Annotated in this window: 55 protein-coding genes, 2 pseudogenes and 1 riboswitch (2 of these 58 only partly in view); of the genes and pseudogenes, 40 read left to right on the forward strand and 17 right to left on the reverse strand. The window is 53.0% G+C overall.

The genetic code is table 11. The annotated features are described in order from the left end of the window. From ACSFXJ_RS05740 to ACSFXJ_RS05770, 7 genes are all read left to right on the forward strand, one after another. Nucleotides 1–415 carry the end of a hypothetical protein gene (locus ACSFXJ_RS05740; protein WP_435924249.1) on the forward strand. It extends 446 nt beyond the left edge of the window, so 415 of the gene's 861 nt are visible here — the last part of the coding sequence; the start codon falls outside the window, past its left edge; it ends in the stop codon at nucleotides 413–415. Nucleotides 416–647: 232 nt separating this feature from the next. Continuing rightward, a complete protein-coding gene (locus ACSFXJ_RS05745; RefSeq protein ID WP_435924250.1) occupies nucleotides 648–1,145 on the forward strand; it encodes a CYTH domain-containing protein in 498 nt (165 codons plus the stop codon). 208 nt (nucleotides 1,146–1,353) lie between these two features. Further along, a complete protein-coding gene (locus ACSFXJ_RS05750) occupies nucleotides 1,354–2,373 on the forward strand; it encodes an ABC transporter substrate-binding protein (RefSeq protein ID WP_435924251.1) in 1,020 nt (339 codons plus the stop codon). A gap of 24 nt (nucleotides 2,374–2,397) precedes the next feature. After that, nucleotides 2,398–3,408 carry a FecCD family ABC transporter permease gene (locus ACSFXJ_RS05755; RefSeq protein WP_435924252.1) on the forward strand — a complete coding sequence of 337 codons (1,011 nt, stop codon included), beginning with the start codon at nucleotides 2,398–2,400 and terminating at the stop codon, nucleotides 3,406–3,408. Then, nucleotides 3,405–4,394, forward strand: a complete 990-nt coding sequence (locus ACSFXJ_RS05760) for a FecCD family ABC transporter permease (protein ID WP_435924253.1) — start codon at nucleotides 3,405–3,407, stop codon at nucleotides 4,392–4,394. Before ACSFXJ_RS05755 ends, ACSFXJ_RS05760 begins: the two co-directional genes overlap by 4 nt. A 12-nt stretch (nucleotides 4,395–4,406) precedes the next feature. Then, complete coding sequence (locus tag ACSFXJ_RS05765; protein WP_435924254.1) at nucleotides 4,407–5,030, forward strand: nitroreductase family protein; 624 nt, start codon at nucleotides 4,407–4,409, stop codon at nucleotides 5,028–5,030. A gap of 68 nt (nucleotides 5,031–5,098) precedes the next feature. Then, the gene (locus tag ACSFXJ_RS05770) at nucleotides 5,099–6,691 is read left to right on the forward strand and encodes an AraC family transcriptional regulator (protein WP_435924255.1); all 1,593 of its coding nucleotides are present in this window, start codon (nucleotides 5,099–5,101) and stop codon (nucleotides 6,689–6,691) included. Between the two features lie 98 nt (nucleotides 6,692–6,789). Here ACSFXJ_RS05770 and ACSFXJ_RS05775 read toward each other — a convergent pair whose 3' ends face one another. Then, nucleotides 6,790–7,548: an SGNH/GDSL hydrolase family protein gene (locus ACSFXJ_RS05775; protein WP_435924256.1), complete on the reverse strand. Its 759-nt coding sequence runs from the start codon at nucleotides 7,546–7,548 to the stop codon at nucleotides 6,790–6,792. A gap of 381 nt (nucleotides 7,549–7,929) precedes the next feature. Between ACSFXJ_RS05775 and ACSFXJ_RS05780 the strand changes: the two genes are divergently transcribed. After that, nucleotides 7,930–8,916: a Gfo/Idh/MocA family protein gene (locus tag ACSFXJ_RS05780; RefSeq protein ID WP_435925683.1), complete on the forward strand. Its 987-nt coding sequence runs from the start codon at nucleotides 7,930–7,932 to the stop codon at nucleotides 8,914–8,916. Nucleotides 8,917–8,967: 51 nt separating this feature from the next. On the opposite strand, the gene ACSFXJ_RS05785 is transcribed toward ACSFXJ_RS05780, so the two are convergent. The 6 genes from ACSFXJ_RS05785 to ACSFXJ_RS05810 all read right to left on the reverse strand — a co-directional run bounded on the left by ACSFXJ_RS05785 (nucleotide 8,968) and on the right by ACSFXJ_RS05810 (nucleotide 16,578). Further along, nucleotides 8,968–10,134, reverse strand: coding sequence for a phosphodiester glycosidase family protein (locus ACSFXJ_RS05785; protein WP_435924257.1), 1,167 nt, complete (start codon nucleotides 10,132–10,134; stop codon nucleotides 8,968–8,970). A 71-nt stretch (nucleotides 10,135–10,205) separates the two neighbouring features. After that, complete coding sequence (gene nrdF, locus ACSFXJ_RS05790) at nucleotides 10,206–11,168, reverse strand: class 1b ribonucleoside-diphosphate reductase subunit beta (RefSeq protein ID WP_435924258.1); 963 nt, start codon at nucleotides 11,166–11,168, stop codon at nucleotides 10,206–10,208. Nucleotides 11,169–11,237: 69 nt separating this feature from the next. Further along, on the reverse strand, nucleotides 11,238–13,322 hold the full coding sequence (gene nrdE, locus ACSFXJ_RS05795; protein WP_435924259.1) for a class 1b ribonucleoside-diphosphate reductase subunit alpha: 2,085 nt from the start codon (nucleotides 13,320–13,322) through the stop codon (nucleotides 11,238–11,240). Beyond that, entirely contained in the window at nucleotides 13,297–13,674 is a 378-nt protein-coding gene (nrdI, locus tag ACSFXJ_RS05800; RefSeq protein ID WP_435924260.1) for a class Ib ribonucleoside-diphosphate reductase assembly flavoprotein NrdI, read from the reverse strand. The genes nrdE and nrdI overlap by 26 nt, the downstream gene beginning before the upstream one ends. Before the next feature lie 137 nt (nucleotides 13,675–13,811). Then, nucleotides 13,812–14,006: riboswitch (cobalamin riboswitch) on the reverse strand. 155 nt (nucleotides 14,007–14,161) lie between these two features. Continuing rightward, nucleotides 14,162–15,778, reverse strand: a complete 1,617-nt coding sequence (gene glgP / locus ACSFXJ_RS05805; protein ID WP_435924261.1) for an alpha-glucan family phosphorylase — start codon at nucleotides 15,776–15,778, stop codon at nucleotides 14,162–14,164. Between the two features lie 233 nt (nucleotides 15,779–16,011). Next, nucleotides 16,012–16,578, reverse strand: a complete 567-nt coding sequence (locus ACSFXJ_RS05810) for a DUF1273 domain-containing protein (protein ID WP_435924262.1) — start codon at nucleotides 16,576–16,578, stop codon at nucleotides 16,012–16,014. Between the two features lie 201 nt (nucleotides 16,579–16,779). Between ACSFXJ_RS05810 and ACSFXJ_RS05815 the strand changes: the two genes are divergently transcribed. From ACSFXJ_RS05815 to ACSFXJ_RS05825, 3 genes are all read left to right on the forward strand, one after another. Continuing rightward, nucleotides 16,780–17,664, forward strand: coding sequence for a DUF6612 family protein (locus tag ACSFXJ_RS05815; protein WP_435924263.1), 885 nt, complete (start codon nucleotides 16,780–16,782; stop codon nucleotides 17,662–17,664). Between the two features lie 418 nt (nucleotides 17,665–18,082). Continuing rightward, the gene (locus ACSFXJ_RS05820) at nucleotides 18,083–19,078 is read left to right on the forward strand and encodes a Gfo/Idh/MocA family protein (protein ID WP_435924264.1); all 996 of its coding nucleotides are present in this window, start codon (nucleotides 18,083–18,085) and stop codon (nucleotides 19,076–19,078) included. A 97-nt stretch (nucleotides 19,079–19,175) separates the two neighbouring features. Next, nucleotides 19,176–20,171, forward strand: coding sequence for a Gfo/Idh/MocA family protein (locus ACSFXJ_RS05825; protein ID WP_435924265.1), 996 nt, complete (start codon nucleotides 19,176–19,178; stop codon nucleotides 20,169–20,171). A gap of 105 nt (nucleotides 20,172–20,276) precedes the next feature. On the opposite strand, the gene ACSFXJ_RS05830 is transcribed toward ACSFXJ_RS05825, so the two are convergent. Beyond that, on the reverse strand, nucleotides 20,277–20,489 hold the full coding sequence (locus tag ACSFXJ_RS05830; protein ID WP_435924266.1) for a hypothetical protein: 213 nt from the start codon (nucleotides 20,487–20,489) through the stop codon (nucleotides 20,277–20,279). A 181-nt stretch (nucleotides 20,490–20,670) separates the two neighbouring features. Between ACSFXJ_RS05830 and ACSFXJ_RS05835 the strand changes: the two genes are divergently transcribed. The 22 genes from ACSFXJ_RS05835 (at nucleotide 20,671) to ACSFXJ_RS05940 (ending at nucleotide 44,080) form a co-directional block, all read left to right on the forward strand. Continuing rightward, nucleotides 20,671–21,012, forward strand: coding sequence for a sigma-70 family RNA polymerase sigma factor (locus tag ACSFXJ_RS05835; RefSeq protein WP_435924267.1), 342 nt, complete (start codon nucleotides 20,671–20,673; stop codon nucleotides 21,010–21,012). Next, the gene (locus ACSFXJ_RS05840) at nucleotides 20,964–21,197 is read left to right on the forward strand and encodes a hypothetical protein (protein WP_435924268.1); all 234 of its coding nucleotides are present in this window, start codon (nucleotides 20,964–20,966) and stop codon (nucleotides 21,195–21,197) included. Before ACSFXJ_RS05835 ends, ACSFXJ_RS05840 begins: the two co-directional genes overlap by 49 nt. A gap of 201 nt (nucleotides 21,198–21,398) precedes the next feature. Next, nucleotides 21,399–21,983: a LuxR C-terminal-related transcriptional regulator gene (locus tag ACSFXJ_RS05845; protein WP_435924269.1), complete on the forward strand. Its 585-nt coding sequence runs from the start codon at nucleotides 21,399–21,401 to the stop codon at nucleotides 21,981–21,983. A gap of 203 nt (nucleotides 21,984–22,186) precedes the next feature. Next, the gene (locus ACSFXJ_RS05850; protein WP_435924270.1) at nucleotides 22,187–23,224 is read left to right on the forward strand and encodes a radical SAM protein; all 1,038 of its coding nucleotides are present in this window, start codon (nucleotides 22,187–22,189) and stop codon (nucleotides 23,222–23,224) included. Nucleotides 23,225–23,236: 12 nt separating this feature from the next. Continuing rightward, nucleotides 23,237–23,527: a hypothetical protein gene (locus ACSFXJ_RS05855; protein WP_435924271.1), complete on the forward strand. Its 291-nt coding sequence runs from the start codon at nucleotides 23,237–23,239 to the stop codon at nucleotides 23,525–23,527. Between the two features lie 38 nt (nucleotides 23,528–23,565). Beyond that, nucleotides 23,566–23,709, forward strand: a complete 144-nt coding sequence (locus ACSFXJ_RS05860) for a hypothetical protein (protein ID WP_435924272.1) — start codon at nucleotides 23,566–23,568, stop codon at nucleotides 23,707–23,709. A gap of 68 nt (nucleotides 23,710–23,777) precedes the next feature. Then, complete coding sequence (locus tag ACSFXJ_RS05865) at nucleotides 23,778–25,031, forward strand: M16 family metallopeptidase (protein WP_435924273.1); 1,254 nt, start codon at nucleotides 23,778–23,780, stop codon at nucleotides 25,029–25,031. 14 nt (nucleotides 25,032–25,045) lie between these two features. Beyond that, on the forward strand, nucleotides 25,046–26,323 hold the full coding sequence (locus ACSFXJ_RS05870) for a M16 family metallopeptidase (protein WP_435924274.1): 1,278 nt from the start codon (nucleotides 25,046–25,048) through the stop codon (nucleotides 26,321–26,323). Between the two features lie 10 nt (nucleotides 26,324–26,333). Further along, nucleotides 26,334–27,374: a radical SAM protein gene (locus ACSFXJ_RS05875; protein ID WP_435924275.1), complete on the forward strand. Its 1,041-nt coding sequence runs from the start codon at nucleotides 26,334–26,336 to the stop codon at nucleotides 27,372–27,374. 17 nt (nucleotides 27,375–27,391) lie between these two features. Further along, entirely contained in the window at nucleotides 27,392–27,703 is a 312-nt protein-coding gene (locus ACSFXJ_RS05880; protein ID WP_435924276.1) for a YciI family protein, read from the forward strand. Between the two features lies 1 nt (nucleotide 27,704). Then, nucleotides 27,705–28,955 (forward strand): MDR family MFS transporter, encoded by a 1,251-nt coding sequence (locus ACSFXJ_RS05885; RefSeq protein ID WP_435924277.1) that lies wholly within the window; start codon nucleotides 27,705–27,707, stop codon nucleotides 28,953–28,955. 49 nt (nucleotides 28,956–29,004) lie between these two features. Next, nucleotides 29,005–29,682: an MOSC domain-containing protein gene (locus ACSFXJ_RS05890; RefSeq protein WP_435924278.1), complete on the forward strand. Its 678-nt coding sequence runs from the start codon at nucleotides 29,005–29,007 to the stop codon at nucleotides 29,680–29,682. Nucleotides 29,683–29,776: 94 nt separating this feature from the next. Next, nucleotides 29,777–30,598, forward strand: coding sequence for a protein-glutamine gamma-glutamyltransferase (locus ACSFXJ_RS05895; RefSeq protein ID WP_435924279.1), 822 nt, complete (start codon nucleotides 29,777–29,779; stop codon nucleotides 30,596–30,598). 52 nt (nucleotides 30,599–30,650) lie between these two features. After that, the gene (locus ACSFXJ_RS05900) at nucleotides 30,651–33,047 is read left to right on the forward strand and encodes an outer membrane protein assembly factor BamB family protein (protein WP_435924280.1); all 2,397 of its coding nucleotides are present in this window, start codon (nucleotides 30,651–30,653) and stop codon (nucleotides 33,045–33,047) included. Between the two features lie 161 nt (nucleotides 33,048–33,208). Beyond that, nucleotides 33,209–34,213 carry a LacI family DNA-binding transcriptional regulator gene (locus ACSFXJ_RS05905; protein WP_435924281.1) on the forward strand — a complete coding sequence of 335 codons (1,005 nt, stop codon included), beginning with the start codon at nucleotides 33,209–33,211 and terminating at the stop codon, nucleotides 34,211–34,213. A gap of 286 nt (nucleotides 34,214–34,499) precedes the next feature. Next, the gene (locus tag ACSFXJ_RS05910; RefSeq protein WP_435924282.1) at nucleotides 34,500–35,915 is read left to right on the forward strand and encodes an ABC transporter substrate-binding protein; all 1,416 of its coding nucleotides are present in this window, start codon (nucleotides 34,500–34,502) and stop codon (nucleotides 35,913–35,915) included. Nucleotides 35,916–36,071: 156 nt separating this feature from the next. Continuing rightward, a complete protein-coding gene (locus ACSFXJ_RS05915) occupies nucleotides 36,072–37,154 on the forward strand; it encodes a carbohydrate ABC transporter permease (RefSeq protein WP_435924283.1) in 1,083 nt (360 codons plus the stop codon). Continuing rightward, entirely contained in the window at nucleotides 37,154–38,248 is a 1,095-nt protein-coding gene (locus tag ACSFXJ_RS05920) for a carbohydrate ABC transporter permease (protein WP_435924284.1), read from the forward strand. The genes ACSFXJ_RS05915 and ACSFXJ_RS05920 overlap by 1 nt, the downstream gene beginning before the upstream one ends. Nucleotides 38,249–38,632: 384 nt before the next feature. Beyond that, nucleotides 38,633–41,452 (forward strand): HAD-IA family hydrolase, encoded by a 2,820-nt coding sequence (locus ACSFXJ_RS05925; protein ID WP_435925684.1) that lies wholly within the window; start codon nucleotides 38,633–38,635, stop codon nucleotides 41,450–41,452. 82 nt (nucleotides 41,453–41,534) lie between these two features. After that, nucleotides 41,535–42,287 (forward strand): MerR family transcriptional regulator, encoded by a 753-nt coding sequence (locus ACSFXJ_RS05930; protein WP_435924285.1) that lies wholly within the window; start codon nucleotides 41,535–41,537, stop codon nucleotides 42,285–42,287. Between the two features lie 16 nt (nucleotides 42,288–42,303). Next, on the forward strand, nucleotides 42,304–43,248 hold the full coding sequence (locus tag ACSFXJ_RS05935; protein WP_435924287.1) for a hypothetical protein: 945 nt from the start codon (nucleotides 42,304–42,306) through the stop codon (nucleotides 43,246–43,248). A gap of 214 nt (nucleotides 43,249–43,462) precedes the next feature. Further along, a complete protein-coding gene (locus ACSFXJ_RS05940) occupies nucleotides 43,463–44,080 on the forward strand; it encodes a DNA-3-methyladenine glycosylase family protein (RefSeq protein WP_435924289.1) in 618 nt (205 codons plus the stop codon). Nucleotides 44,081–44,170: 90 nt separating this feature from the next. Here ACSFXJ_RS05940 and ACSFXJ_RS05945 read toward each other — a convergent pair whose 3' ends face one another. Further along, the gene (locus ACSFXJ_RS05945; protein ID WP_435924290.1) at nucleotides 44,171–44,899 is read right to left on the reverse strand and encodes a type II toxin-antitoxin system prevent-host-death family antitoxin; all 729 of its coding nucleotides are present in this window, start codon (nucleotides 44,897–44,899) and stop codon (nucleotides 44,171–44,173) included. Nucleotides 44,900–45,109: 210 nt separating this feature from the next. On the opposite strand from ACSFXJ_RS05945, the gene ACSFXJ_RS05950 reads away from it, so the two are divergent. After that, entirely contained in the window at nucleotides 45,110–45,319 is a 210-nt protein-coding gene (locus ACSFXJ_RS05950; RefSeq protein WP_435924291.1) for a YwbE family protein, read from the forward strand. A gap of 61 nt (nucleotides 45,320–45,380) precedes the next feature. Here the strand turns inward: ACSFXJ_RS05950 and ACSFXJ_RS05955 are convergent. Next, nucleotides 45,381–45,719 (reverse strand): annotated as a pseudogene (locus tag ACSFXJ_RS05955) (class I SAM-dependent methyltransferase); the annotation flags it as partial. Between the two features lie 141 nt (nucleotides 45,720–45,860). On the opposite strand from ACSFXJ_RS05955, the gene ACSFXJ_RS05960 reads away from it, so the two are divergent. Further along, on the forward strand, nucleotides 45,861–47,219 hold the full coding sequence (locus tag ACSFXJ_RS05960) for an IS4 family transposase (protein ID WP_435922015.1): 1,359 nt from the start codon (nucleotides 45,861–45,863) through the stop codon (nucleotides 47,217–47,219). On the opposite strand, the pseudogene ACSFXJ_RS05965 reads toward ACSFXJ_RS05960, so the two are convergent. The 6 genes and pseudogenes from ACSFXJ_RS05965 to ACSFXJ_RS05990 form a co-directional block, all read right to left on the reverse strand. Beyond that, nucleotides 47,197–47,711: pseudogene (locus ACSFXJ_RS05965) on the reverse strand (class I SAM-dependent methyltransferase); the annotation flags it as partial. The gene ACSFXJ_RS05960 and the pseudogene ACSFXJ_RS05965 sit on opposite strands and share 23 nt — an antisense overlap. Before the next feature lie 158 nt (nucleotides 47,712–47,869). Beyond that, complete coding sequence (locus tag ACSFXJ_RS05970) at nucleotides 47,870–48,364, reverse strand: hypothetical protein (protein ID WP_435924292.1); 495 nt, start codon at nucleotides 48,362–48,364, stop codon at nucleotides 47,870–47,872. A 258-nt stretch (nucleotides 48,365–48,622) separates the two neighbouring features. Next, nucleotides 48,623–48,841: a helix-turn-helix domain-containing protein gene (locus ACSFXJ_RS05975; protein WP_114496979.1), complete on the reverse strand. Its 219-nt coding sequence runs from the start codon at nucleotides 48,839–48,841 to the stop codon at nucleotides 48,623–48,625. A 341-nt stretch (nucleotides 48,842–49,182) separates the two neighbouring features. Then, entirely contained in the window at nucleotides 49,183–50,541 is a 1,359-nt protein-coding gene (locus ACSFXJ_RS05980; protein WP_435922015.1) for an IS4 family transposase, read from the reverse strand. 264 nt (nucleotides 50,542–50,805) lie between these two features. Next, nucleotides 50,806–51,342 (reverse strand): methylated-DNA--[protein]-cysteine S-methyltransferase, encoded by a 537-nt coding sequence (locus tag ACSFXJ_RS05985; RefSeq protein ID WP_435924293.1) that lies wholly within the window; start codon nucleotides 51,340–51,342, stop codon nucleotides 50,806–50,808. A 1-nt stretch (nucleotide 51,343) separates the two neighbouring features. Then, a complete protein-coding gene (locus ACSFXJ_RS05990; protein ID WP_435925685.1) occupies nucleotides 51,344–51,925 on the reverse strand; it encodes a bifunctional transcriptional activator/DNA repair enzyme AdaA in 582 nt (193 codons plus the stop codon). Nucleotides 51,926–52,092: 167 nt separating this feature from the next. On the opposite strand from ACSFXJ_RS05990, the gene ACSFXJ_RS05995 reads away from it, so the two are divergent. After that, nucleotides 52,093–52,635, forward strand: a complete 543-nt coding sequence (locus ACSFXJ_RS05995) for a hypothetical protein (protein ID WP_435924294.1) — start codon at nucleotides 52,093–52,095, stop codon at nucleotides 52,633–52,635. Next, a complete protein-coding gene (gene nagZ, locus ACSFXJ_RS06000) occupies nucleotides 52,632–53,942 on the forward strand; it encodes a beta-N-acetylhexosaminidase (RefSeq protein WP_435924295.1) in 1,311 nt (436 codons plus the stop codon). Before ACSFXJ_RS05995 ends, nagZ begins: the two co-directional genes overlap by 4 nt. Before the next feature lie 678 nt (nucleotides 53,943–54,620). On the opposite strand, the gene ACSFXJ_RS06005 is transcribed toward nagZ, so the two are convergent. Next, nucleotides 54,621–54,929 carry an MGMT family protein gene (locus ACSFXJ_RS06005; protein ID WP_435924296.1) on the reverse strand — a complete coding sequence of 103 codons (309 nt, stop codon included), beginning with the start codon at nucleotides 54,927–54,929 and terminating at the stop codon, nucleotides 54,621–54,623. A 65-nt stretch (nucleotides 54,930–54,994) separates the two neighbouring features. On the opposite strand from ACSFXJ_RS06005, the gene ACSFXJ_RS06010 reads away from it, so the two are divergent. The 3 genes from ACSFXJ_RS06010 to ACSFXJ_RS06020 form a co-directional block, all read left to right on the forward strand. Next, nucleotides 54,995–55,495 carry an N-acetyltransferase family protein gene (locus tag ACSFXJ_RS06010; protein WP_435925686.1) on the forward strand — a complete coding sequence of 167 codons (501 nt, stop codon included), beginning with the start codon at nucleotides 54,995–54,997 and terminating at the stop codon, nucleotides 55,493–55,495. Between the two features lie 79 nt (nucleotides 55,496–55,574). Next, the gene (locus ACSFXJ_RS06015; RefSeq protein ID WP_435924297.1) at nucleotides 55,575–56,303 is read left to right on the forward strand and encodes a DUF1361 domain-containing protein; all 729 of its coding nucleotides are present in this window, start codon (nucleotides 55,575–55,577) and stop codon (nucleotides 56,301–56,303) included. Between the two features lie 65 nt (nucleotides 56,304–56,368). Continuing rightward, nucleotides 56,369–57,048 carry the 5' portion of a potassium channel family protein gene (locus tag ACSFXJ_RS06020; protein ID WP_435924298.1) on the forward strand. 4 nt of this gene lie beyond the right edge of the window, so the window shows 680 of its 684 coding nt (coding positions 1–680); it begins with the start codon at nucleotides 56,369–56,371; its stop codon lies off the right edge, out of view.

Consider the following 57,048-nt stretch of genomic DNA (forward strand, 5'->3'; position numbering starts at 1 on the left):
CCCCTCCTTGCCGGAGCAATTGACCGCTACCGGCGGCATCGGCGATACGCTCTCCGTATTGGAAGACGAGTACGGTTATAACGCGGGGGACGAAAATCATGCTTCTTTTAAAAGGGGCGCGGTAACCGCGGACTTGCATCCCCCCTCAAAACGGGCTTATCAGATCGAATACGGTTATGTCGGCGATGTGGCAGGCGCCCTGTCCGCCATCAGCGATATGATTCCCGCCGATTCGGTGCAGTTGGACATGGGGGTCGGGGAAGACAAGGTGATGATCAGCTATCGCAGCGAGATGCTGTCCCAGGCGATTCAACAAGGCGATTTTGTGGCGTCGTTCAACGTTACGAAAGTCGGCGACAACAAGCTGGCGAGTTACATCAACATAAGCCTTGGAAGTTTTTCGAGCGCCAAGTAGGCATCGAATGGAATGAAGCAACACGTAAAGCCGGTCCGCAATATCTCAGAAATCGGACCGGCTTTTTGTTGCCTTGAAACGAACTAAACCGTAAATCCGGTGGTCATCCACGTGAAACCGCGCTGAAAATACGCTGAATGCCGTTTCGAATTCGTACGGCTAACCGTTCGCCTGCCCAGGCCCGCCTATGGTACACTGGAATTAGAAACCATCAGCAAGGAGAATGAAGAGCATGCCGCTTGAAATTGAACGGAAATTTTTGCTTCCGGAATATCCGAAAGCGTTGATTGAGGAAGGCGCCATTCTCATTCAAAGGGAGCAGGTCATCGATCAGACCTATTTGGCGCTGGACGGCGATCAAGAATTGCGGGTCCGCAAAATCAAGGATCTGGCCACCGGGGAATTGAAGTATACCCACACCTTCAAGCGGGGATTCGGTTTGGCCCGCGAGGAAGTCGAGTATGACATTTCGGCCGGATTATACGAGCAGATGATCCATATCCGCCGGGCGGTGCCGCTGGTCAAAAAACGGACTACGGCAACCTGGAACGACGTACCGATCGAAATCGACGATTACCGCCAGATCAACATGCTGGTGCTGGAAGTGGAGTTCGAATCGGAAGAGGAAGCCCTGAATTTTGAACCGCCGGCATGGTTTGGCCCGGATATCAGTACGGACAAACAATACAGCAACAAAAAGGTTTGGCGGGATCTCCAAAACCAATGGTGAATGCGCGAAACGAAGCCAAAAGAACCTGTGCCCAACAAAATAAGACGTAAGAAAAACCGTTCCCGGCAGGGAGCGGTTTTTTGATGGAAACAAAGACAAAATCGGTGCGGGAATGGGACAAAATCGGTCATGTACAATCTTATCGCTGGAGTATATATTGATATCGATAATCATTATCAATACGTATTCATTAGCGGGAGGTCTAGGAATGAAAAGCATGAAATGGATTATGGCGTTGATCATGGCGCTGACCGTGGCAGGTTGCGGCGCCAATTCGAATAACGCGGGAACGGAAAACAAGGGGAGCGCGGGAAGCAATACCCCGAAGTCCGTTCAGGCAGCGGAAGGCGAGGCAGGCGGAGGAGATAGCGGCTCCGGCCCCAGAACGATAGAGCATGCCTTGGGATCGGTGACGCTGGAGAAGAAGCCGGAGCGGATCGTGGTGTTGTTTAACGGGATGGTGGACATCACGGCCGCCCTTGGCGTCAAACCGGTAGGCGCGGTGGAATCGTGGGAGGAAAAGCCCTGGTATGCGTTTTTGCGGGACAAAATGGAAGGCGTAAAGGATCTGGGTGAGGAAAACCAGCCGAACCTGGAAGCGATCGTGGCGCTGAAGCCGGATTTGATCATCGGAACGAAAACGCGCCATGAGAAAATTTATCCGCAGCTGAAGGACATTGCCCCCACGTTGATCACGGAAGAGATTTTCGACTGGAAGGACAATCTGCAGATCGCCTCCAAAGCGTTGTATATGGATGAGGAGGCGGCGAAGCTGATTGGCGACTGGGATGCGCGGGTCGCCGATTTCAAGGCGAAGGCGGGGGACCGCTTGAAGGATACGGAAGTATCGATCATCCGGTTCGAAAAGGACGGAAGCGCCCGTTTTTATGTCACGGGGTTTGCGGGAACGATCTTCGAGGAACTTGGCATCGGCCGGCCGAAGGCCCAGCAGGTGGAGGGCAAGGCGGTCGTTAATCTGACGTCCAAGGAGCAGATGGCGCAGTTGGACGGGGATTATATTTTCGACATTACCCGAATCAGCCCGGACGATCCCGGCACGGAAAACAGCAAAAACGATTGGACGTCCCATCCATTGTGGAGCACCCTGAACGGCGTGAAAAACGGAAAGCATATCGAGGTCGACGTCATTACCTGGAACTTGAGCGGCGGGGTGCTTGCGGCCAATTCCATGCTCGATGATGTGTACACCTATTTCGATATCAAATAAATCATGCGTGGAGAGAGTGTAACCATGAAGCCGGAGGCGATGCGGGGATGGAGGACGGCGGGCTTGGGGCTGGGGATCGTGGCGCTGCTTGCGGCCATGATGGCGAGCATCATGCTGGGGGCCGCCAACTACAGCTTCGGCACCGCATGGGATTCCGTTTTCCATTATGATGCCAATATCACCGAGCAGATCATCATTCGCACGACCCGGGTGCCAAGAGCCTTGATCGCCGCCGTCATCGGCGCCAGCCTGGCGATATCGGGCGCGTTAATGCAGACGTTGACCCGCAACCCGCTTGCATCGCCTAGCGTGTTGGGCGTTAATGCCGGGGCCGGATTCTTTGTCGTCGGCGCGGCCGTCTTGTTCTCCGTGTCCAGCCTCCCGGTTTTGATGTGGGCGTCTTTCTTGGGCGCGGCGGCGGCCTCGGTTACCGTTTATGTTCTTGGTTCTGCGGGGCGGGAAGGATTGACGCCGCTAAAAATCGTGCTGGCGGGAGCGGCGTTGACCGCGTTGTTTTCTTCGTTTACGCAGGGCATTTTGGCACTGGATAAACAAGGGCTGAGCACCGTGCTCTTCTGGCTTACCGGCACGATCGCGGGCCGCTCTCCCGAAATGCTGGCCATTGTGGCCCCCTATATGATGCTCTGCTGGGCGGCGGCCTGGGCGCTTGGCAAAAGCATGAATGTTCTGCTTATGGGCGAAGACACCGCCAAGGGATTGGGGCAGCGGACCGCCGTTTTGAAAATCGGAATGGGGGCGATCGTGGTCGTTCTGGCCGGCGGATCGGTTTCCATCGCAGGTCCGATCGGTTTCATCGGCATCGTCGTACCGCACGTGGCCAGGCACATTGCCGGAATCGATCATCGTTGGCTGATACCCTATTGCGGATTGCTGGGAGCGATCCTGCTTCTGCTTGCCGACATCGTGGCCCGTTTCATCATGATTCCCGAGGAAATGCCGGTGGGCGTCATGACCGCGGTCATCGGCGCACCGTTCTTTATGTACCTTGCCCGGAGAGGAATTGGCAAATCATGAACAAGAAAAGATGGATTCCGGGGGTCGTGTTGTTTGTCTGTCTCGTCGTCGCTGCGCTGGCCAGCGTGTGCCTGGGGGACACGTTTATCTCCCCGGGAAACGTGCTGCGCAGCTTGACGGGGACCGGCCAGGAAGCGGATGCCATGATCGTGGAAAAGCTGCGGCTGCCGCGGATGCTGATCGCCATGCTGTCCGGGGCTTCCCTGGCGGCGGCCGGGACCCTGCTGCAGGCGGTGGCCCGCAATCCGATGGCATCGCCCGAGATATTGGGGGTTACCGGCGGCGCATCGGCTGCCGCGGTCGCGTTCTTGACCTATGGGGCAGGCGTCATCGGTATTCGCTGGCTGCCGGTATCCGCTTTGGCCGGAGCGGCCGCCGCCACGTTTGTGTTATACGTATTTGCCTGGAAAAAGGGTGTTACCCCGTTTCGTCTGATTCTGATCGGAGTGGGGATGTCGTCCTTAATGTCGGCGGCCACCACGATGATGATCGTCTTTAACCCGAGCAACGATGCGGCGCAGGCATATACCTGGCTGACGGGCTCCGTCTACGGGGCGAACTGGGAGCACGTATTGATGCTGCTGCCGTGGACCGTCCTTTTGCTTCCGTTGTCCATGCTGCTGAGGCGCCATGTCAATATTTCGCAATTCGGCGACGAGATCGCGACCAGCAGCGGAAGCCGGGTGCAGCTTACCCGGTTCCTGCAAATTCTGCTGAGCGTCGCATTGGCCGGTTCGGCCGTATCCGTCGCCGGGGCGGTCGGCTTTGTCGGCTTGCTCGCCCCGCATATGGCCCGCAAAATCGTCGGCGCGGATTTCGGTCGGGTGCTGCCGGTATCCGCGCTGCTCGGAGCCCTGATCGTCATGCTGGCCGATTTGGCGGGCAGGACGCTGTTCCTGCCGCTGGACGTGCCGGCAGGGGTATTTACGGCAGCCATCGGCGCTCCGTTTTTCATCTATTTGCTTTATGCCGGCAGAAATCAATAGGGAGGGAATGGCATGGTTCGAGCAACTGATATCGATGTTACCGAAGGGGGGCAGGGACGAGGTCCCGAAGCTCGGCCCCTGGCTGATTTGATCATGGCTCGCCGCTCGGTCCGGGTATTCAAACCGGATCCGGTGAAGCGCGAAGAGATTATCGAATTGCTGAACGTGGCCGTCTGGGCCCCCAATCACGGGAACCGGCAGCCCTGGCGATTCATCCTGGTCATGGAGGAGGCGAGGACGGCGTTCGCCGATGCCGTTCTTCAAACCTATACCGCCGAAGAGCGGGAAAAGATCGGTGCCCAGAGGCACGCCTATTTGTCCGGTGTTCCGGCCCAGCTGATCGTTCTGCAGCAGGAGGATTCCCGGCCCAAGCAAAGGGAAGAGGATTTCGGTGCCGTTTGCAGCCTGATTCAGAACTTTCAGCTGGCTGCCTGGGAGAGGGGAATCGGGGTGGTATGGAAAACCAATCCTTACATCCATGAGCCGCGTTTTCGTTCGGCTTTGGGCGTCCAGCCGGGAGAAAAGGTGGTAGGCGTCCTGCTGGTGGGCTACGCGGAGGTCGTTCCCCCGGCAAGGCCACGGGAGCCGGCGGAAAGCAAGCTAACCGTCCTGGACCGGCTTCCGCTTTTCAAATGAACTAAAATCCTTTAAAATCATTGATAATCATTATCAATGATTTTTTTTGCCCTGGAGGGTTTTTATATATGTCGTCAATCATCAGGAATGGAATGCCAGGTTCGCCCGCATGGTCTATATGGTTGTATTCATCGATCCATCAAAGAGCCTGTCCGAAGCAGGCCCCGGTCTCCGGCCGGAGCGTCATCATTCCGGCTTACATGCTTTGCCTTGTCACGGAGGGGAGCGGGTGGGCGAACATCAACGGCAGGATCGAAAAAATCGGGCGAGGGGCTTGTTATTTCTTCACGCCAGGCTTGCCGTTGGAGCTCCACTTGGAGTCCGATGTCCTGCAATATCAGCTGATGCTGATCCGGCCCTTGCGGCTTCACAGATCCGGTCAGCGCTGGCAAGCGGATTCCGCGGAAACGGTGGGGCTCCCGGCATCGCCCGGCAGGCTGAATCCGGATCAGGTACGACCCTTTATCGGGGAAATGCACCGGCTATACGAGGATAGCCGCACCCCCGGCGTAAGAAGGGAAGCACTGCAATCGCGGGGCCAAAGCCTGCTTCAAGATTTGCTGAAACTGCAACGGTTCAACGAAAATGCCCCCGCCGTCAGCGGGTTGGAAGAGAGTGTCGGCTATATGCACCGGCATTTTCGGTCCAAGCTGGATCTGGACACTTTGGCGAATATCGCCGGACTTACGCCCAGCTCTTATTCAAGAAGCTTTAAACGCGAGATGGGCCTCTCTCCCGTAGAGTATCTGAATCAAATCCGACTTACGCATGCCAAAAAGCTGCTGTCCCGTGCGAACGTTTCCGTTAAGGAGGCGGCAGGGGAGTCCGGCTTTGGTAACGAATTTTATTTCAGCCGCCTGTTCAAGCGGGAAGTAGGGGTGTCCCCCACGATTTACGTGAAGCGCAAGGAATTGCGCGTCGCCGTAGCCTCCTGTTACCACTACCAAAATAATTTGCGTTCCCTGGGGACCCGTGCGGTTTATGTCATGAACGGGGTCCAATATCCCGATCAGATCGAGGAGTTCACCAGTCAGTGGATCACCCGGCAGATAAGCGAGCTGCGGAGCGAGCAGCCGGATTTGATTATCGCAGATCACCGGCATCGCTACCTTCAGGCCCACCTGAGGGAGATCGCACCCGTCGTTTTCCTGGATTTTACCTTGGATTGGAGGAAAAATCACCGGAAAATCGCCGAACTGGTAGGGCGCGAGAGCGAAGCGGAGCAGAACTGCCGCCGTTTGGAACGGAAAGCGGCTTATGCCCGGCATGAGCTGGCAGGGCTCATCGGCAACGACTCCGTGTCCCTGCTGCGGCTGTACAACCGGAAAATCCGAATCCAGGGCTGCGTTAACCACCCGTTGAACGAGCTGCTGTACGCCGAGCTGGGATTGAAACCCGGAAGCTGCGTGCCTCTGGACGAGCGGAACTTCGAGTACCCGCTTCACAATTTGCCTGTGCTGGAGAGCGACTACTTGTTCATTTATAAACATAAGGTCATGGTGGAGGAGGATCGGGTGTTTGACCGCGTCATGGAAAGCAGCGCCTGGAAAAACAGCCGGGCGGTCCGGAATAACCGGACCCGGGTGATCCCGAACTGGATCGGGATGAGCTGGTCTCCGGTCGGCCGTGAAGAGATTATCGATCATTTGCTGGAAATGTAAGCCTGTAGCTCCATTCCGCTCATGCGATGTAAAGAAACCCGGCGAGGTTCGGATTCGAACCTGCCGGGTTTTGGATGTTGGTGTTCCGTTGTCCGGATTTATTCCAGCGCAAGTCCTCCATGGTGGTCGCGCAGCAAATGCTGGTAGTTGTTTTTCACGAATTCCAGGACTTTGTCGCAAATGATTTTATGGCCGGCCCGGTTTGGATGAATGCCGTCCAAGCAAAGGAATTCCGTATAGTCGGGATGCTCCAGAAAAGCTCCCCGCACATCGATATATTTGGTCTTCGTCATTTCGGATACTTTCAGGATGGTGGAGTTGTAACGTTCCTGCCACCAATAAATTTTCGTGACGCTGCCGAGCCATTTCAGGATATTTTTCTCCGCTTCCGGATTGTTTTTGCTGACCCATTTAAAATAGTTGTCTGCATTTAATGGCGGCAGACTCATTAGGATCGGCGTGATTTGCTGGCTTTTCAAAAAATGGATCGCTTCGGTCAGCATCTTTTCAAACATATTGAAATCCGTTTTTGGGCTGTGTTCTCCATCGGGATTATCGGCAATTTCATTCCAGTTGAAATCGCAGTCGTTCCCGCCGTATTCGATCAGCACGATGTTGGGTTTGTCTTTAAGCACGTCCTTTTTCAAACTGGACATTCCTTTGATCAACGTATTGCCGAACCGGGCCGTATTTCGAACCGCTCCCTTCAGTTTATCCTGCAGGAGCGAAACATAATTGTCCTCAAGAAGCACGTACTTATTTCTTACTTCGTCAAGAATGACTCCTTTGGAAATCGAGTCCCCCGAGATCATGTATTTGGCTGTCTCATTCGATAATTCTTGATTTTCCCAGCTCATTTGGATCACCTCATTCCGTTAGGCTATCGCATACTTTCATTGTAGTTTAGTTGAAGGCAGAAACGCAAGCGCACCATGCCGTCGGGAGATTCTTTGGTGGCGGTTGAATGGACGCATCTCAAAACGGAAATAATCCGATAAAAAAGCCCAAATGGTGCTATATAAGAATAATACCCCGGTATTTCGTCTTTTGAATAAAATAAATGTTCATTTTGCGTAAAAATTCCGGATGATTTTGGTTTTACCTTTCCCCATTTACCCATGATTGTCCGTTCAAAATTAAGAAGTTTGACGCATTTTATGACATCATATGGACACGGAGTGTCACCTAATGAGAGAATACTATATAGCAAATTTTAGATAAGAGGGGGATGTTCAGTGATTCGATTCGGAGTGATCGGAACGAACTGGATTACGGATCGCTTTATTCATGCGGCGGAGGAGACGGAGCAGTTTTCGCTTGAAGCCGTTTACTCGCGTTCGGAAGAGAAGGGAAAGGATTTCGCCGCCAAGTACGGCAGCAACCCCGAGGTGTTTACCGATCTTGAGGCCATGGTGTCCAGCGGACGCATCGATGCCGTTTATATTGCAAGTCCGAATTCTTATCATGCGGAGCAGGCTATTTTGTGCATGAATCACGGCAAGCATGTGCTGTGCGAAAAACCGCTGGCTTCCAATGCGGCGGAAACGAAGCGGATGATCCAGGCGGCCCGCGACAATGACGTGCTCTTAATGGAAGCGATGAAGTCCACGCTGATGCCCAATTTCAGGGTTATTGCCAACAATTTATATAAAATCGGACGGGTACGCCGTTATTTCTCGAGCTACTGCCAATATTCCTCGCGCTATGACGCGTTCAAACAGGGAACCGTGCTGAACGCTTTTAATCCGGAATTCTCGAACGGCTCCTTGATGGACCTGGGGATTTATTGCATCTATCCGATGGTGACGCTGTTCGGCAAGCCGGACTCGGTTCAGGCGAGCAGCATCATGCTGTCTTCCGGCGTGGATGGAGAGGGGAGCATCCTGATGCGCTACAGCGACATGGATGCGATCGTCATGTATTCCAAAATTACGGATTCCTATGCGCCAACGGAAATTCAAGGCGAGAACGGTACATTGGTGATCGATAAGGTGAACCAGCCTTATGAAGTGAAAATCGTGTATCGCGACGGCACGGTCGAGGACCTCCGCCAGCCGCAAATGCAAGAATCGATGTTCTATGAGGCCCGGGAGTTCATCGAGCTCATTCAGGCGGGCAAGCGTGAGAGTAGCGTCAATACGCTGGCGAATTCGCTCGTCGTTGCGGAAATTATGGAAGAAGCCCGCCGTCAAATCGGGCTGAAATATCCGGCTGATGAAGCTTAAAAAAAGAAAAGGGATGCCTGCGAGAAATCAAAGGCATCCCTTTTTTACTGTTTATTGATAAGTGACAACGAGCGCATTGCTGATTTTCCGGCCGGGGGTCGTAAGATATTTCCCTTTGTAGTACAGGCCGCTGGAAGCGCCGCCGTCCAGGTTCATCGCCTGGTAGGCTCCCGCCTGCTTCATGATTTCCGCCAGCTGCGGAATCGTGGCTCCGCCGGTCGTCAGCAGGATCAGCTTATGGTCACGGGTCAGCCCCAATGCGCTTCTTGCGCCGCCGCCCGTCAAAATTTTCGGATCCTTGAATCCTTCGCCCTTGACGTCGATGGCGACTTTGCCGTCCACGACCAGCCGGGGGCCGGCCTGAAGCGCGCCTTCCATCGTTCCCAGATTAAAGCGGTCGTTAAATTCGCCGCCCGGAATCAGCTCGGCCAACAAATTTTTGTCATACGTAAAAATAGTGCGTTGGTCGCCGGAAGCCTTTTTCTTTAACTCGCCTCCGTCAACGATATATCCGTAAGGTGCTTTATAGCTATCCTTGGTATATGCGTCAAAAAACGTGCCGTTGATGGCCACGACCGCCTTGCTGCGCTTGGCGATGCTGCTTAGATCCTCGACTTTTCCGACGGTATTGCCCGCCAACACGACATCGAGGTCCATTCCCGGATGCATCAGGTTCACGGTAACCATTTGCACGGAAAAGGATTTGCCGCCCACCTTGAAGGTTTTACGGGCGCTGCTCACCGGCTCGGTGCCATCGGCAAAGGCTCCGCGCGTCGCTGCCGGCAGGATTACGCTTAGGTCTCCGCGGCTGATCCGGAGCGTTGCCGGATTTTTGCCCCATTCCAGTTCGTATCCAAGCGATTGGCTAATGAATTGGAGGGGCACATAGGTAGATCCGTTCTCCTGGAACGGGGCATCCGTCAATGTGACGGGAGAGCCGTCGACGAGAGCGCTCATGCTTCCGACGTGAAGGGTGAGCTGTTTGTCTCCATCGGTGATGACGATTTGCTTATCGTCGGCGTTCCATTCGACCTGAGCCCCCCCGAAACCTTTCAGGAACCGGATCGGCACGAAAGAGCGGTTGGTTTTGGCGTCGATCAGGATCGACGATTTTGCCGCCGCTGCCGCCGAAGTTGCGGATACCGGGGACGGGGTTGCCAGGTTCGAAGGAACGAGGCAGAGAAATGCGAGAAATGCCAGGATGACTGTCTTTTTCATTTCTGAGATGTACTCCTTTACTGATGTATGTATGGGTATCTACATAATATCGGTTGAAGTACCTCTTTTGTTTAAAATATGAAATCCTCGTCGGTCAGCCGGTCCACGTGCATCGCCCGATGGTAGGAGTTCCCCTTGAGGCTGAAAAAGTCATGGTTTTTCGATTCCGTCTTCAGACCGTTCTCGACGATCGGATTGATCTTCTCGTCCGGGAAATACGGCTCCAGCCCGAGGTTCATCAACGCTTTGTTCGCGTTGTAGCGCACGAATTTCAACACCTCGTCCTGGAGACCCAGCGGCGAATAGATTTCCTGCGTATATAGACGCTCAATTTCCGCCAGCTCATGAAACAGTTCATACATCTCGGCTTCCGCCTCGGCATGCTCCGCCTCGCTGAGCGATGCCCGCACCTCTTGGGCAAGCAGACCGACGAATACGCCGTGGATGCTCTCGTCGCGCAAAATCATGTTGATGATCTCGCCGCTGGCAGTCATTTTTCCCTGGCCGGCAAGATAGAGCGGATAGAAGAAGCCGCTATAGAACAGGAACGACTCCAGGAATACGCTGGCCGTCATGGCCAGGTACAGTTCCTTGGCGGTCGCTTGCGGCTTAAAGAGCTTGAGATAGCGCCCGGTGATCAATTCGGCCTTGCGGGTCAGCAGCGGATGGCTGTCGACCCATGCGAACAACTCGTCGATTTCGGTGCCGGTGCAGAGCGTCGTGAAAATATGGCTATAGGACTTCGCATGAATCTCCTCCATGGCCCCCATAAACGCCAATACGGACTTCGCCTGCAGGTTGGTCGTGTGCAGCAGGATCAGCGGCATGCCTTCGCCGCCTTGCTTCGTATCGAGCAGGGTGAGTCCGCCGAGCACCTTCTTGTAGATGTCTTTTTCCTGCCCGGTCAGCATGTCCCATACATTCTTGTCCGTAGAAACGGGGAATTCTTCCTCCGTCCAGAACTGCTGTATATTTTGATTCCAAAACATTTTGGAAAAATCGTCTTCGGGTTTGTTCCAGTTTACTGCGCGCATCGCGGCGTTCTCCTCCTTTGATGGACTGCGTACTCATTCATCTGCCGTGTTATCCGGATATGCCCCGCATCAAATCGCGCAGGCGACGCACTCCTCGATGCCGACTTTTCTGGTACGGGTGTAATAAAGACTTTTCAGGCCCTTTTTATTGGCATAGATATAATATCGGGCCAACTCCCGGGTCGACACGTCGCTGTTGACGAACAGAACCGTCGAAATCCCCTGATCGACATGCGGCTGGATCGCCGCGATCATATCGATCAGCTTGAACATGTCCATGTTGTAGGCCGATTTATACAGCAGCACATTTTCCCGTGACAGATACGGTGCCGGATAGTAGGTTGTCGAGTTGCCGTACGTCCGGGTTTCGATCTGATCCACGATCGGCATGACGGAAGAAGTCGCGTTTTGGATATACGATATCGAGGCCGTAGGAGCGCATGCCAAACGATAAGCGTGGTACAGCCCGTGCTTGATCACCTGCTGCTTAAGGGCCGCCCAAGCTGCGGGTCCCGGAATCTCCAGACCTTCAAACAGCTTTTTCGCTTTTGCGGTCTTCGGCGAGTAGTCGGTTTCGAGATAGCGGTCGAAGTACGTGCCGTTCGCGTAGTCGGAAGCTTCGAAGCCCATGAAGGTCACGCCGCGTTCCTTGGCGATCATCATCGAGCGCTCCAGGCTGTAGAAATTCATCATCATGAAGAACGTTTCCGCAAAATCCCTGGCTTCCTCGCTCTCGTAAGGAATCCCGTTTTTCGCCAGATAGCCGTGCAGGTTCATGACGCCGAGACCGACGGAATGAAGCTCCGAATTTGCTTTTCTTACGCCTGGCGCATTATCGATGTTCATCATGTCGGACACCGCGGTGAGCATGTCCATGCCCGTATGGACGGACTCGCGAAGCTTGCGGTGTTCCATGACGTTCACGATGTTCAGGGAACCCAAGTTGCAGCTGATATCGCGGCGGATTTCATCCGGCTGATCGTAATCGTTGATCGTGGACGTTTCCTGCAATTGAAAAATTTCCGTGCACAGGTTGGACATTTTGATATTGCCGATGGCTTTCAGCGCATGCTGACGGTTCGCGTTCGAGCGGTAAATGATGTAGGGATATCCGCTCTCCAGCTGAATAATCGCGATTTTCGTCAACATGTCGCGGGCGCTCATGACTTTCGTTTTGCGCACTGCGGGGTTGGCGAGCAGTTCCTCATACATCGTATCGATATCGAGATCATCGAGATGTTGCCCGTATGCCTTATAGACGGAGTAAGGGGCAAACGCGTACAGATCCTCATTGCGCTCCGCGAGATCGAAAAATTTGTTCGGGCAAATGAGTCCGATGGACAGCGATTGCAGACGGGATTTTTCATCGGCATTGATCTTTTTGCTATCGAGCAGCTCATTGGCATCCCAGTGGAAAATATTGATATACACGGCACCCGCGCCTTTTCGCTGACCCAATTGATTCACGTAAGAGAACGTATCCTCAAGAATCTTCGCCACGGGCATGATGCCGCTGGAGGCGTTCGCAATGCCTTTGATTTCTTCGTTTCTCGCGCGGAGCTTGCTCAAATTCAAGGCGATGCCTCCGCCAAGCTTGGACAATTGCATCGAGGTCGAGATGTTGTAGTTGATGCTGTTCAGCGAGTCGTCAAGCTCGAGCAGGTAACAAGATACCATTTCTCCGCGGCGGGCTTTTCCGGCATTCAAAAAAGTAGGCGTCGCAGGCTGGTAACGCTGTTCGATCATGGCGACGGCGTACTCCTTCGCCTTTTCGAAATCCCCTCGTCCGAGGAAGAGGGCAACGATCACGATCCGGTCCCGGTACGTCTCCAAATATCGGGTTTTGTCATTGGTTTTCAGCGCGTAATCCCGATAAAATTTGGAAATGGCCATATAGGATTTAAAATCGAAGGGGATGCCCTCAACCCGTTCGCTGATTTCCTTGACTTGCTCCATGGTGTATTCCGCGAGCACATCATAGTAATAGTTGTGATCGATCAGATACCGAATCCGTTCCTCCACGCCGGAAAAAGCCATCAGCTGCTGCTCCACTTCTTCCTTAAACGCCTGCACGGCCTGCAGGTCCTTCTCCAGATCGAAGAATCCGTCCTCTCTCCGGGACATGATCTCATTGTTTAACTCGATATGCTTCAAGTGAATTCATCCTCTCTTGGAAGTTGGCGACGTCGGTAGGGGTGCCGCTGAGCTCAAATTTATATAGGACGGGCACATTATACTGGGAGGCGATCCGGTCCGCGCTAACAGCGAAGCATTGGCCCCAATTGCGGTTGCCGGAAGCGGCCACGGCCTGCAATTGCCCGTGATTTCTGGCGAGGAATTTCTGTACCTTCTCCGGAACCTGACCGAAGCCTGTCGTGTAAGTAATCAACACATAAGGCGTATCGAGGCTCATTTCCTCGTCAATTTGAATGCATTCGGCATCCGCATCCAGCTTTTGAATGAATCGTTTGACGTTACCGGTTTTCGAATCGTATGCAATGACCATCGTTTCACACCCTCAGCCGAAATTCTGTTTTTCTCCATAAAAAAAGGTATTTTTATCTCCCGGTAAACGGGCAGCAAAAATACCTCAGCTTATTCAATAACCTGATGTAAGACACTGCCTATTTCCCGTAGGCGATATTCGTGCGAAAGAAACAGGCAGGTCTCCTGGCTTCAGACTCATCATCCTCTCCAACCTTCCCGAACAAGGAGCCGTTCAGTGGTTATTATCGGAGAGCACTCTTCTGTTACAGTGGCGGGACCGCGACGGAATTGCACCGAACTTCCCTTTTAAACCTTGTCTATGAACAAAGTACCTGTTTCCACAATATGTAGTTGTCGTATTGCGACTATATCCCAATATATAGTGAGGTGTCAAGCTGCTTAACAGAATGATCACATAAAAATACTACAAAAAATCCGCCTCATAGGCTCTCTTTCGACCCTTGAGGCGGCTTCGTTTAAGGGCGTTCCGGCTCTTTAAAAACCGATTACGCTTTGATATACATTTTGTCGTAATATTCTTCCAGCATCCGCTTGGTCGCGAACGCTTCGCGCGTCGTCTCGATGCTCTTGCGCATCATTTCCACCCATTTGTCGCGGTTGTCGTAATACGTTGGCAGCACCCGGTTCAGCAGGGTATCGTACAGGGCTTCGCTGTCATGGCGGTCAAGGACTTCAAAATCGGTCGTCTCGAAGCCGCCGCCGATTTGCCAGCCGTTCTCGCCGTCGATGCACGCCTCCGGCCACCAGCCGTCCAGGATCGAGCAGTTGAGTACGCCGTTCATCGCCGCTTTCATCCCGGAAGTGCCGCTCGCTTCAAGCGGCCTGCGCGGATTGTTCAGCCAAATGTCCGAACCGCGGGTCAGCATGGCGCCGATCGTCATATCGTAGTTTTCCAGGAATACGACGCTCTTCGGATATCTCTTCATCATGGCGACCAAATTGCTCACGATCCGTTTGCCGGTATCGTCCAGCGGATGCGCCTTGCCGGAGAAAACAATCTGGATTTTGCCCGATTTCAGGTAAGGCTCGATGACCTCCGGTTTGGAAAAAATAAGGTCGCTTCGTTTGTAAGGAGCCGCCCGGCGGGAAAATCCGATCAGCAAATGGTCCTCGTTCAGCCGGACCCCAGACCGGTCTTCGATAAAATCGATCAGTTCACGCTTGATTTCCATGTGGGTCTCCCACAGATCGCCGTCGTTCTCATAGGCGCGGGTGATCCGTTCATCCACCCAGGTCGGCTTATGAATGGCGTTGGTTATCCCGATGATTTCGGAGCGGCCGGAGACTTCCTTCCACATTTTGTTGGACGTATCCGCATGCAGCGCAGCTACGCCGTTGGAGATGCGCGACAGGCGCAGGCCCGCTACCGTCATATTGAACGGGTTGCCGCCGATCCGCTCCATTTGTTCGCGGGTCAATCCGTTAAATGCGGTCATATAATCCAGCCGGTCCAACGGATGGGTTTCGTTGCCTTCTTTGATCGGGGTATGCGTCGTAAACACGACTTCCTCGCGCGTTGCTTTCCAGGCTTCCTCGAATGTTTTGCCGGCGCACATTTTTTCGCGGATCAATTCCGTCGCGGCAAGCGCGGCATGTCCTTCGTTGAAATGGTAGACGTCGATCGGAATTTGCAGCGCGCGCATCGCTTTGACGCCGCCGATCCCGAGCACGATTTCCTGGGCGATCCGTTCTTCGCCGAACCATCCGTACAGCTGGCCGGTGATCCAGGCATCCCCGTTTTCCGGAATGTCCGTATCGAGCAGATAAAGCGGATTGTTACCGAACTTTTCCGTCTTCCACACTTTGCATACGACATCGGTATTGCGGATTTTCACGGTTACTTTGACCCCGGTATCCTCGAGAAAATCGTAAACATAGTTGTAATACGAATCGTACGGTTTTCCGTTTTCGTCGATCCGCTGATCCGTATAGCCTTGCTTCCATTTGATCCCGATGGCGACGATCGGCGCGCCGATATCCTTGGCGCCCTTGATATAATCTCCCGCCAGAATTCCCAAACCACCGGCATACATTTTAAAATCGGAATGCAGTCCGTACTCCATGCTGAAATAAGCTACAGTAGGCAATTTTTTCTCGTTCATTCGGTAAGCCTCCTCATCATTTTCCATGGATACATCGGCATTGTCTTTTTTCAGAGCGAAGCATAGGCTGTAAGTGCAAACGTTTGAACATCGGAAAAGGACGCGCCAATGTGAAAGCGATTTCGAGTCATATTTTAACATATTATATGGGGAAGGGAAGCCCTTGGTACGAAAAAAAACCATAATTTTGAAAAATGCGTGAACAAACGTTTGCGCGACCTTCGGTTTTATGATTATTCTAGAGGGAAGTCGTCATTAAGACGCTCTTCGTCGGCGATCGCCTGGATGTCTTCAGGACCGATTTGAAAGTAACCGTACCCTTCCTCGGCTTGTTTTTTCAGAGCGCGCTGCCTGATATACTTCGGGCTGGCTTCGCCGCTGTCCTCATCATATACGAGCAGGATGCCATCCGTTTTGCGAAGCAAAAGCTCATCCCTTGCTTGAAACTGCCATCTGCCCTGATAACCCTCCTTGCTGACGGACCCGTAGTAATCGATGCGCCCGATCAGATCCCGGTAATAATTTTGCTTTTCTTCGTTCCACTGCTCCTCGGGATGGCTGAACGCGGTGATGATCGAGCACTTCAGCCAGGGATAGGTTTCCTTCAGTCCAAGAGCCGCTTCGCAAGCCCATAGGTCGACTCCGTATTGGCCTGGCGTGATGACCCATTCCAGTCCTTCCTCGATGAAAGAAATGAGCCTGGCCGCGATAGCCTGACGAATATAAGGAATGCCTTGATGCTTATTGTTGTATATGCCAAGTTCGTGCGCACGGTAACCGGTAACGAGCAAATTTTTCAAAAGAGGTCTTCCTTTCGGCTTGGTCATTTCTACAATTATATCTCGGAACAACATGAATTGTAGAATCGCAAAAACGCAATAGGTCTATCATACCAAAATTTTAGACCCCCAAATGTTTCCTAATTAAGACCTTACTCCCTGTTAACCTAGGGATGACTTTGGGTAATATCAATGGGACTACATATTTAGGAGGATATTCTTTTGAAGAAATGGACAGCAGCCCTATTGGGGGCAATCCTGGTACTAGGCATGACGGCATGCAGCAGTGACAAGGAAGCAAGCGGGGGAGCAAACAGCAATACCGGAAAAGAAGCGGTAATCCAAACCGCGAACGCAGAGGGGAATAAGTCGTCCGAAACGGTTCCTAGCGTCGATGAATTCATCACGAAAGTGTCGGAAGCCAGCGGCAAGATTAAAAGCTTCTCGATGGGGCTGGATACGACCCAAAATATCGTGGTAACCATGGACGGACAAACACAGGAACAGAAATCCGTAATTAAAGGGACTAGCGATTATGTGAAAGAACCGCTGGCCATGTATCAAAATATTGAAATGGATTTGGGCGAGCTCGGAAAGCAAAACGTTGAGCAGTACATTACCAAGGATGGCATCTATTCGAAACAAAACGATACATGGATGAAGCTGCCTAACGAAATGCATGACCAGCTTATGCAAACAGCAGAGCAATCGGCGAGTCCGGAAGCGCAGCTGGAGCAATTCAAGTCGATCGCCAGCGAAGCCAAAATCACTCAGGAAGGCGACGAATACCTGATGACGGCCGATCTCTCCGGCGACGGCGTGAAGGACCTGGCAAAGTCGCTGATGAGCCAGTCCGGCGGCCAAAACGAGCAGTCTGCGGCTATGCTTGACCAGATGGACCTGAAAAACATCAAAATTTCCTATTCGGTAAACAAGGATACGTTCCTGCCGAACAAAACCGATGTTCAAATGGTGATGGATATGGAAGTGGAAGGACAAAAGGTTTCCCTGGACATGAAAATGAGCAGCACGTTCTCGAAATACGATGAAATCACTTCGATCGAGGTGCCGCAAGAAGCCATCGACAACGCTCAATCGGTACAATAATATCGTCACATCCTATGGCTGAACCCCGGCGACGGCGGTTCGGCCGTTTTTTTGCGCAAAAAGCCTGCGGCATCAGCCGCAGGCTAAATTCTTTTCAACGATGACAACGATTACAAATAAATTAGCCGTGAATGGTGAACAAAGTAAATACGGTATAGAAGACGGCGTAGAATACGCCGAGCCCGACGATCCAACCGAACATTCCGCTTTTTGCTTTACTGCTTCCAGGTTCCCACATCGTAGTCAGCTCCTTTGTTTCGCAGCGTAAATTTGTGAACAATTTGTGTCTGTATTAATTATTGAACATTTTGTGTCAAAAATCAAACATTTTTTTGAACTTTTTTTAAAAAATTCAGCCGAACCCGAAAAGGGTAAATGAATGTCAGGTACAAGGAATGTGGCAAAGGAGGCATGGTTCATGAATATCAAGGATGGCCGCACCGTGAAATGGGGGATTATGGGGACAGGGACGATTGCCCGGCAATTTACGGCTGATCTTGCACATACGGAGAACGGGATCGCTTTTGCGGTAGGATCGCGTCAGTTGGGGAATGCGGAACGCTTTGCCGAGCGCTATCGGATTCCTAAGGCTTACGGGAGTTATACGGAGCTTGCGAACGATCCCGAAATCGACGTCATCTATGTCGCCACACCGCATCGTTATCATTTGGAAAATGCGCTGCTCAGCTTACGGGCGGGGAAGGCCGTGCTGGTGGAAAAACCGGCGGCCGTGAATTGCCGGGAGCTGAACGCATTGATTTCCGCTGCGCAAGAGCGCGGTTTATTTGTCATGGAAGCGCTGTGGACCCGGTTTTTGCCACCGGTGCGTAAGGCATTGGAGTGGATCGAATCGGGGAGGATCGGCGATGTCCGCCTGGTCCAGGCGGAATTCGGCATTCGCGCGGATGCGAGGCCGGAAGGCAGGCTGCTGAACCCGGAGCTTGCCGGCGGAGCGCTGCTTGATGTTGGCGTTTATCCGCTAACGCTGGCCGCTCTGGTGTACGGTTCCTCCCCCCGCGAAATCCGAAGCACGGCCCGGATCGGGGAATCCGGCGTGGATGAGCAGTTTTCGGCCTTGCTGACCTTCGATTCCGGGCAAACGGCATCGCTTCACGCTTCAATCACGATGCAGCTGAGAAATGAAGCGGTCATTTACGGAACCAAGGGTTACATTTCGCTTCCGTCGATCAATAAAGCGCCTGCCGCAAAACTGTTCATCGACGGAAAAGAAGCGGAGGCGTTTACCGACGGGCGCCGGGGCAAAGGGTACGAATACGAGGCCGAGGAGGTCGGGAGAAGACTGCTTGAAGGCCGGTCGGGGAGCGATATCATGCCTCTTTCGGAGTCTTTGCGGGTGTTGGAGCAAATGGATACGATGCGGACGCAATGGGGGCTAAGGTACCCTTTTGAATAATTCTGCGAAAAATTGGTGTTTGCCTCCCGTCTTTTGGTAAAATCAAATTAATGTACGTCGGATTGGAAAACTCATTTTGTCGGGAGGACGAACGATCATGGGAGGATCAGAAGTCAAAAAAATCAAGTGGGGCATCATGGGGACGGGCTGGATCGCGGAGAAATTTGCCGGAGATCTTGCATATGTGGGCAACGGTGAAGGTTTGGCCGCAGGCTCGCGGACCGAGGGCAGCGCCAAGGCGTTTGCGGAGAAATTCGGGTTGCCCCGCGCCTACGGCAGTTACGAGGAACTGGTGAACGATCCGGATATCGATGCGATCTACGTGGCGACGCCGCACCCTTATCATAAAGATAATGTGCTTACCGCTTTGAAAGCCGGGAAAGCGGTGCTGTGCGAGAAGCCGTTTACGGTGAACAGCAAGGAGCTGCAGGAGCTGATTACGTCCGCAAGACAAAATAATCTGTTTCTGATGGAAGCCATGTGGACCCGGTTTTTGCCGCCGATCGTTCAGGTTCGGAAGTGGCTTGAGGAGGGCAAAATCGGCGAGGTCAAGCTGCTCAAAGCCGAATTCGGCTTCCGCAGCGATTGGAATCCGGAAGGCCGGCTATTGAATCCTCAGCTTGGCGGCGGTGCCTTGCTGGATGCGGGAATTTACCCGGTGTCCTTCGCATCGATGATTTTCGGAACGAAGCCGGAAAAAATAATGAGCACCGCACACATCGGCGAAACCGGCGTGGACGAGCAGTTTTCGATTTTGATGGATTACGGCCAAGGCAGATCGGCAACATTAAACGGCGCGGTTCGCCTCGATTTGACGAATGATGCATCCATCCACGGGACGAAGGGCATGATTCATATCCCGTCGTTCCTGAATACCTCGGAAGCCGTACTTCGCGTAAACGGCGAGGAAGAAGTGAGATTCGGCGATGACCGCCAATCGGTCGGTTATGCGTTCGAGGCCGAAGAAGTCGGCCGCTGCTTGTTGGAGGGACTTAAGGAAAGCCCTGCCATCACGCTGGAGGAATCGCTGGGAATTATGAATCTACTGGACGAAATCCGCGGTCAATGGGGACTTAAATATCCTTTCGAATAAGGGCCGAATAACGGGAAAACAAAGGAAGCAGCCGGATGTTGCATACAAGATGCAAAGGGCTGCTTCCTTTGTTTTTTACTCTATTTTTGCCGGGTAAATGAAAGCTCATGCGCGCTTCACGCTGGCCTGATCCGTCATGCCGAGCGCTTCGTTCTTTTCTTCCAGACTTCTGATTTCCTCGGCCAGTTCGTGAATCTTTTCATTCATCTGGTCGAGTTTCTCGCCGACGGTTTGCAGTACGTATTTGATCAGAATAAAGCAAAGCGTAACGGGAAAACCGACATTGGCGACCATCGAAACGATATCCGTAACCTGCATGTTCGGGACCTCCTTTCTCTGAAATTCCCTTTCACTTATATAGAGAAAAAATCTGTCCATCTTAACAACCAATTATTAGAAAAAATGTTATAATTATTTTTAAGCCGCATATTAATGGTTGTAAGACGACCTTCCGCATTTCCCTATACATAGAAGATGAGTATGGAAGGGGGAGGTAATTGTGGAGGAACAAAAAACCGTGTACGAGCAATATCGGAAAGAAGTCTACCGGATCGCCTGGAGGGTGCAGTACAAAGCCAAAGTCGTAAAGAAGCGGGAATGTTCATTCAACGAGTTCGAACCGGCCATATCCAGCTTTACCTCATCTTCTGACAACAAAATGTTAATCCGTCAACTGATTGAAGACCTGCCGTCAAGTACAGGACGTACGATCATTTATAAGCTTTATTTGCAAGACAAGACCGAGCGCGAGGTTGCCCTGGAATTGAATATGACCCAGCAAGGGGTGAGCAAATGGAAACGAAAAATGATCCGGGAATTATCCCGGATGATGAGTTCCTGAACCTGCTTCAAAAAGCGAAGCAAAACGATCCCGACGCGACCCTGAAACTGATTGAGCTTTACAAAAAAGATATTTTGCGTGTCAGCAGGTATATCCACTCGCCGACCGAAGATGCGGTTTCCGATATTATTTTGGAGTTTCTGGAGCTGATCAAGGAACGGGAGGGGAGCGATAAGCCCAAATAAAACCGCCGGTATCCGGCGGTTTTTTTAGGTTCTTGTTTCGACAAAAAGTGTGTTTTTCCACCTCTTACTGGATGAGTAAATTTTTGTTATTATGAAAAAAAGCAGGTTGGGACAAGCCGTTTAGCAGAAGAAAATGCGGACGGAGCGGATCGAAACGTGGTGTTGACTGACGATAACTCTGTCGGCCGGGAGGAGTGTCTCATGGATTCGGTTGCCTGGATAAAAAAGTTGCCAAACTCCGCATTTGAAATCGATGCCAAAGGAACGATCATCGCCTGGAACGGCGGGATGGAACAATTGACCGGGTTCGAAACGGCGAAGGTCATCGGCAAGCCTTGCCGGGACTTGTCTTTGTTTTGCGATGTCGGCGGCCACTGCATTTGCGACCTGGAATGCCCGATTCATCAGGCTGCCAAAACGATGGGAAGCTATCTAGGAAAGCGCCAGGTGTATTTGAAGGGTCAGGGCCGGGCGATTCCCGTAACCAAAACCGTATTTATTTGCCGGGGCTCGGAATCGGAGGAAAGGGTCGTTCATGTCGTGCTCGAACGGGTGAAGGGAATGGAGGGCTCCTTCGGATTGACCCCGAGCGAGAAGCGGGTTTTGAGGTTCATGTGCCAGGGATACTCGACGGAAGAGATCGCCTTCCGGATGAGCATCACGTACAACACGGTCCGCACGCATATCCGTAACATATTAAGCAAATTGGGCGTTCACAAAAGAACCGAGGCCGTATCCCTTGCTATGGGAGAATATGCGAAAATGCCCCTGGAGGGAGAAGGTTGAAAGGCCCGGATGGGCTTGTATGAATGACCCGGAACGACATAAGATTACGATAAAAGTTAGCCCCGCAAAAGCGGGGCTTTTTGCTTTGCACGCATTTTTTTGTCCCTCTACTACAAATGTACGATGAGGGGGGAGCGGGACCATGCTACGGTTGAAATAGCTGGAGGAATAAAGCAGCCATTAGACGGAAGGAGGATTTGCTAGTGAGTGTGCTTGCAACGATTCAAGAGGACTTTAAAGCCCCTTTCTACCTGGTCTGGGAAATCACGCTGCGGTGCAATGCGAAATGCGTGCATTGTTATTCCGGTGCCGGGCATGCCCATCCGCTGGAGTTCTCGACGGAGGAGGCGCTGTCGGTCGTCGATCAGCTTGCAGATGCCGGCGTACTGATTCTGGGATTATCCGGGGGAGAAGCGCTGCTGCGCCCGGACTGGATGCAGATCGCTTCGCGGGCGAGCGGACACGGCATGATGGTGTCGGTCGGAACGAATGGAGCGGTCATTAACGATGCGATGTGCGACAAACTGAAGCAGGCGGGGATTCAGAGCGTATGCGTCAGCATCGACGGCGCAACGGCGGAGGTGCATGAGCAGGTCCGCGGGGTCCCGGGGTTGTTTAACAAGGCGGTGGAGGCTGTATCCTGCCTGGTACGGAACGGAATTAGTGTAACCGTCGGTTACACGCCCACGAAGCTGAACTTCCGGGACGGCCGCAATGTGGTGAAGCTGGCCGCCGAGCTTGGCGCGAACGGGGCGAACTTGTCGGAATTCATCCCGACGGGCCGCGGAGACCGCGAGCTGGCCTTGTCGCCGGAGGAGCTGAAGGGCGTGATCGAGGATTGGATTCTCATGCAGGAGGAGTATGCCGGGAAAATGAAAATTTACTGGCATGACTGCCGTGTTGCCCTGATGCTGCCGCCGAAGGAAGGCGCCATGTATATCGGCTGCGGAGCCGGGCGCGTCACCGCGAGGATTACCGTCGACGGCAATGTGACGCCATGCGTGACGTTGCCGATGGCTGCGGGGAATTTACGGAAAAGCACGTTTTCGGAAATATGGAACCAATCGCCTTTGCTTGCAGGCATTCGCGACCGCGAATCAAAAACCGAAGGAAATTGCGGGACCTGCGAGCACAAATTTGTATGCGGCGGTTGCCGCTCGGCCTCGCTGGCCTATTATGGAGATCCGGCGCTGGGAGATCCGTATTGTTGGATCGTTCCCGAAACCGCCGCGACAGTATAGGAGGAAACGTATATGGACCAAATCCAGGCAAGCAGCGTCGTAAGCCGTGCTCCCGGCATCGTGACCCGCAAGGAGGAGAACAGGAAGTTCATTGTCTACAATCCCGCTACGGATGAAATTCATTTGCTGCAGCCGGTTGCGCACGCGATTTTGAAGCTTTGCGAATATTCCTGCGAAGTGGACAAGCTGACGTCCATCGCTTCCGAGGAAATTCCGGCCCTGCGCAGCGATGAAGGAAAAATGGCCGTGTGGAAGCTTTTGGAGCGGCTTGAGCAGCGGAAATTGATCACGATTTCCAACTGAAGGCGCAAGTCATCATGATCGGGAAAGGAGGTGAGATCATGGATCAAAACAAAGAACTGCTGCTCGAAACGGCGCGGGCCTCATTATCCGAAATGAAAGAATGCGATTTGCTTTCGGCAGTGGACTACATGGATATCGTGGATTTGGGCGAGCTGTCGCTGATTGCCTGGCGGGTAATCTGACCGGCGGAAGGGACCTTTCTTCACAGGAGGGTCCTTTTCTCTACTTGTTCTGTAAGGGGGCAATTGCGATGGAAAATGACGTTACCCTGCGCAGGATGGATAACGGATTAACCGTTATCGCCATGAGGCAGAAGGACGTTGAGACGGTGTCGGTCGGATTGCTGGCCGGCGCCGGCGCGAGGCTCGAGAAGCCTGGGGAGTCGGGCAGCTCGCGAATATTGGAATATTGGATTTGGGACGGCATTTCCGACGAATTGGCCGACCTGGGAGTTCACAAAAAATCCGCGCCCAACATCGAATGGACAAGGTATTGGGTGACGTCGCTCGCCCCTCATTTCGCACAAACGCTGCGGACGTTGCTTCAAGCGGTATCGGCACCGGGCTTGCAGGAGCGTTCCTTTGCGGCGTACCGCTCGCTCGCGGCTCATCAGGCCGCTGCACGCGGAAATGAGCCGTTTTCCTGTACGGCCGACTTGCTGCGGCAAGCGATGGCCGGCGATCATCCCGTCGCTAGGTCCGCGTACGGGCAAAGCGAGGATTACGCTCTTCTGGATCCGCAGGGCGTCAGGCGCGTCTATGAGCGGTTGTACCGTCCCGCCAATTGCGTGCTTGCGGTTGTCGGGAACTTCCCGGTCGATGAATTGGAGGAGATCCTGGAAAGCTGCGGGGAACGATGGACGGGGAGCGTAACCGAATCCTCGATTCCCGGTGGGCCTAAACCGGTCTGGAATCCGGGCGTGATCGCCAGGGAGCGTGAAGCGAACCAAGTTTGCATGACGCTGGGAATGCCCGGGGTGTCCAATGAAGACCCTTCGTTCTTTCCCTTCGCGGTGCTGGCGCAAATTCTTGGCGGCGGCGACGGGTCTCGGCTCTACGAGGAAATCCGCCAGCGGCGAGGTCTCGTCTACCAGATCCGATCCAGCCTGACCTCTTTCAGGGATACGGGACTGATTACGGTACAGCTCGGTTCAAGGAAGGAGTTTGCGCTTGAAGCGTTGGAGCGGGTCCGCATGGAGCTGCGGCGATTGAACGAGGAGGGGGTTACGGAAGCGGAAGTCCGGACGGCTCAAAATCAGCTGATCAAACAAATGGTGATGCGTTCGGAGAGTACGGTCGCCCGAATGAATACGCTGCTCACCTCGGGCTGGTACCCGAAATATCCGCCTACCCTCGGCGCCATGCGCCGGTCCATTGAAGCGGTGACGGCGGCTTCGGTGATGGAGGCGATGGACCGCTATCCTTTGACCGGTGCTTTGGGCGTGGCTTGCATCGGGCCTTTGGCGGTGAACGATCTTCGGGCATATTCGGCAGCAATTCATTAGAAGGTGGGGATCAAATGCGGGAATCTTGCGTGACCATGCCGAACAAGCTTCGTGTATTGATGCACCGGATGCCTTCCATGGCTACGGTTTCGGTCTGTTTTTACATCATGAGCGGTGCCCGGAACGAAACGGCCGGCCAGGCGGGAGCCGCCCATTTGCTGGAGCATATGCTCTTCAGGGGCTCCCGTCGTTATCCGGAAGAAGCGATCCGTGAAAGGATGCGGAAAACCGGCTCCGATATGAACGCATTCACCGCTTGGGAAGGCACTTGCGTTTATGCCCGGACGCTGCCCGAGCATTTCGGAGAAATTTTCCCGGTGCTGGCGGATATGGTAAGGCACCCGAGGCTGGACGAGGCGGAGTTCGAGGTGGAACGCAGCATTGTCCAGGAGGAGCTCGCCCGCCAGCTGGACGAGCCGCGAAGCCGCATGCTGCATGAGCTCCACCGGATTAGCTGCACCGGGAGACTGGGCGGAAACGTCATCGGTTCCCGGGAGGAAATCGCCGCGCTTCAGCTTTCGGCGTTAAGAGATTATCACCGGACTCATTATGCGCCGGACAATGTCCTGCTCGTTCTGACGGGAGCCTTTGAACAGGAGCAGGTTCAGGAAGCGTTGGCTTGTTTGGAAGATTGGCTTCCGGGCGGAGCTCCCTGCGAAAGCCTCTTCAAGGAGTTCACGAGTCCGAGGGGAGCCCGCGCTTCAGCGAGGGCAGCCGTTCGTCTGCAAGCCCCGTTCTTTCGTAAAGGCACGGGACTCTGGGGCTGGCGCTTGCCGCCGTTGCACGGAGCGGACCATTATGCCGCGCATCTTTTGTGTACGCTGCTTGGCGACGACAATATGACGGGCTCCCGGTTCGAGTCCTCCCTGGTCCGGTCGCGGATCGCGGAGCAAGCCAATACGGTGTACACCTCTTATGCCGGGGGAGGGATGCTTAAGATTTACAGCACCTTTCCGGAGGGGAGGGAAACGGCGGTCATGGACACCGTGACCGACGAACTTTGGCGATTGCGGGATGGAAAAGGGGATCCGACAGAACTCCGGCGCGCCAAAAACAAAATGAAAACCCAGCTCGCCGTCGACGCTTCCACGACCGACAGCAGAATGATCTCCATGACGCAGGCTTGGCTTCCCGGCAGAGAGATGGTCCCGCTGCAGGAGCTTCTGGACAAAATCGAGGCATTAACTTATGAACATCTCGGAAATTTGGCCGGCATGCTGTTGAAAGAAGCGCCTTTTGCCGTCATCGGAGAACCGTCTTTGCAAACTTTGCAAAAATCACTCAAAGAATAGGAGGGGTTTCATGAGCCTGATACTCCGTTATCCGCTGCATATGGTATGGGCCGTCACCAATTTATGCAATGCCCACTGCGTTCACTGTTCCTCCAGTGCGGGCTGCCGCATGCCCGGGGAACTGGATACGGCGGCCGCGCTGGACCTGATCGACCAGCTTGCGGAGCTGGGATGCGTGGATCTCGCTCTATCCGGAGGGGAGGCTCTGCTTCGGCCCGATATCGACGAGCTGATTTCGCACGCGGTAAAAAGAAACATGCAGGTCGGACTGGGAACGAACGGATGGTGGATTCAAAAGGATCGGGCGCGCGAACTGAAAAGCCTCGGGCTGCACCGCGTCCAAATCAGCCTGGACGGCCTTGGGGAGGTGCACGACAGGGTACGGGGCTTGCCGGGATTGTTCGAGCGGGCGACCGCGGCGATGCACGCCTGCCGGGAGGCGGGACTGCAAACGCATGTCTGTTTTACGCCGCATCGCGGAAATCTTCAGGATTTGGATGATGTGATCCAATATGCTTACGACCAAGGCATTCATCTGTTCAACCTCTCCCAGTTCGTTCCCGTGGGCCGGGGCAGCCAGGAGATGGACCTTTCCGCCGATGAATGGAAAGAGATTGCCCGGATGTGGGCCCGCAAACGGCGGGAATTTGCCGGTGTCATGAAATTTACGAGCCATTTGGCGCAAATGGCTTTGGTTGACTCTTCACTTGCGCGCCAGGAGGCGTTTCGCGGGTGCCAGGCCGGAACCGGGCAGGGATATATCGCTCCCGACGGAACCGTAACGCCTTGCGTCATGCTCCCCGTCGGCATCGGCAATGTCAAAGACAAGCGATTTCAGGAAATCTGGGACGAGTCGTCAGTGATCCAGGATTTGCGGGACCGCGGCAACCTGGAAGGCAAGTGCGGCAGCTGCAGGATCCGCGAACGCTGCGGAGGATGCCGCGGCGTGGCGTACGGTTATTACCGGACCCATTTGGCGGAGGATCCGCATTGCTGGCTTCCTGCGGAAGCGGCGTATACGGGAAACAGCGAGACCCTCGCAAAAATATAGAAAAGGAAGCGATCCGAATGTATATAACGAGAGAAGAAGATATCCGATACGTCATACTATTGTCCGTGGTTCCCGGTGCGGAAATGACGGACGATTTGATCCGGGCCCATGTCGGCCACTTGAAGGAGCTGGACCGGCAGGGCAAGCTGGTCCTGTGCGGGCCGTTCACGGATTACCGCGGCGGAATGGTCATTATCAAAGCCGCTTCTTATGAAGAAGCAAAGGCGGTTGCCGAATCGGACCCTTACGTGCAAACCGGCGTGGAGACTTACGAGCTTAGGACGTGGGAATTGTCTTGCGAGTCTAACAATCATATGGGCATGGGCTAAGATGAAACGGTTCTTTTCTTCCTTATCTCAATACGACGCCGTCATCTGGATCCGGGTTTTCGGCACCGCGCTATGCGCGACGACCACCTTCATGCTCCGGCCGTTTTTCGTGTTCTACTTATCGGACAAGCTGGACGGCTCCGTGCTTCTTCCGCTCCTGATCGTGGGGCTTCAGCCGCTTGCCGGGATCGTGCTGAGCTTTTGGGGAGGCGGGATCGCCGACAGGTACGGACGCAAGCCGGTCATGCTGTTCGCGCTGATGATTCAGGCAATTTGCATGCTGGGATTTGTTTTTACCGATCAAGTGTGGGAATTCGCCGTCCTTTCCGTTATCAACGGCATGGGCATGCCGATGTTTCTTCCGGCCGCCAACGCGCAGGTTGGCGACGTCGTTCCTCCGGAAAAGCGAGGCGAGGTGTTTGCGCTCATCCATACGGCGATTAACGTGGGCGGAGCGATAGGTCCTTTGCTCGGCCTGCTGATTTATACGATGAACCAGAGCACCGTGTTTTCGGTTTCGGCGGCTTCGTTTCTGTTGTTCGCATTCCTCGTCTGGTGGAAAGTCCCCGAAACGATGCCTTCCCGTTCCAAAGAAAAGGCTACGGACAGCAAGCCGCCGGCGCCCAGGGTTTCGTTCCGGAATCACCGCCTGATTTATTGGTTTACGCTATTCACGCTGCCGGTCGGGGTGCTCTACTCGCAGGTCGAAACGACGTTTCCGCTTCATTTGAAGGCGCATTTTGCCAATGCCTCCTCCCTGTTCGCCATTTTAATGACGATTAATTCGGTGGTGGTCGTGGCGGCCATGGTCTGGATTGCCAAAAAGACGGAGCGCCGTACGCCGCAAATGATGATCCTCCTTAGCTACGTTCTGTTTGCCGTCGTCAGCTTCGGTTATGGTTTTGCGCGACATTTCTACGTTCTGATTCTGGTGGAGCTGGTGTTCACGGTAGCGGAAATCATCGGCATGACCCATCTGCAGAAATACGTCTCCGTGATCGCGCCAGCCGATATGCGAGGGAAATACAACGCGATTTTCGGTATGTACATGCAGATTCCGAAGCTGCTTAGTCCCGTCTTGTTCGGGCTGTTGTTCGAATTTTACGGCGGAGGGGTCATGTTTGCGGCGGTGGCCTTATTGCTGCTTTTATCCGGTCCTGCGCAGTTCCGGCTCATCCGGTCTTATCGAAACCGGGAGGAACGCCTTCTGTCGGACAAAAACAACGCCCTGGCCGAAGCCTCGGGAGGGTAACCCTCCTTCAACAACGACTCGAATGAAAACACCGGAAAGGAGAACTGTCATGATACGCTTGTTATCGGTGAATACCGGACAACCCGCCAAGCTGGTGCACGAAGGCAAAGCGGTCATTTCCGCCATACAAAAGAACCCCGTCTACGGCGAGCTGCAATTGACCAGGCTGAACCTTGAAGGCGACGCCCAGGCCAACCGCGTCCGGCACGGCGGTCCGAACAAAGCGCTTTGCATGCATTCCGCCGAGCATTACCGGTATTTTGCCAAAGTGCTTAACCGGGAAATCAACTACGGGGATTTCGGCGAAAATTTGACGGTGGAAGGTATGACCGAGTCGGAAGTATGCGTCGGCGATGTTTTCTCATGGGGAGAGGCGGTCATTCAGGTGTCCCAGCCGCGCCCTCCCTGTCATAAGCTGGCCAAACGGTTCGCCGCTCCCGGTCTGCCGCTTTGGTTTCAGGAAACGGGCTTTACGGGTTTTTACCTTCGGGTGCTTCGGGAAGGAAGGGTGGGGATCGGGCATCCGCTCGAGATCATGAAAAGACATCCTGCCGGGGTCACGCTGGAGACGGTAAACCGCGTTCTGTACCATGACCGGATGAATATGGAGCTAATTTCGACAATCCTTGAGGTAGAGGAGCTGTCGTCAAGCTGCAGGATCACGTTGGAGGAGCGCCGGCAAGGCATCGACAACGATAATGAGCGCCGTTGGACCGGAGGCGCATAGCCGGATTCACACCCTCAGACCAGCCGGCGTACATTATCATAGGCTGGAATTTAGCCGGGAGCGATGCTCCCGGTAATTTTGTGGGGGGGATACCATGATCATTCTTCCGCCAGGGGAAGCCGAACGACTCGGGCAGCTGGATTTAAGCGGATTGGAGAAAGACATTTTAAGGAGAAAGCAGGATAGTCCCGTTCAATACTATCATGTTTCCGCGAGAACGCTGGAATTTGAGCTCAAGACGAGGAGCTTGATCGTGGAAGCGGCAAGAGGACTGTATCAAAGCCGGGCAGCCTTCGCTACGTTTGAAAATTCACGGTGCAACAGCGCATTTTGGATACGTGAGCCGAACGGAGGCTTTCGGATTCGCGGCGATGCGACGCCTGCCGAAGGGATCCGCGACATCTATCGAAACGGAACCCTGTATGCGTTCGAATGTGCAACGGCGATGACCATCGTGTTGTATAAGGCCGTGCTGGATGCGATAGGCGATCCGGCGTTCAATGCGTATTTCAGCGGCCTGGTTCTTTACGACTGGCAGCACGACAGCGATCTAAGAATCATTACGGTAGGCTTGAATCAAGCTTCCCATGGGGACGTGCTTTATTTCAATAATCCCGATTTCAATCCTTCTACTCCGTGGTGGCGCGGGGAGAATGCGATTATGATGCCGGACGGGCATCACTACGCCCACGGCATGGGGATGAAAACGGCGGATGAAATCATCGGGCAGCTTAATGCACGGCGAAAACCGGGGAGCAGGGTATCCGCTTATCTGACCAACGATGCGGAGACGTTGGATTTTGACTATATTCAAAGTTTACGCCCCATCGTCGGCAGAATCGGAAGCGTTGTCTTTCACGCCAGAGCCGGCGAACGGGATGACAAACCCAAAAATCCGGGGTCATGGAACTTTTAGGAATTTCCGGCGTCTAACAAGTAGAGTTTCCGAGAAAAGGGGATTTGCTTTTATGGGCCGAAATCGTACGCAAAGTGCATCACTTCATCCTACGAATTCTTTGATCCGTCGTGTATATCTTGGAAGTATCGCCGCTGTCGGGGGAGTTCTATTGCTTGTTTCCCCGGCGGGTGTAAAAGGACAAGCCGATGTTGCCGCTTTGCAGGAAGAGGCAAGGGCCGGGGAATTGCCGTTCATGCAGGGAGCTTCCGCTGCAACCGGGGGCGGCTTTTCGCAGAGCGGGCTTTTCCGTACCCTGCCGAAGCAGGGAGATCAGCTCGTGATCGGTTATCAGGCACCTATTTTTGCGGGACCGGTGAATGCCGGTAAAGATGTCAAAAGGTTGGATGTAATTTATAAAGGACAACCGGGCGAAAAACTGACCGTCGCTTCGTTATCCGGGGAAATGATGTCCGTGAACAGCTACGACCGGGGGAAGTTTTGGATTCCGCTTTGGTACTTGACCGAGGCTTCCGGACAGGCAAAAACCACGGAGCCGCAGTTTGTCACGATTCGCTCCGGGGCCAAGGTATCGTTAACACCGTCAAGCCAAATACGGTGGGACGCAGGCCAAGCCTCGGATGGCTCACGCATGGTCGCAACGGCCAAATGGAACGGCTGGTACGGGGTCATCGTGAATCCCGGAGTTTGGCACCGAGAGTATGAAGTGTACCGTCCTGTGTTGGTATGGGTTCATGAGAAGGATGTTACGGATACGGAACCGTTATCCGTTCCATTGCTGGCTCAGGACTCAAACCTTTCGTTGGATTCGGTGAGAAGCATTGCCGAGCTGTCCCTTCATCAAGGAGACGAGGCGTCAAAAGTAAAAGCGCTTCTCGGAGAACCTGCGTTCACGGAGACGTCCGAAGATTTGCAGACGGTGGCCGGGGATCCGATGATTACCGGAACGACTTGGCGCTATGAGCGCAAGGATGCGCAGTTTACGGTGAGTTTTTCTCCGGAGGGAAAGCTTGAGCGGACCCATTGGATCATACCGGGCGGGAAGGATAAATATTGGAAAGGGATTTACTCCGGGGATGATTACATAAACACTTATGATTTTACCGTTACTCCTTTGGCAAAAACCTTGGCGGCCGAACCGGAATGGGCGAACAAGGGAACTCTTGCCTTCACTTACTTGGTTGGCGCCGGAAGTGATGTTTTGCTGCTGAAAGGGGATGACGGCGGCTTTAGCGGAATGCATCATGATTCCTCGCTTTATGGGGTGGACCGAAAACACGGAAAAACCCGCTGGAGGCTGGAAGCGGGGTACGGCAGCTTGAACGTCGCCGTGGAGCCTTCCGGGCTGTACGCGCTTGTTTTTACATCCTATAATCCCGAGGAAGAAAAATATATCAATCAGCTCCGGCGTATCCGGCTGTCCGACGGAAAAACGATTTGGGAGCAAAGATACGGGGAGGAACTCCAGATCGGGATGTGGTCGGCGAGAGACTCCGTCGTCACGATGACCTGGAAGCGCGATGGGACGGACAACGGCGTGTCTGAAGCGGAATTAACCGTATTCGATTCCGAAACGGGCCGAAAAAGATGGAGCAGGCCGGTTCGGGAGGAAGCCAAAGTGCTGAATCAGGGAGCCGCGGATCCCTATATCTTGATCCGGGATGGCGGAACGCTGGAGGCGCTTGATCCCGAGACCGGGAAAAAGGCATGGATCCTGGAGGACGACGGAATGCAGGTGCCGGACTATTCGTTGATGCCTTATTTTGCCGGCGGCGAACGAGTGGATCCGATTCAAGGACCGGACCCGGAGAGCCGTTGGATTCTGCTCGGCGATACTTGGCGACGGCTGGATTTGAAAACCGGCACGGTTCTCGGGGAATACCCGGCTTTATCCGCGGAGAGATTCGAAGTGCTGAACGAACGGCTGCTGCTTGTCCAGCATGCATTGGATGCTGGCGACTTTTGGGGAGCCGAGCGGTATGAGAGCTATTTGTTCGATGTCTCCTCCGGAGAAAAAGTGTGGACGCTTTCGGGTAAGGTTACCAACGGCGTGCTTGACGGGGAAACGCTATATGCGGCCGTGAACGGCATTCCTGCTGCGTTGGATTTCCAAACGGGCAAGAAGCTTTGGCAAATGCCTTCCGGCACCGGAGAAGACGCCGACTTATCCGCTCACGCTGCCGGGAGCTTCGTTATTTTGGACCATGCGGTGCTGTTTCCGTTCGGCTCGGAACTCTTGGTTCTTGATAAGCAAACCGGATCCGTGCTGGGACGGGTCGGAGACGTCCGGACCGGTTATGCGGAATTGCGGGAGCAGGAGACGCGAAACGGGAGTTTGAATCTCTACGGCAATGAACTTTTTGCCGGAACGGCAAACGGACAATATTATCGCTTTAGCGCTGCCAAGCTGGATCAAATCGCTGTCGCGGCTGCCGGACGGCAGGAATAAATTCAAAGGGGGAACTGCAAAACCTCGCAGTTCCCTCTTTTTTTGTATATACGCAGAGATCCGGAATATTTTTTTGTAAGCGCTTCAAATTTAATATTGCCTTCCGAAAGAGCCTTTGATATACTGCACTTGAAAAGCTTTTCAAAAAGGAAGTAGACAAAATGAAACCAACTATCCGGGATGTCGCCAAGTTGGCGGGAGTGTCCATCAGTACCGTATCCCGCGTCATGAACGCGCCGGAAGCGGTGGCGGAAGGCAAGCGCCTCCGCGTTCTGGAAGCCATCGAACAGCTGCAATACCAGCCTAACTCGTTCGCGAGGGGCCTTATTTACAGAAAGTCTTTTACGCTCGGACTGCTCATTCCGGATATTGAGAGCATGTATTATGCCGGAATGATCCGGGGAATGCAGGATGCGTGCATCAAACTCGGCTACAGCCTGATGATCTGCAATACGGACCGGGATCCGGAGCGGCTGTTGGCCTATATCGACGCTTTTCATGAAAAGCAGGTGGACGGCATCGTGTTTGCCAGCGATATGCTGTTTCCCGAATACTACGACAAACTGGTCGGGTGCCGCATTCCTTTTGTCATGGTCTCGTCTCATTCCGACGAATATGACATTCCTTGCGTCGAGGTTGACGACGAGGGCGCCGCTTACGATGCGGTCAAATTTTTGATCGAGCTCGGACACAAGCAGATCGGGATGATCGGCTTCAACGACGAGAACTCGATATCGGGTCCGCCGCGGCGCGAAGGTTTCGCCAGGGCGCTGAAGGAATTTAGTTTGGAGCATAACCTTGAGAAAGTGGTCTATGCGAGCCACCGGTTTGAGCACGCTTATGAAGCGACGCACGAGCTTTTTTCGCATTTCCCCGATACGACGGCCGTGTTTTGCGTTTCCGACGAGTTCGCGATGGGGGCGGTTTCTTATTTGAAGGACCGGAACGTGATGGTACCGGGCCAGGTTTCGGTCATCGGTTTTGACAATATCCGAATGGCAGGCATGTTTATCCCGAAACTAACCACGATTGCCCAGCCTATCTATGAATTAGGGTACAGGGCGGCCGAAAAACTGCATGAACTGGTGTCCGGCGCAGACGTTGCGGTAACCCGGGAGATTTTAAAGCATAAACTGATCGTAAGAGAGTCGACCCGGGAAAAATGAGCTTTGCTCATTTCTCTTCCGGCTTTTTTGAAAAGCTTTTCATCGTGGTGATCAAAGGATCGAACGTTAAAAAAAGAGAGGTAATAGACAAGTTTGCAAACGCATACATTGTGAGTCGGAGGAACGGTTTGAAAAGCTTTGCAAGGAGGTGATCCGCTTTTTCGCTGCTGAACGGAACGAACATCCGTGAAACGGGGCTTGAGGATGGAGAGGGGTCAAAGCGTCGATGGCCGCCACCCGGCCAAATTTTCCGGAAACTCAAAAAATCAAAGGGGATGTTGAAAAGATGAAAAAGGCTTCTGGACGAAAATGGTCAATGTTGCTTGTACTTTGTCTTTCACTCACGATGATACTCAGCGCTTGCGGAGGCGGAAACAATGCCGCGAAGAACGATCCTCCGGCTCCTTCGAATAATGCGGGCGGGGGGAACAATCAAGGGGCGGCCGAAAACGGCGGCGAAAGCGCCGGATCACCTTTGGAACTGGCGATGAAAGGCGAATATAAAGGGACCAAAGTAACCATGTTCGGCCCGTTTGTGGACGCCGACCAGGTAAAGTTCGAAAACAGCATCAAGGAATTCGAGGAAAAAACGGGCATCGATATTCAATATGAAGGATCGAAAGAATTCGAAGCGACGATCAACATTCGGGTTGACGGAGGGAACGCTCCGGACATCGCGGATTTTCCTCAGCCCGGCCTGCTCGCTTCGATCGCCAAAACAGGCAAAGTCATCGATTTGACGCCGATCATGGATCAGGAAAAGCTGAAATCCAACTACAATCAAAGCTGGCTGGATATGGCGACGATGGACGGAAAAGACGGCAAAATCATGGCCGGCATCTGGAACCGCAGCAACGTAAAGAGCTTGGTATGGTATCCGAAAAAACAATTTGAAGAAGCGGGCTACGCGATTCCGGAAACCTGGGACGAATTGATGGCTTTGACCGAGCAGATCGCCAAAGACGGGGATGCGCCTTGGTCCATCGGCATCGAGAGCGGCGCAGCCACGGGCTGGCCGGCTACGGACTGGGTGGAGGACATTATGCTCCGTACAACTTCTCCCGAAAATTACGATAAATGGGTCAAGGGCGAGCTGCCGTTTACTTCTCCGGAAGTGAAGCACGCCATTGAAGTCATGTCCGACATCTGGTTGAACGAGGATTACGTGTACGGCGGGACCAAATCGATCGTGACGACCGCCTTCGGCGACGCCGCCGCGCCGTTGTTTACCGATCCGCCAAAAGCCTGGCTGCATCGTCAAGGCAATTTCATTACGAGCTTCTTCCCGGAAACGGCCAAAGTGGACGAAGATTACGACTGGTTCTACCTGCCGCCGATCGATGAGCAATACGGCAAGCCGGTGCTTGTCGCGGGCGATATTTACGCCATGTTCAACGATCGTCCCGAAGTCCGCGCGGTCATGGAATTTTTCACGACCGGCGAATCGATTAAAACCTGGGTTCAATCCGGCGGCGTGATCGCTCCGATGAACGATGCTTCTTTGGACTGGTACACCTCCGAATCCGATCGGCGGATGGCTCAGCTCGTTCAGGAAGCCTCCACATTGCGCTTCGACGGATCCGACCTGATGCCCGGAAAAGTGGGCGCGGGCACGTTCTGGAAAGGCTTGACGGACTACGTGAGCGGAACGGCCACGCTGGATAAGGCGATGGAGCAGATTCAGTCCGGTTGGAGCAACTGATGTTCGAATAAGCCGGGGTTTGGGGCTGCTGATGATCTAATGACGCAAGAACAATGAGAGGGGCTGACTTCTTTACGGCAAGCGGTCCCTCTTTTTCTTGAACCCGGATATATTCGAAGCAAGCTTTGCTGCGCAAAACTTTAAGGAGGAGCCATTATGATCACACAAGCAAAGCAGGGAGTGAGTTTGAAGGCCGTTCTCGTGTCCGTTATCGTCGTTTTGCTCAATGTCGTGGTGAACGGCGCCATCTTTCTCTTTTTCCGCGATTCGCAATTAAATCCGCTAGTGACGGCCGTCATGGCGGTCATTTGGGGCGTGCTTGGCGTTTACCTGATCTACTATTCGCTGAATTTTGCCGTGGAACAATATCCCGAGCGTTATCGGCGCCGGATCCTTCCCTTTGTTTTCATCGGGCCGGCGGCGATTCTCCTCGGTTGGCTGCTGATATTGCCCGCGCTTCGCACCCTCTATTTAAGCTTCTTTAACGCTTCTTCGGAAAAATTCGTCGGCCTGGCAAACTATGCCGCGATTTTCAGCGACCGCCTGATGGGGATTGCGCTCCGCAACAACTTGCTCTGGGTGTTCATAGGTACGCTGGCTTGCGTCGGGCTCGGCCTGCTGATCGCCATTTTGGCGGACCGGAGCAGTTTCGAAAAACTGGCCAAATCGATCATTTTCATGCCGATGGCGATTTCTTTTGTCGCGGCCGGCGTCATTTGGAAGTTCGTTTACTATTACCAGCCGGGCGACGAACAAATCGGTTTGCTCAATGCGATCGTCACTTTTTTCGGGGGTGAGCCGCAGGCCTGGACGAGCATGATTCAGCCTTGGAACAACTTCTTCCTCATTCTTATTTTGATCTGGATGCAAACGGGGTTTGCGATGGTGATCTTTTCCGCGGCGATCAAGGGCGTTCCCGAGGACATTCTGGAGGCGGCGCGCGTGGACGGGGCGGGGGAAATCAAAATCTTTTTCCGCATCATGATTCCTTATATTTCTACGACCATTTTGACGGTGACCACCACGATCATCGTTTTTACGCTGAAAATCTTCGACGTCGTCATGGTCATGACGGGGGGCCAATACGATACGGAAGTCGTTGCGACCCAGTTCTACCGGCAGTTTTTCATGTACCGCAACTTCGGCTACGGATCCACTTTGGCTATCGTGCTGCTCATCGCGGTCATTCCGGTGATCGTCATTAATTTGCGGCAGTTCCGCAAGCAGGGGGGATTTTAATGGTCGGCAGAAAAAAGAGAAAGGGCGGCAAGACCGTCGTCAACATCGTCCTCGGCTTCATTTGTCTGATCTGGCTCGTTCCGACGCTCGGTCTGTTCATTTCTTCCTTCCGGCCCGCGGCGGATATTTTGCAAACCGGCTGGTGGAACGTTTTTCCCCATCAGGCTTGGAAGAAGTCCGGAGAGACGATTCAGCTGCCCAAAGAAACAGATTTGCGCGAACCGATCGAAGTGAACGGCAAAACCTATTCCGACGATCAGCTCAGATCCGGAATCTCCGTGGACGGCAGCCGCCTGATGTGGGAGAACCGCAGGGCGAGAACCTTGAGCGTCATGGAAAAAGGGTGGGAGTTCAAGCCTGCTTTGACCCTCGATAACTATAAGAACGTGCTGTCGGGAAAAGAGTATAAGCTGAAAAACGCCGACGGCAGCGAAACGGTGCAAAAGGGCAGCGGCTTGTCCCAGGCGTTCTGGAATACGCTGACGATCGCGGTCCCCGCTACGGTCATTCCGATTCTGATCGCATCTTTCGCTGCTTACGCGTTTGCCTGGCTGCGGTTCCCCGGACGGAAAACGCTGTTTGTCTCCATCATCGCCATGCTTGTCATTCCGTTGCAGGTGGCGCTGATTCCGGTGCTTAAGGATTACACCTCGCTCGGGTTGAACGGCAGCTACCTCGGAATCTGGCTGGCTCACAGCGCTTTCGGCCTGCCGCTCGTCACCTATTTTATGTACAACTTTATCAGCCAGCTGCCGAAGGATCTGTTCGAGTCGGCGTTTATCGACGGGGCGAGCCATTTCACCATTTTCTCGCGGCTGATCCTGCCGTTATCCGTGCCCGCGCTCGCTTCCATCGGCATCTTCCAGTTCCTGTGGGTGTGGAACGATTACCTGGTGTCCCTGATCTTTATCGGAAACCAGCCGGATGTACAGGTCATGTCGATGAAAATCGCCGACCTTGTCGGCTCGCGGGGGAATGATTGGCATCTGCTGACCTCGGCCGCCTTTATTTCGATGCTGATGCCGCTGGCGATCTTTTTCCTGCTGCAAAAATATTTTGTTCGAGGGCTGATGGGCGGTTCGGTCAAAGGGTAAATTCGAGGGCCCGGCACGCGTGCCGAATTGACGCGAGTGACGCGGCGCGAGGGTGCGGCCGAGGAGGTCATTCCAGGAACGCGTCCCAGGAAGAACCGGAGGATTCAACCCAAAAAAGTCACGCGGGAAGAGAACCAAGGATGCGCTTGGAGGCATGACTCGTGAACAAAAAAATGTAACGAATCTGGAGAACGCTATTTGGCCGAATTTTTGCTTTTTTGCAGGCTAAGGAAACTGGGGAACGTTATGTAAGCAAAAAAAGGCGCAGAACAGCGGAAATGACGGGAATAACGACATCCAGTTTCGTTAGTTTTTCCGTCGAGCCAAAAGGTGAAAAATAACGATACTCAGTTTCGTTAAAAGTGGGGGAGGAGCATCGTGCCGATGAAGGAAATGAAGACAATGACGGAGCCGGGGCCATTTTTCGATACGCCGTATCCTTACGATGAGTGGAAGGTCAGGGAAACGATTTATTCGGAGAAGCATCACCAAAAAAACGAAAGCGTCTTTGCTTTGGGGAACGGTTATATCGGGATGCGCGGCAATTTTGAAGTAGGCTATCACGGGACGGCGGGAAGTTCGGTGACCGGCAACTATTTGAACGGATTTTACGATGCCGAACCGATCGTTTATCCGGAAGGGGCTTACGGTTACCCCGATTTGAACCATGCGATGCTGAACGTGCCGGATGCGAAAATCGTGAAGCTCGAGGTGGAGGGGCATCCCTTTCATCTGCAAAACGGAACCGTCCGAAGTCACGTCCGGGAGCTGGATATGCGGGAAGGCATACTGAATCGGCTGGCGGAATGGGAATCTCCGGCGGGTCACCGGGTACGGATTTGTACGCGGCGCCTGGTATCCCTGGAATATAAGCACCTCGCGGCCGTTTGCTATGAGGTTACCGCCCTCAATTTTGAGGGGGAAGTGCGTTTAGCTTCCTTGTTCGATGAAGAGGCGGAAGGCCCGGAAGGGTCGGCCTCGGGAGATCCCCGCGTAGGTGCCCGCCGCCTTGAGCCGAGCCTTTTGCTTGAAGCGGACGGGATCGACGGGGCGAGCCGGTGGATGAAGCACCGGACGCGGCATACCGGGTTTGCCCTGGTGACGGGAATGCGCCACCGCCTTGAAGCGCCGGGCGGTTACAAGGAAGAGGATGCGGCCGAAGGGACGCGCAAAGGAACCCGGTTCATCGTAACCCTGAAAAAGGACCAAACGGTGCGATTGATCAAATACATCGCCTATCATACGACCAGGGACTACCAGGAGGAGGAGCTTTTGCGGCGCAACGGCGAAGCGCTGGCCCTGGCGGACTCGCTCGGCTTCGAAGCGCTGGCCGGAATGCAGCGGGCCTATCTGGACCGATATTGGAGCGGTGCGGACGTGGAAATTCAAGGCGATCCTGCGCTGCAGCAGGGGATGCGGTTCAACGCCTTCGGCCTGCTGCAATCGGCGGGAAGGGACGGCGTGACGAACATCGGGGCCAAAGGCCTGACCGGGGAAGGCTATGAAGGGCATTATTTTTGGGACACGGAGATGTATATGCTGCCCTTCTTCACGTTCACTCAGCCGGAGACTGCCCGGACGCTGCTGGAATTCCGCTATGCAACGCTGGATAAGGCCCGGGAACGCGCAGCAGTAATGGCGCAAAAAGGGGCGCTCTATCCGTGGCGGACGATCGCCGGCGAGGAGAACTCCGCCTATTTTCCGGCGGGTACCGCGCAGGCGCATATCAACGCCGATATCGCTTATGCGATCCGCCAATATGTGCTGGCGACGGGCGATACGGATTTCCTGGCCGAGAAGGGCGCGGAAATCCTATTTGAAACGTCCCGGTTTTGGGCGGATCTCGGCCATTATAATCCGGCGCGGGGCGGAGCGTTCTGCATCGACGGCGTGACCGGGCCCGATGAGTACACGGCCCTCGTCAACAACAACGCCTACACCAATTTGATGGTTCGGGAGCAGTTCCGCTATGCCTGCGAGACGGCGGAGCTGCTGCGGGAAAGCTACCCTGAGCATTTCACCCGCCTACAGCGAAAAATCGGGCTGACAAAAGAAGAAGTGGCCGGGTGGAAAAAGGCGGCGGACCTCATGTTCGTCCCGTTTGATCCCGAGCTCGGCATTTACGCCCAGGACGATTCGTTTCTGGCCAAGAAAAAGTGGGACTTTGCCGGGACGCCCGCGGACAAATACCCGCTACTGCTCCATTACCATCCGCTCGTGATTTACCGGCATCAGGTGCTCAAGCAGGCCGATCTCGTGATGGCGCTGTTTTTGCTGGGGAACCGGTTTTCGCTTGCCGATAAAATCCGGAATTACCGGTACTACGAGCCGCTGACCACGCATGATTCCTCCTTGTCGCCCTGCATCCACAGCATCGTCGCGGCGGAGATCGGAGATCTGGAGAGCGCGTATGAATATTTTACCCGTACGGCCCGGATGGACCTGGACGATGTGAATCGAAACGCCAAGGACGGGCTTCATACGGCCGCGATGGCGGGAGCCTGGATGTCAGTCGTGAACGGCTTCGGCGGGATGCGCCTGTTCGGCGACGGCATCCTGTCTTTCTCCCCGTCGCTGCCTCCGCAGTGGGAAAGCTTGCGGTTCAAGATCATGAACCGGGGGCGGTTGCTGGAGGTGGCCGTCGGCCGCGAAGCCGTCTCGTATACGCTGCTTGCAGGCGACGGCATGGCGATCAGGCACAGGGGGGAATTGTTATACTTGGCCCCCGGCAAAACGGCGACCCAGCCGCTAAGCGCGCGGCTGGAAGCGGTCATTTTCGAGCCGGGCTGCGCCGTTTCGGACGCGGAGGAACCGCAGGCCGGGCTGCTGCCCGGCGTCCGCGAGCTGCTTGCGGCGCTGCGCGAGCGCGGGATCGCGACGGGCCTGGCGCCGGACGGCAGCGGCCCGTGGACCGCGGACCGGCTGGGCGGCGCAGCCCCGCCGTTCGATGCGGTCGCCGATCCGGCCGGCGTCCGCAAAACCAAGCCGGACCCGGAGATATTTCTCCGGGCGGCTGAATTGCTCGGCGCGGCGCCGGGGAACTGCGCCTGCGTCTGCGGCAGCGCCGCGGGGCTGGCGGCGGCCCGCGCCGCCGGGATGAAGGCGGTCGGCATCGGCAGCATGGACCGCCTCGTGGAGGCGGACCTGCGCTTGGCGTCGACCGCCGAACTGAGCGCGGAACGGCTGCTGGAGCTGTTCCGCTGAGAGGAAAGCAATTTTTTTTCGGATCGCCTTGACTCTCCCCTAAGGGAAGGCTTTAGGCTGAGAGGGAAAGGAGTGAAGGAATATGCGATATACCGTGAAAGAGGTATCTTCCCTTGCGGGCGTGACGCCCAAAACGCTGCATCATTACCATAAGATCGGCCTTCTTCAGCCGGCCGAAATCAGCGAATCGGGATATCGGATGTACGGTGAAGGAGAACTGGAGCGGCTGCAGGAAATTTTGTTTTACCGGGAGTTGGACTTTCCGCTCGAACAAATCAAGCTTCTGCTTGAGGAGGACCGGAACAGGCTTGCTATTTTGTCCGGGCAAAAAGAGCTGCTCGACGCAAAAAGGCAACGGCTGGACCTGATCCTGCAAACGTTGGAGCATTCCATCTCCAGCGCAAAGAGCGGGGTTGCCATGAGTGCGCCGGATTTGTTCCGCGGATTCGCCACGGAAGAAGAATGGAGAGAAGCGTTGCAGGAACAGAACCGGCACCTGCAGAAAAACTATAATGTGGATCTTTTGGAAACGGCGGAGCTCGATGTTCCACCCCTGAACGAACAAGCGGCGGAGGCCGCGGCATTTATGGCGGAAATGGCCGATGGCCTGCGAAAAGGACTTAAAGTCGATGACCGGACGATTCGGGGGCTGATCCGCAAGCACTTGGAATTTATGAAAAAACACGGACACCCCGCTTCGGCAGAGGATTTCGTGCTCCAAACGCGCTTTTTTCTCGAAGACGATTTCCACCGGAGCATGCTGGAGGGTCAGCAAACCGGGTTGGCGTATTACTTGAACGCTGCCGCGGAATCGTATGCGAAGGCGGAGGATTAAGGGAGAGTTGGTTGTCGTGGAATGGACGGTCCAAAAAATCATTAACTTTCCGAAGGGAGGGCTTTGGCAGGACGGGTACGCCCAGTTCGGATTCCATGATCAGGAGGGGAATTTGTATTTCTTGAATTACCAAGAGCACTGGGTGGCGAAGTGGAACGGCTCCGAAATTGAATGGTCGTTAGGAAAGACTTTATTTGAACAAAGCCTGAAGCACTACACTGTCGATATCAACAGCCCCTCCTTTATTACAAAACTTCCTGACGGAGACGTGCTGATCGTGTCGGGCGGAAACCGTAAAGTATTCCGTTTTAATGAGCGGGAGGGGCAAGCGGATGTTTTCATCGACGCTACGAAGTATGGATTAAAGGACATCGGAAACTGTGAATATGATGTTCAAGGCAACCTTTGGATCAACGAGATAACCGGCTCGAAAGTATGGAAGTTTAATTCATCGGGCGAACCGATGGGCGTTTTTGGGGACGGGGAAAACGGTTTTGGCTGGATTTACGATTTGCGGCGGGGACCGGACGGGCATATCTACGTGTTGGACAGTACGCATTTTGCCGTGAAAATGATCGATGTCGATACAGGGGAAATACATTTGGTCGCCGGGACGGGCGAGCCGGGATACGGTGGAGACGGTGGCTTCGCGTTAAAGGCCACCTTCGGAAGCAATCCGGAGGCTCACTTTGACGGTCCTTGGTCGCTTGCGTTGGATGAAATGGGGAATATATACATTGGCGATACCCAAAACCATGTGATCAGGATGGTGGAACGGGAGACGTGCCGGATATATACCGTTGCGGGAAATCACGGCGACCCGATAGGAAGAAACGATCCTGAAGAAAAGGATCCTCTGAAGTTAAAACTGAATTGCATTTGCGGGCTGGACTATTCCGCCGGATGCCTCTTTATCCCCGAGTGGGACGGAGATCTCGTGGTGCTGCAAAAAAAGAATTAAACCCGAGTATCACGTAACGGTCATTGATCGATAGTAGCCCGGCAAGCTGCCGTTCATTCGGGTCGAATCGCCGATTCGGGTGTCTTCACTATCTTGCCTTTTCAATCCAAAAGCCGTACGACCTGCTACCGGATAAGTTATAGTAGGTGTACGGTTTTTTTTGCGCCCGATCGGGCGGAGCCCGTATGTAAGGCTATTAAAAGGAGGAATCGGCATGTGCGCCGTCACAACCAAGACTTTTGATTACGGACAAAAGGAAATCGACTGCCTGTCGGCAGCGGATCCGGTATTGGGAGACTACATGCTCCGCCGGGGCAAGGTGGACCGGGTGATCATTCCGGAGCTGTTTCCCGCGCTGGTTCATGCGATCGTCGGGCAACTCATATCCGTGAAAGCCGTGCAAACCATATGGAACCGCATGCAGGAAGCTTTCGGCGATATACGTCCGGACCGTTTAGCGGCGGCCTCGGCCGATGACATTCAACGCTGCGGCATAACGATGAAAAAAGCGCTCTGCATCCACAGTATCGCCACGCAGGTCGCGTCGGGCGAATTCGATCTGGAGGGCCTCCGAAGTTTACCGGATGCGGAGGTCACCGCCAGGATGACGGCATTGCCCGGCATTGGCCGCTGGACGGCCGAAATGCTGCTCATGAACTGCCTGGAGCGTCCGGATATCGTCAGCTGGGGGGATATTGCGATCCGCCGCGGCATAATGACCTTGTACGGACTTCCGGACCTGACAAAAGAGCAGTTTGAACAATACCGCAGCAGGTACTCGCCGTACGGTTCGGTCGCCTCCATCTATTTGTGGGAAATCTCGTTCAAGTAAGCGGTTAGGAACGCCTAACTAAGCCGATAGATGCGGGGCGGATACGTCAACCTCGCCACAGGCGGGTCAGATCAGTCCGATGCCCGCTTATTACTCGGCGAACAGATCTTGCATTGCAACTCGTAAGCCTTGAAACCACCCCGACTCTACGTTGGGGTCTTTGCCATTCGAATAATACGTGATGTCCGCAATTTCGCCGTCATCGAAAGCATAAACCGTAACTTGTCCCTTCATCGGATCGACGATCCAGTATTCCTTGACTCCGCATTTTCGGTATAAGTCGAGCTTGCGGATCAAATCTTTGCTCCGCGTGGAAGGGGACAACACCTCTACCGCCAAAGTCGGCGTGCCCGTATATTTGCCTTTCGCATCAATTCGGTCCTTGTCGCAAATGACCACCACATCCGGCTGTACGACGCAAATATTGTCCTCTTCCTTTTCCAGCGTGATGTCGAAAGGGGAGGGCAGCGGGGTGCAGGCTTTTCCTTTAAACCAAATGTAAAACGTACCGAGCAGTTCTTGCACGACATGTTGATGTTTAAACGAAGGCGAGGCAAGGTTATACACAAAGCCGTCAATAAGCTCTAAACGCTGTTCCGACGTTTCCGTCATCTCAAGGAATTCTTCGTAGGTCACAGTGCCGCGGCTTAATTCATATTTCATGGCCTCTTCTCTAAGGAGTGTTTGATCATTTTCGGAAAGAGCGGCCAATTTAGCCACATCCTTGCCGTTCCTCGTTACGATAATCTCTTCGTTCGCCTCCGCAAACTTTAAATATTTTCCGAAATTGTTCTGCATATCGGTGGAAGAAACTCGCATAAGTCTCACCTCGAATTAGCTATTTTATAGTATTTTAGCTAAATTTATGGATGGTTTCAATCTATAATTAGCTAATTTAAAAAGGTTCGAAGGAGATACTGCTGTAGCAAACTGCGAAGATCATTGTCTCGGAGCTGCGGCTGCCGGAGGAGGACGATTGTGTTAAAATGAATAGGTTGAAAGCAAGAAATCGCGGGAGTTGATACAGAAATGGCAGGCAACGGAAAGCTTCGCAGCGACGTCAAGCCGGGGCTTGAGGTCGATATCGTTTTAAAGCAGGATCAGAGGACAGGCAAGCTGACGCGAGGCATCGTCAAGGATTTGCTGACGAACTCGGCACAGCACCCGCACGGCATCAAAGTGAGGCTGCAGGACGGCCAAGTCGGACGGGTTCAGCATATTATTAGCGAGAATAAATAATGCGTAAAACGAGAAGAGCCGCTTGCCCGGAAGTCCGGGGAGCGGCTTACTTTATCTTCACTTATAGTTTCCTTGCTTTGATGACAAAAGTGACGGGAAGCATCTTTGCTTTGTTTGCAAAATCATTGTGATCGCCCCGCGCTTGCAGCAATTCATCCTCCGACTCCTCAATCATCCGCTCAATGACAAATCCCGCTTTGGAGAGCGCATTCACATAGGTGGATAGTTTACGGTCCGATAAGGACAGCGTACTTTCACCAAGGGATACCGAATACCAAGATTCATCGAAATAGCATTTTTTAAAAGCAAGCATATCATTCTCGGCAACAACACATTTGTGGATAGGGTGAGACCAACTGAATATAAATGCGCCGTCCTTTTTAAGATAACTCAACTTTCGCACCTTGAAAATTAGTGTTAAGCCTTGAAATGACTAGGATTTCTTATTGAAAAATCTCGTTCTTGACAGAAAAACACCTTTCCGTTTGGTAAAATGGAAGTGGATAGTCTTCCCATCCCAAACAGAAAGGTGCGTAACTCTATGGTACAACACAACTTCCTGTCTGAAAAGGGCCAAGAACGAATCTCGACTTTATTTTCCGCTTTGCAAATCGGACAACTGTTGCGCAAAGCCGGCATTTCCAAGTCGTTCGGATTGTCCAGTCTTGCCATCTTTCAGCTGATCTTTACGCTCGTGTTTGAAGGGCGCAATTGGTTTCGTCTTCTGCATAGCGACCGCCGCCAGTCGTTGCCTGGCAAAGATGTAGTCTATCGATTCTTAAACCATCCACGCTTTGCCTGGCGACGATTTTTGCATGCCTTGAGTCTGAAGGTCGTTCAGCATTTTGATTCCTTAACCTCTTCGTCCCGCGTTCGGACGTTCATCATTGATGATTCGGTTCTTCGCAGGGATCGCAGCAAGAAAGCCGAGTTGCTTGCCCGCATCTTCGATCATACGACGGGGAGATATGCTCGCGGCTACAACATGCTCACGCTCGGATGGTCGGATGGCTTCAGCTTTGCGCCCATCGATTTTGTCATGCTCAGCTCGGCCAAGCTGACGAATCGCTTTTGCGAGATGAAGGAACGTCTGTCCAAGCGTACCCAAGGCTACAAACGCCGCATCGAGGCGCTTTCACGCAAACCGGATGCCGTGGCGGCTCTGCTTGATCGAGCGATTCAGGCTGGATTTAGCGCTGACTTTGTCCTGATGGACAGTTGGTTTACCCAAGCGCCTCTGTTGCGTGAACTGATGGCGAAAGGTCTGCATGTCATTGGGATGGTCAAGGCGATGAAACAACGATACCGGTTCGACGGAAAAAGCCTGACGCTCCATGAACTGTATGCCCTGTTGCCAAAGCAGAAAAACAAAGAAATCCTTGGCTCGGTCATCGTTCAAACCGCCTGCGGTTTGCCGATCAAATTGGTCTTTGTGCAAAACCGCCATCGGCGGCGGGATTGGCTGGTTCTGCTCAGCACCGATTTGGCGTTGGAAGAGGCTGAAATCGTTCGCATCTACGGCATGCGTTGGAGCATTGAGACGTTCTTCAAATTTGCCAAATCGTACCTGAAGCTGGGAACGGAGTTTCAAGGTCGTTCGTTTGATATGCTCATCAGCCACACCACGATCGTGTTTACCCGTTATCTCGTAATGGAATGGGAACGCCGTCACAACAACGACGCGCGGTCGTTGGGCGGTCTGTTTTTCCTGTTTTCCGACGAAGTTCGAGACCTGGATCTCAAAACGGCTTTGCAGCATCTGATCGCATTTTTCATGGCGTTCACGGAAGCGAAATCCAAACGGGATCAGTCTGCCGTTGTATGTCAACTCCAGCAATGGATTGCGAGTTTGCCCAATTATATCAAGGCTTTGTTCGGAAAATTAAGCTGCGAAAGTTGAGAAGATAAGAAGCGATGCGGCGAAAAGTACCTTCAAGGTCCGTGGTCCAGCCTATAGCATACACCGAATAAACGAAATCAAAGTAATTCTCCGGTATGCCGCATTCCTCTTCCATGGGGGAGCAGATCAATTTGGCCGAAAGACCGCATGATGTTAAAAGCTGCGCTGTCTTTTCGAGTTGGTTCTCGGATATATCCATACCCCAAAGTTCACCAGCCTTGCGTTCCCCCAGATATTGCAGGGATTGACCGCTGCCACAGCCTACTTCAAGTAGCTTTTTTCCGAGACATCGCCAAACAGTTGGCATTTCTCTTCTGAGACAAATGCGCCATAGAGCGGGAGAGAGGTTGCTCCTAAAATTTCTGTTCCTTTTGTATCCCAAAAAGTAGCGTTTGTTTTATGTATAGCGTTCTTGTCCATGTCGACCGAGACGGCACGGCCCACCTCGCCAGCGCCTATAACGTTTGTTCTATAACCGGAGTTATTATCCATGCGGCAGCATCCCCCCAACAAAAATAATATGAGCCTAAATGTATATGAATTATAGAGTAATCTAGCATTTTGCGAGGGGAAAATCTATCCAAAATGTTCCAGGTGGAGAGCGTTTGATCGACGACTTATGATCTTGGAATCCTAAACCTGGCACAGATTTATTTGATCACTTCAATCTTCTTTGGATCGGTCTCAATTTTATAAACTTGATTGCTTTCATCTTCACCAAGCAGTGAAAATTCGGCTACGGCGGAGACCTCATAGACACCAGGATTTTTAAAACGATGCGAGTGTTTCTCTAAAATGGTTTCGTTCTGACCCAGAGGACGGATAACGCCGATGTCCGTTCGTAAAATAGGGTCCGAGTTTCCGTTGCTGTCTCGGATGACGTAATAAAATACCGGCTTCCCGGTCATAATTTCGAAAGTTTGAGCGGATGTATTTTTTAACTCTGCCTCCATGGTAAAAGACTCATTCACCTTCACTTGTTCCGGAAGAGAAAGCTGTATGGAGACAAGGTCGTTATCCGCTTCTGCGTCTAACGCGGCGGATGGAACGGGTTCCGTATATGTTATATTGTTTGTTGGAACCAAATCGGCAGATTGACAGCCCATTAGAGCTAAAAAAAGGAGTACAAATGGCATTTTTTTCAAAACGAACACCTCCACCTAAACAGACGACAGGGTGGAGGTTTTTGTTTCAGGATAAAAAGATGTGCGGTTAGATCTGTGTGATTGAAAAAGATTTAACGGCGGGGGATACCATGATAGTAGTAAGCGGCCCGAGCTTTAGCAGGACAAATTTGCAGGACGTTAATTGAGAAAGAAACAGAGGAATACAAAAGGCAAACCCATTGCATCAATTTGGGCTGCCTTTCTTGGATTTAAGAGTGAAGCATTAAATGATCAGGGTTATTTTCCATCGAGACGTTTGGAAATATTCGTCTGACCCAGAATGTAGTCTATACTTACGCTGTAAATCTCCGACAACCGAATCAGTACGGAACTCGGTACATCCAAGTTTCCGCTTTCGTATCGCGAATAGGTTGCTTGAGAGATATTTAAATAGTCTGCAAGTTGTTGTTGCGTCAAATCCCTATCTTCACGCAAATCTCGTATTCTTTTATACATCAATCATCACCCAAGCTAAGTTTAGTTTATGCGAAAACTGCATATTGAGTTTTATGCATTTTTCGCATAAAATCTATTTTATACGGAAAGTGTCGGAAGTTTTTCTAGATTCTTAATGGTAAGTATTACATACGTCTGGAAGGGAGAACTGGAATGAAAAGTATAACACTACTTCGTTGACACACCTTGTCTGACAGCAATTGAAAAATAAGTTGTAACAGAGATTTAATAGTGTCTGGGAAAAACATACTTTATAAAGACGCTGAGAACTATTTTTGATATTCCGACTAAACTAATGGAATCATCCAATGAAGAATCAGTTGAATTTTAAGATTACTAACTCAACTTTCGCAGCTTAATTTTCCGAACAAAGCCTTGATATAATTGGGCAAACTCGCAATCCATTGCTGGAGTTGACATACAACGGCAGACTGATCCCGTTTGGATTTCGCTTCCGTGAACGCCATGAAAAATGCGATCAGATGCTGCAAAGCCGTTTTGAGATCCAGGTCTCGAACTTCGTCGGAAAACAGGAAAAACAGACCGCCCAACGACCGCGCGTCGTTGTTGTGACGGCGTTCCCATTCCATTACGAGATAACGGGTAAACACGATCGTGGTGTGGCTGATGAGCATATCAAACGAACGACCTTGAAACTCCGTTCCCAGCTTCAGGTACGATTTGGCAAATTTGAAGAACGTCTCAATGCTCCAACGCATGCCGTAGATGCGAACGATTTCAGCCTCTTCCAACGCCAAATCGGTGCTGAGCAGAACCAGCCAATCCCGCCGCCGATGGCGGTTTTGCACAAAGACCAATTTGATCGGCAAACCGCAGGCGGTTTGAACGATGACCGAGCCAAGGATTTCTTTGTTTTTCTGCTTTGGCAACAGGGCATACAGTTCATGGAGCGTCAGGCTTTTTCCGTCGAACCGGTATCGTTGTTTCATCGCCTTGACCATCCCAATGACATGCAGACCTTTCGCCATCAGTTCACGCAACAGAGGCGCTTGGGTAAACCAACTGTCCATCAGGACAAAGTCAGCGCTAAATCCAGCCTGAATCGCTCGATCAAGCAGAGCCGCCACGGCATCCGGTTTGCGTGAAAGCGCCTCGATGCGGCGTTTGTAGCCTTGGGTACGCTTGGACAGACGTTCCTTCATCTCGCAAAAGCGATTCGTCAGCTTGGCCGAGCTGAGCATGACAAAATCGATGGGCGCAAAGCTGAAGCCATCCGACCATCCGAGCGTGAGCATGTTGTAGCCGCGAGCATATCTCCCCGTCGTATGATCGAAGATGCGGGCAAGCAACTCGGCTTTCTTGCTGCGATCCCTGCGAAGAACCGAATCATCAATGATGAACGTCCGAACGCGGGACGAAGAGGTTAAGGAATCAAAATGCTGAACGACCTTCAGACTCAAGGCATGCAAAAATCGTCGCCAGGCAAAGCGTGGATGGTTTAAGAATCGATAGACTACATCTTTGCCAGGCAACGACTGGCGGCGGTCGCTATGCAGAAGACGAAACCAATTGCGCCCTTCAAACACGAGCGTAAAGATCAGCTGAAAGATGGCAAGACTGGACAATCCGAACGACTTGGAAATGCCGGCTTTGCGCAACAGTTGTCCGATTTGCAAAGCGGAAAATAAAGTCGAGATTCGTTCTTGGCCCTTTTCAGACAGGAAGTTGTGTTGTACCATAGAGTTACGCACCTTTCTGTTTGGAATGGTTTGTTTAGCTACTTCCATTTTACCAAACGGAAAGGTGTTTTTCTGTCAAGAACGAGATTTTTCAATAAGAAATCCTAGTCATATCAAGGCTTAACACTAATTTTCAAGGTGCGAAAGTTGAGTTACTAATGGGAAAACTTTAAAAACAAAAAGCCGCTTTCCCCAAATTCGGGAAAGCGGCTCTTTCCTTCTTGCCATTCAATATCCGCTGCTTCTTCATAAACTCACACTTCCCTAAGCTTTCCCACCATACCCTACTCCCCCTCCCCCCTCAATCTCCAACAACCGGCTCTTCATATCAAGCCCTCCCCGGTACCCGGCAAGCCCCCCATTCTTCCCAATCACCCGATGACACGGGATCGTAATCAGCACCGGATTGGCCCCGATCGCCGTTCCGACGGCTCGTACCGAGGACGGCTTGCCGATGCGGTGGGCGATATCGGAGTACGAGACGGTTTGCCCGTAGGGGATGTCGCAAAGCGCCTTCCAAACAGCCTGCTGGAACAGGGTTCCCGTGGCTTCGAAGGGGATAGAGAAGTGCGTGAGCTTGCCGAGCAAATAGGCTTCGATTTCGTCGGCAAAGGGTTGAAGCCGGGCTTCATCCCGGATTAGGGGGCGGCCGGGGAAGCGGCGCTTCGCCCAGTCCTCCAGTTCCTGAACATCTGCCCCTTGGGAGCCCACAAAGCAGAGTCCGTTATCTCCGGCGGCAACAATCAGGTTCCAATTTTCGTTAATAAGATGACTCCAGTAAATCGGGTCGTTCTGTCCCATATTAAAGTTCTCCTTTCGGTACGGAAGCGTGCGATGCTCGATAGTTGGCTGGCGTAAGGCCGGTGAGTTTTTTGAACAAGGTAATAAAATAAGGCGTATTGGCGAGTCCGACTTGCTTGCCGATCTCCGCCACCGGTTGAGTGGTTGTCAGCAAACGGGATTTGGCCTGTTCGATCCTGACGTTTTGTATATATTCCACGGGCGTGACCCCGTTTACTTTCTTAAACGTTCTGTGAAGATGATAAGGACTGCCATGGGCGAGGTCGGCGAGAAACTGCAGATTCAACTCCTCCATATAATGGTTGCCGATATATTCGGCCACCACCGAGATCCATTCCTCATCGGGAAGCCGCAGGCCGGTAGGCTTGCATCGTTTGCAAGGGCGGTATCCGGCGGATAGGGCATGTTCGGCGTTCGGAAATACGGTGATATTTTCCCGGTTGGGAGGCTTGGATTTGCAGGAAGGACGGCAGAAAATGCCCGTCGTTTTTACGGCATAGAAAAATTTCCCGTCGCTGGCGGCATCGTTAAGGATAATAGACCGCCAGTGTTCTTCCGTCACTTTTAAGTCGGCCACTTCAATTCACCTCCAATGCCCATTATACCCCTTAGCCTGAACGTATGTACGTATTTTAGGATGAAAAAGCAAGATAATGAAATCGCAAGTTGTTAGGGATATAATGGAATAAATCAAGTCTGGCAGGGTAATTTTAACTAGAATATCCACTTTAAATGCGGAGGAACCCGAACATGAGACAAAATATTCAAGTCCCCTTTGGCTATGAACCGCCTGTTGCCAAGCGAAAAGGGACGTTAATCTATTACGATACTTTCGAGAATACGTCCGAAGCGGAGCTGGAACGCGCCGTTTCGATTTTGGAGGAGCGCTCTTTCAGCAAGCTGGTGCTGTATCCCCTTCATGAGGAGACGGTAAGACGTATGTCCAAAGAGCCGGTGCGCTCTTTTTTCAAAAGAGAGGACGAGCTTCATGACTGGCGCCGGGCACGGCAGCATTCCGATATTACGGTGGAAGGTTGGGAGGGGAAACGCAAAAAATACACGCCGATCGACTCTGCGCTCCGTTTTTTGGCGGAAAAATATCCTTCTCCCTACTTTCTGTATCTGACGCCCGAAACGGCCAATTTATTCGCTTCCTTCTCTTCTTTCGAAGAGTGGATCAAAAACATCCGGCTGATCCTCACGGAGGAGCCATCCGTTATTCATCCCCGGCTGCAAAAATACGCGAACCGCTGGGAAACGGCAGGAAGACATGCCGGTCAGGAGGAAACATGAGACAAAACAGAAAATGGATGATATGCACGATGGCGTTGATCCTGATTTTGACGATCGCAGGCTGCGCATCCCGGAACTCGGCTACTCCCGAATCCGGTGGGAACGGCATGAACCAGGGCCAGAACCCGGCTCCGTCATCCCCCTCCGCAAACGGTTCGCAGCAGCAGGAGAATGGTGAACCGTCACCACCGCAAGAGGAAGCTACGAATCCCATTGCCGACCAACTGGACAAACTGACCACGGCCGAAAAGATCGGGCAGTTGGTCCTCGTCGGAATGGAAGGGACCGAGCCGGACGAGCATACCCGAAAGCTGATTGAGACGTATCATGTCGGAGGATTTATTTTTTATAAGGATAATATTCAAAATAGCGGTCAAGCGCTGGCCCTGTTTAACCGGCTGAAGGAAGACAACTCCGTCAATTCGATTCCGCTCCTTCTGGGTGTGGATGAAGAGGGCGGAAGGGTAACCCGTATGCCTAAGGAATTCGCAAAAATACCGACTGCGGCAAGCATTGGGAGTACAGGGGATCCAAAAGCGGCGGAAGCTTTTTACGGGATCATCGGGGATGAGCTGTCCGGCTTCGGACTGAATCTGGATTTTGCCCCGGTATTGGACGTGAACAGCAATCCCGACAATCCGGTGATCGGAGACAGGGCGTTTGGAAATACGCCGGAGCGGGTGAGCGAAATGGGGCTGGCCGCGATGAAAGGCTTGAGCGACAAGGGAGTTATCCCAGTTGTGAAGCATTTTCCCGGTCACGGGGATACCTCGGTGGATTCCCACCTCGGTCTGCCGGTCGTGAATCATGATCTACAGCGGTTGAAAAAGCTTGAGCTGGTGCCGTTTCAGGCAGCAATTGAGGGTGGCGCGGATATGGTCATGATCGCCCATTTGCTCCTGCCGAAGCTGGATCCCGATCACCCGTCTTCATTTTCCAAACCGGTCATCCATGACCTGCTCCGGGAGGAGCTCGGATTTGAAGGCGTTATCGTTTCCGATGATATGACGATGGGAGCGATCACGGAAAATTACAGCATCGAACAAGCCGCAGTCGAGTTCATCGCCGCAGGCGGAAATATCGTCTTGGTCGGCCATGATTACGAGAAGGAAGAGGCGGTGATCCGGGCGCTCACGGAGGCGGTCGAACAAGGGAGCATTAGTGAAGAGATGCTGGACGAGCGGGTTGGCGCCATTTTGAAGCTAAAAGCGAAATATAAGCTGAGCGGAGATACGGCGGAAGGGCCGGACCAAAAGGCGGTCAATGCCGCTATCAAGGACGTGCGAAAGAAGTACAGTCTTCAGTAAACGTGTAGCAGCAGGTAGTGGGGGGCATGGGCAGCCTATGATGGTGCTAGGATACTTATACTTTAAAGCTCAATCATTGCTTTTCGAAGTGATGGCAGCTGTTGAGTGAACGCGAAAGAGCGGGGATGAAAGTGTAACGGTTGCTAGGGCGGTTATTTTGGCAAAAATAGACGTTATGAAAATGTAACGGTTGTAAGGGACGTTATTTTGCAAAAAGTGGGCATAACTTCGGCAAAATCGCCAAATAAGGCCCGTGGCGACCGTTAGAATAAAAAATGCTGTAAATAGAGGCAATAGCGGCTGCTGCAACCGTTAGAGCTTGGAGCAGGCGAGGTAAGTGCGAAAAGTGAGGTAAGTGAGGTAAGTGCGGTAAGTGTGGTAGTGCGGTAAATGCGGTAAATGCGGTAAATGCGGTAAGTGTGATAAGTGAAGTAAGTGCGATAAGTATGATAAGTGCAATAAATGCAATAAGTGCAATAAGTGCCATAAGTGCCATAAGTATAGTAAGCAATATAAGCAAGATAAGCGTGATAGGCCGGGAAAAGCATGATAAATTCGTGGTCACGTAATAGGCGTCTTGGGCGGCATGGGCGGCATGATGTAACACTTCGCGTGACCCGGCATGAGGTTCCCTGGACGCAGTCGGACGATACGTGCGGCGGATCGCACCGCATGCAGTCAACTCGGCTCGTACCGGAACTCTGCGAGATTGATCCGCCCGTTTTCGCTTACGGTGACGCCTTCGGCTTCCAAAGCCAGCTTTTGCACAAAAAAAGCCTCGTCGTCGCGTACCGCAATTTCGCCTTGAGCGTTGATGACCCGATGCCAGGGCAGACGGTATTTTTGGCTCATCGAGTGAAGGATACGGACGACCTGTCTGGCGGCACGCGGACTTCCCGCCGCTCCGGCGACTTGGCCGTAGGTCATGACCTTCCCTTCGGGAATCGCGGATATGACTTCAATCACTTTCGCGGTAAACGGCTGCATGATACCCTCCTAAAAACATGTTGAAACTATTTTACATGATGAAGGGAGATATGAACATGGATGTGATTATCAGATACATTAAAAAAGAGGATGCCGACGGCTTTCTGGATTTAAGCCATCGACTGGATCATGAAACAAGCTTTATGCTGCTTGCGCCCGGTGAGCGCCGTATAACTCCGGAAGAAAACCGGCAGCGCCTTGCGTCGCTTTTGGACTCCGGAAATTCCATGATCTTCGTGGCCGAAGCGAACGGGCAACTGGTCGGCTATGTGGGCGCGTACGGCTCTTCATACCAACGCAACAGGCATTCGGTCCACCTTGTCGTAGGCATACTCCAAGCCTACTCGGGGCAAGGCGTGGGAACCCGGCTGTTTGCGGAGCTGTACCGCTGGGCGGAGACCAAGCAACTGCATCGGCTCGAGCTTACGGTGATGGCGCATAACGAAGCGGCCATCGCCTTGTACAAGAAGATGGGCTTTGAAGTAGAGGGCGTCAAGAAAGATTCGATTCGACTGGAAGACCGGTTTGTCGACGAACTGTACATGGCCAAACTGCTCCCGTCGTAACTATCGTCCGATCCCGTACGTATATAGGCTGTAGCTCTGAAAAAGATATGGATACGGATCGTCGGAGGGAGGAAATAGGATGCAACAGCAGCTGCGGCAATTGGGTTATCCGGCCAAACTGTACTTATACGCCGTATTATTGATCGGCACCGTGATCGGAATGAAATACGTGATGGAGGTGCGTCTCCCGGATGGAGGAAGGCCGCCTTATCTGTTTTTGATATGGAACACGTTTTTGGCCTGGATTCCGGCGGGGCTTGCCGTGGCCCTGGATATCCTCAGCCTGATGAAAAGCCGGGTCCTGAAAGGCCTGTTGTTGCTTGGGACCGGCGCGGTCTGGTTGTTCTTTTATCCCAATGCGGCGTATATGGTTACGGACTTGCTGCATCCGTTCGCGCGCTTTCCGGTTTCTTCTTCGAATCGGTTTTGGTGGGATATGCTGTTTTGGGATCATCTGTTTACCGTGCTTCTGGTGGCCCTGCTCGGTTTGGCTTTGGGATCGGTGTCGCTCGGTTCCGTTCATGCCCTGGTCCGCCGGGCCTTCGGGCGGTTTGCCGGTTGGACGTTTGCGGTTGGCGTACTGTTCATCAGCAGCTTCGGCGTATACCTCGGCCGCTTTATCCGGTTCAACAGCTGGGATATTCTGCACCGTCCCGGTCAAGTGCTGAAGGATATCGCCGAATATTTCTCGAGCCTCGAAAATATCAGGCATGCGATGGTTTTTTGCAAATGGATATTTATAATTACCTTGTTTTGTTACGCTATATTATATTTGTTCGGTACTTTGCGCCAACGGACGGATGCTTAATCCGGTGAATTGGGTAATGATGATCAGGATTCCCTCGCTAACAACCTATCGGGAGGAGGGTTTTGATGCAATCATGGCTCCTTTGGATCAATGCCGTCGGACTGGCGCTGCTCGCCGCTCTTTTTTACGTGCTGGACAAAAGGATAAGCAGCCGGGTGCTTTTGCTAGCGCCGATTCTGGTGTATGTCGCGATCTCGCTGGAGGATCTTCTGGGATGGGTCGATTTCCGTGCAGTGCTGCGATCGGATGGTACGCTAAGGGCAGTGATCCTGCTGTTTGTTTTTGGTTCCGTCGTGTTTTACATCCTGTACATTTTCCGTGAAATTGCAAAATCCGCCCTGAAGCGCGAGGTAAGCCTGAAATCGGCCGTCATCCGGATCAGTATCGCGGCACTCAGCTGCGTCGTGTTTTTTACGGTCGTCTATACTTCGATTTACAAGCTGTTCGGCGACGGCAGTTTTACCGGGGATAATTTGGGGGAGGGGACTCTGTCCCAGGTGATCACCTTCTTTTATTTCAGCGTAGCCACGTTTACGACGGTCGGTTACGGGGATGTCATGCCCGTGGACAATACGTCGCGCCTGGTAGTGGTCATGGAGATTTTTTTCAGCTTCATTACGGTGGCCTATGCTTTGTCAATGATCGGCGTGTTCAGGAACATTTTTTTGAAGGAAAAGAATGATGAGACGTCCGGGAAAATGACAAAAGAAACCGGCCAGCCGGAGGATTCCGGGGAACTGGATGC

It is taken from the genome of Paenibacillus salivarius (genome assembly GCF_051307165.1).
In the GTDB taxonomy this organism is placed as follows: Bacteria; Bacillota; Bacilli; order Paenibacillales; family Paenibacillaceae; genus Fontibacillus.

Coding starts and splice junctions, on each gene's coding strand:
- ACSFXJ_RS05865 (WP_435924273.1), top strand. CDS start 23,778: ATGGAAAATGACGTTACCCTGCGCAGGATGGATAACGGATTAACCGTT.
- ACSFXJ_RS05905 (WP_435924281.1), top strand. CDS start 33,209: ATGAAACCAACTATCCGGGATGTCGCCAAGTTGGCGGGAGTGTCCATC.
- ACSFXJ_RS05750 (WP_435924251.1), top strand. CDS start 1,354: ATGAAAAGCATGAAATGGATTATGGCGTTGATCATGGCGCTGACCGTG.
- ACSFXJ_RS05760 (WP_435924253.1), top strand. CDS start 3,405: ATGAACAAGAAAAGATGGATTCCGGGGGTCGTGTTGTTTGTCTGTCTC.
- ACSFXJ_RS05930 (WP_435924285.1), top strand. CDS start 41,535: ATGCGATATACCGTGAAAGAGGTATCTTCCCTTGCGGGCGTGACGCCC.
- ACSFXJ_RS05785 (WP_435924257.1), bottom strand. CDS start 10,134: ATGAAAAAGACAGTCATCCTGGCATTTCTCGCATTTCTCTGCCTCGTT.
- ACSFXJ_RS05940 (WP_435924289.1), top strand. CDS start 43,463: ATGTGCGCCGTCACAACCAAGACTTTTGATTACGGACAAAAGGAAATC.
- ACSFXJ_RS05885 (WP_435924277.1), top strand. CDS start 27,705: ATGAAACGGTTCTTTTCTTCCTTATCTCAATACGACGCCGTCATCTGG.
- ACSFXJ_RS05900 (WP_435924280.1), top strand. CDS start 30,651: ATGGGCCGAAATCGTACGCAAAGTGCATCACTTCATCCTACGAATTCT.
- ACSFXJ_RS05765 (WP_435924254.1), top strand. CDS start 4,407: ATGGTTCGAGCAACTGATATCGATGTTACCGAAGGGGGGCAGGGACGA.
- nagZ (WP_435924295.1), top strand. CDS start 52,632: ATGAGACAAAACAGAAAATGGATGATATGCACGATGGCGTTGATCCTG.
- ACSFXJ_RS05945 (WP_435924290.1), bottom strand. CDS start 44,899: ATGCGAGTTTCTTCCACCGATATGCAGAACAATTTCGGAAAATATTTA.
- ACSFXJ_RS05770 (WP_435924255.1), top strand. CDS start 5,099: ATGTCGTCAATCATCAGGAATGGAATGCCAGGTTCGCCCGCATGGTCT.
- ACSFXJ_RS05880 (WP_435924276.1), top strand. CDS start 27,392: ATGTATATAACGAGAGAAGAAGATATCCGATACGTCATACTATTGTCC.
- ACSFXJ_RS05825 (WP_435924265.1), top strand. CDS start 19,176: ATGGGAGGATCAGAAGTCAAAAAAATCAAGTGGGGCATCATGGGGACG.
- ACSFXJ_RS05860 (WP_435924272.1), top strand. CDS start 23,566: ATGGATCAAAACAAAGAACTGCTGCTCGAAACGGCGCGGGCCTCATTA.
- ACSFXJ_RS05870 (WP_435924274.1), top strand. CDS start 25,046: ATGCGGGAATCTTGCGTGACCATGCCGAACAAGCTTCGTGTATTGATG.
- ACSFXJ_RS05775 (WP_435924256.1), bottom strand. CDS start 7,548: ATGAGCTGGGAAAATCAAGAATTATCGAATGAGACAGCCAAATACATG.
- ACSFXJ_RS05875 (WP_435924275.1), top strand. CDS start 26,334: ATGAGCCTGATACTCCGTTATCCGCTGCATATGGTATGGGCCGTCACC.
- ACSFXJ_RS05895 (WP_435924279.1), top strand. CDS start 29,777: ATGATCATTCTTCCGCCAGGGGAAGCCGAACGACTCGGGCAGCTGGAT.
- ACSFXJ_RS05755 (WP_435924252.1), top strand. CDS start 2,398: ATGAAGCCGGAGGCGATGCGGGGATGGAGGACGGCGGGCTTGGGGCTG.
- ACSFXJ_RS05845 (WP_435924269.1), top strand. CDS start 21,399: ATGGATTCGGTTGCCTGGATAAAAAAGTTGCCAAACTCCGCATTTGAA.
- ACSFXJ_RS05915 (WP_435924283.1), top strand. CDS start 36,072: ATGATCACACAAGCAAAGCAGGGAGTGAGTTTGAAGGCCGTTCTCGTG.
- ACSFXJ_RS05975 (WP_114496979.1), bottom strand. CDS start 48,841: ATGTATAAAAGAATACGAGATTTGCGTGAAGATAGGGATTTGACGCAA.
- nrdF (WP_435924258.1), bottom strand. CDS start 11,168: ATGCGCGCAGTAAACTGGAACAAACCCGAAGACGATTTTTCCAAAATG.
- ACSFXJ_RS05950 (WP_435924291.1), top strand. CDS start 45,110: ATGGCAGGCAACGGAAAGCTTCGCAGCGACGTCAAGCCGGGGCTTGAG.
- ACSFXJ_RS05830 (WP_435924266.1), bottom strand. CDS start 20,489: ATGCAGGTTACGGATATCGTTTCGATGGTCGCCAATGTCGGTTTTCCC.
- ACSFXJ_RS05960 (WP_435922015.1), top strand. CDS start 45,861: ATGGTACAACACAACTTCCTGTCTGAAAAGGGCCAAGAACGAATCTCG.
- ACSFXJ_RS05890 (WP_435924278.1), top strand. CDS start 29,005: ATGATACGCTTGTTATCGGTGAATACCGGACAACCCGCCAAGCTGGTG.
- nrdI (WP_435924260.1), bottom strand. CDS start 13,674: ATGGTCATTGCATACGATTCGAAAACCGGTAACGTCAAACGATTCATT.
- ACSFXJ_RS05985 (WP_435924293.1), bottom strand. CDS start 51,342: ATGGGACAGAACGACCCGATTTACTGGAGTCATCTTATTAACGAAAAT.
- ACSFXJ_RS06015 (WP_435924297.1), top strand. CDS start 55,575: ATGCAACAGCAGCTGCGGCAATTGGGTTATCCGGCCAAACTGTACTTA.
- ACSFXJ_RS05745 (WP_435924250.1), top strand. CDS start 648: ATGCCGCTTGAAATTGAACGGAAATTTTTGCTTCCGGAATATCCGAAA.
- ACSFXJ_RS05855 (WP_435924271.1), top strand. CDS start 23,237: ATGGACCAAATCCAGGCAAGCAGCGTCGTAAGCCGTGCTCCCGGCATC.
- ACSFXJ_RS05920 (WP_435924284.1), top strand. CDS start 37,154: ATGGTCGGCAGAAAAAAGAGAAAGGGCGGCAAGACCGTCGTCAACATC.
- ACSFXJ_RS05980 (WP_435922015.1), bottom strand. CDS start 50,541: ATGGTACAACACAACTTCCTGTCTGAAAAGGGCCAAGAACGAATCTCG.
- glgP (WP_435924261.1), bottom strand. CDS start 15,778: ATGAACGAGAAAAAATTGCCTACTGTAGCTTATTTCAGCATGGAGTAC.
- ACSFXJ_RS06005 (WP_435924296.1), bottom strand. CDS start 54,929: ATGCAGCCGTTTACCGCGAAAGTGATTGAAGTCATATCCGCGATTCCC.
- ACSFXJ_RS05995 (WP_435924294.1), top strand. CDS start 52,093: ATGAGACAAAATATTCAAGTCCCCTTTGGCTATGAACCGCCTGTTGCC.
- ACSFXJ_RS05925 (WP_435925684.1), top strand. CDS start 38,633: ATGAAGGAAATGAAGACAATGACGGAGCCGGGGCCATTTTTCGATACG.
- ACSFXJ_RS05840 (WP_435924268.1), top strand. CDS start 20,964: ATGGAAACGAAAAATGATCCGGGAATTATCCCGGATGATGAGTTCCTG.
- ACSFXJ_RS05820 (WP_435924264.1), top strand. CDS start 18,083: ATGAATATCAAGGATGGCCGCACCGTGAAATGGGGGATTATGGGGACA.
- ACSFXJ_RS05910 (WP_435924282.1), top strand. CDS start 34,500: ATGAAAAAGGCTTCTGGACGAAAATGGTCAATGTTGCTTGTACTTTGT.